The 49,410-nt window shown below is 69.6% G+C and carries 42 protein-coding genes and 6 pseudogenes (1 of these 48 running past the window's edge); 21 read left to right on the forward strand and 27 right to left on the reverse strand.

The window, feature by feature from the left end; translation table 11 throughout:
- Positions 1-1,138, reverse strand: partial view of a PucR family transcriptional regulator gene (locus IF78_RS0135160; protein WP_031486620.1) — the 5' portion only. The gene continues 443 nt to the left of window position 1, outside the view; only the first 1,138 of its 1,581 coding nucleotides appear in the window; it begins with the start codon at positions 1,136-1,138; its stop codon lies off the left edge, out of view.
- 161 nt (positions 1,139-1,299) lie between these two features.
- Here IF78_RS0135160 and IF78_RS0135165 point away from each other — a divergent pair, with 161 nt between their 5' ends.
- Together IF78_RS0135165 and menC are read left to right on the forward strand one after the other, a co-directional pair.
- A complete protein-coding gene (locus IF78_RS0135165; RefSeq protein WP_234439932.1) occupies positions 1,300-2,223 on the forward strand; it encodes a chorismate synthase in 924 nt (307 codons plus the stop codon).
- The gene (gene menC, locus IF78_RS0135170) at positions 2,220-3,335 is read left to right on the forward strand and encodes an o-succinylbenzoate synthase (RefSeq protein ID WP_031486622.1); all 1,116 of its coding nucleotides are present in this window, start codon (positions 2,220-2,222) and stop codon (positions 3,333-3,335) included. The genes IF78_RS0135165 and menC overlap by 4 nt, the downstream gene beginning before the upstream one ends.
- Here menC and IF78_RS45185 read toward each other — a convergent pair.
- Positions 3,295-4,074: a hypothetical protein gene (locus tag IF78_RS45185; protein ID WP_051828403.1), complete on the reverse strand. Its 780-nt coding sequence runs from the start codon at positions 4,072-4,074 to the stop codon at positions 3,295-3,297. The two genes, menC and IF78_RS45185, sit on opposite strands and share 41 nt — an antisense overlap.
- A gap of 235 nt (positions 4,075-4,309) precedes the next feature.
- Positions 4,310-4,514: pseudogene (locus tag IF78_RS46875) on the reverse strand (transposase); the annotation flags it as partial.
- 306 nt (positions 4,515-4,820) lie between these two features.
- Here IF78_RS46875 and IF78_RS0135180 point away from each other — a divergent pair.
- The gene (locus tag IF78_RS0135180) at positions 4,821-5,258 is read left to right on the forward strand and encodes an ATP-binding protein (RefSeq protein WP_031486624.1); all 438 of its coding nucleotides are present in this window, start codon (positions 4,821-4,823) and stop codon (positions 5,256-5,258) included.
- 24 nt (positions 5,259-5,282) lie between these two features.
- Here the strand turns inward: IF78_RS0135180 and IF78_RS0135185 are convergent, their stop codons facing one another.
- The 4 genes from IF78_RS0135185 to IF78_RS0135200 all read right to left on the reverse strand — a co-directional run bounded on the left by IF78_RS0135185 (position 5,283) and on the right by IF78_RS0135200 (position 7,487).
- A complete protein-coding gene (locus IF78_RS0135185) occupies positions 5,283-5,714 on the reverse strand; it encodes an ATP-binding protein (protein ID WP_051828419.1) in 432 nt (143 codons plus the stop codon).
- A 160-nt stretch (positions 5,715-5,874) separates the two neighbouring features.
- Positions 5,875-6,246: a hypothetical protein gene (locus IF78_RS0135190; RefSeq protein WP_031486626.1), complete on the reverse strand. Its 372-nt coding sequence runs from the start codon at positions 6,244-6,246 to the stop codon at positions 5,875-5,877.
- 49 nt (positions 6,247-6,295) lie between these two features.
- Entirely contained in the window at positions 6,296-6,529 is a 234-nt protein-coding gene (locus IF78_RS0135195; protein WP_031486627.1) for a DUF5133 domain-containing protein, read from the reverse strand.
- A 94-nt stretch (positions 6,530-6,623) separates the two neighbouring features.
- Complete coding sequence (locus IF78_RS0135200) at positions 6,624-7,487, reverse strand: SigB/SigF/SigG family RNA polymerase sigma factor (protein ID WP_037641951.1); 864 nt, start codon at positions 7,485-7,487, stop codon at positions 6,624-6,626.
- Between the two features lie 354 nt (positions 7,488-7,841).
- Between IF78_RS0135200 and IF78_RS0135205 the strand changes: the two genes are divergently transcribed.
- Positions 7,842-8,717, forward strand: coding sequence for a SigB/SigF/SigG family RNA polymerase sigma factor (locus IF78_RS0135205; RefSeq protein ID WP_031486629.1), 876 nt, complete (start codon positions 7,842-7,844; stop codon positions 8,715-8,717).
- Between the two features lie 86 nt (positions 8,718-8,803).
- Here the strand turns inward: IF78_RS0135205 and IF78_RS0135210 are convergent, their stop codons facing one another.
- Complete coding sequence (locus IF78_RS0135210; protein ID WP_031486630.1) at positions 8,804-9,247, reverse strand: ATP-binding protein; 444 nt, start codon at positions 9,245-9,247, stop codon at positions 8,804-8,806.
- 426 nt (positions 9,248-9,673) lie between these two features.
- Between IF78_RS0135210 and IF78_RS0135215 the strand changes: the two genes are divergently transcribed.
- From IF78_RS0135215 to IF78_RS0135260, 10 genes and pseudogenes are all read left to right on the forward strand, one after another.
- Positions 9,674-10,075, forward strand: coding sequence for an STAS domain-containing protein (locus tag IF78_RS0135215; protein ID WP_031486631.1), 402 nt, complete (start codon positions 9,674-9,676; stop codon positions 10,073-10,075).
- Positions 10,076-10,940: 865 nt separating this feature from the next.
- Positions 10,941-11,840 carry an STAS domain-containing protein gene (locus IF78_RS0135220; RefSeq protein ID WP_031486632.1) on the forward strand — a complete coding sequence of 300 codons (900 nt, stop codon included), beginning with the start codon at positions 10,941-10,943 and terminating at the stop codon, positions 11,838-11,840.
- Positions 11,837-12,259, forward strand: coding sequence for an STAS domain-containing protein (locus IF78_RS0135225; RefSeq protein WP_031486633.1), 423 nt, complete (start codon positions 11,837-11,839; stop codon positions 12,257-12,259). Before IF78_RS0135220 ends, IF78_RS0135225 begins: the two co-directional genes overlap by 4 nt.
- Positions 12,256-12,702, forward strand: a complete 447-nt coding sequence (locus tag IF78_RS0135230; protein WP_031486634.1) for an anti-sigma regulatory factor — start codon at positions 12,256-12,258, stop codon at positions 12,700-12,702. Before IF78_RS0135225 ends, IF78_RS0135230 begins: the two co-directional genes overlap by 4 nt.
- Positions 12,702-13,772: an ATP-binding SpoIIE family protein phosphatase gene (locus tag IF78_RS0135235; RefSeq protein WP_031486635.1), complete on the forward strand. Its 1,071-nt coding sequence runs from the start codon at positions 12,702-12,704 to the stop codon at positions 13,770-13,772. Before IF78_RS0135230 ends, IF78_RS0135235 begins: the two co-directional genes overlap by 1 nt.
- Complete coding sequence (locus IF78_RS0135240; protein ID WP_031486636.1) at positions 13,772-15,514, forward strand: PP2C family protein-serine/threonine phosphatase; 1,743 nt, start codon at positions 13,772-13,774, stop codon at positions 15,512-15,514. Before IF78_RS0135235 ends, IF78_RS0135240 begins: the two co-directional genes overlap by 1 nt.
- Before the next feature lie 450 nt (positions 15,515-15,964).
- Positions 15,965-16,415, forward strand: a pseudogene (locus tag IF78_RS44175) (transcriptional regulator).
- 783 nt (positions 16,416-17,198) lie between these two features.
- Complete coding sequence (locus tag IF78_RS50700; protein WP_324617297.1) at positions 17,199-18,188, forward strand: dihydrofolate reductase family protein; 990 nt, start codon at positions 17,199-17,201, stop codon at positions 18,186-18,188.
- 11 nt (positions 18,189-18,199) lie between these two features.
- Positions 18,200-19,459 (forward strand): low temperature requirement protein A, encoded by a 1,260-nt coding sequence (locus IF78_RS0135255; protein WP_078662700.1) that lies wholly within the window; start codon positions 18,200-18,202, stop codon positions 19,457-19,459.
- A 176-nt stretch (positions 19,460-19,635) separates the two neighbouring features.
- A complete protein-coding gene (locus IF78_RS0135260) occupies positions 19,636-22,014 on the forward strand; it encodes an Orn/Lys/Arg family decarboxylase (RefSeq protein ID WP_031486638.1) in 2,379 nt (792 codons plus the stop codon).
- A gap of 1,407 nt (positions 22,015-23,421) precedes the next feature.
- Here IF78_RS0135260 and IF78_RS50985 read toward each other — a convergent pair.
- The 6 genes and pseudogenes from IF78_RS50985 to IF78_RS0135280 form a co-directional block, all read right to left on the reverse strand.
- A pseudogene (locus tag IF78_RS50985) lies at positions 23,422-23,795 on the reverse strand (NF041680 family putative transposase); the annotation flags it as partial.
- Between the two features lie 14 nt (positions 23,796-23,809).
- Positions 23,810-24,040, reverse strand: a pseudogene (locus IF78_RS50990) (NF041680 family putative transposase); the annotation flags it as partial.
- A 475-nt stretch (positions 24,041-24,515) separates the two neighbouring features.
- Positions 24,516-24,806: a barstar family protein gene (locus tag IF78_RS0135265; protein WP_031486639.1), complete on the reverse strand. Its 291-nt coding sequence runs from the start codon at positions 24,804-24,806 to the stop codon at positions 24,516-24,518.
- A 4-nt stretch (positions 24,807-24,810) separates the two neighbouring features.
- Positions 24,811-26,448 carry a ribonuclease domain-containing protein gene (locus IF78_RS46885; protein WP_051905138.1) on the reverse strand — a complete coding sequence of 546 codons (1,638 nt, stop codon included), beginning with the start codon at positions 26,446-26,448 and terminating at the stop codon, positions 24,811-24,813.
- A gap of 523 nt (positions 26,449-26,971) precedes the next feature.
- Positions 26,972-27,652, reverse strand: a pseudogene (locus IF78_RS45195) (integrase core domain-containing protein); the annotation flags it as partial.
- Between the two features lie 268 nt (positions 27,653-27,920).
- Positions 27,921-28,514: a TetR/AcrR family transcriptional regulator gene (locus tag IF78_RS0135280; protein ID WP_031486641.1), complete on the reverse strand. Its 594-nt coding sequence runs from the start codon at positions 28,512-28,514 to the stop codon at positions 27,921-27,923.
- Positions 28,515-28,572: 58 nt separating this feature from the next.
- Between IF78_RS0135280 and IF78_RS0135285 the strand changes: the two genes are divergently transcribed.
- The 3 genes from IF78_RS0135285 to IF78_RS50510 are packed head-to-tail and all read left to right on the forward strand — an operon-like array spanning position 28,573 to position 31,129.
- Positions 28,573-29,523, forward strand: a complete 951-nt coding sequence (locus IF78_RS0135285; protein WP_031486642.1) for a patatin-like phospholipase family protein — start codon at positions 28,573-28,575, stop codon at positions 29,521-29,523.
- The gene (locus IF78_RS0135290; RefSeq protein WP_031486643.1) at positions 29,520-31,001 is read left to right on the forward strand and encodes a flavin-containing monooxygenase; all 1,482 of its coding nucleotides are present in this window, start codon (positions 29,520-29,522) and stop codon (positions 30,999-31,001) included. Before IF78_RS0135285 ends, IF78_RS0135290 begins: the two co-directional genes overlap by 4 nt.
- Positions 30,998-31,129 (forward strand): hypothetical protein, encoded by a 132-nt coding sequence (locus tag IF78_RS50510; protein ID WP_267882988.1) that lies wholly within the window; start codon positions 30,998-31,000, stop codon positions 31,127-31,129. The genes IF78_RS0135290 and IF78_RS50510 overlap by 4 nt, the downstream gene beginning before the upstream one ends.
- Before the next feature lie 519 nt (positions 31,130-31,648).
- On the opposite strand, the gene IF78_RS0135300 is transcribed toward IF78_RS50510, so the two are convergent.
- Both IF78_RS0135300 and IF78_RS0135305 read right to left on the reverse strand, forming a co-directional pair.
- Positions 31,649-33,205, reverse strand: a complete 1,557-nt coding sequence (locus tag IF78_RS0135300) for a GMC family oxidoreductase (RefSeq protein WP_031486644.1) — start codon at positions 33,203-33,205, stop codon at positions 31,649-31,651.
- A gap of 96 nt (positions 33,206-33,301) precedes the next feature.
- A complete protein-coding gene (locus IF78_RS0135305) occupies positions 33,302-34,255 on the reverse strand; it encodes an alpha/beta fold hydrolase (RefSeq protein WP_031486645.1) in 954 nt (317 codons plus the stop codon).
- Between the two features lie 85 nt (positions 34,256-34,340).
- On the opposite strand from IF78_RS0135305, the gene IF78_RS0135310 reads away from it, so the two are divergent.
- Positions 34,341-34,808 (forward strand): hypothetical protein, encoded by a 468-nt coding sequence (locus tag IF78_RS0135310; protein ID WP_158751579.1) that lies wholly within the window; start codon positions 34,341-34,343, stop codon positions 34,806-34,808.
- Positions 34,809-34,981: 173 nt separating this feature from the next.
- Here IF78_RS0135310 and IF78_RS0135315 read toward each other — a convergent pair whose 3' ends face one another.
- The 7 genes from IF78_RS0135315 to IF78_RS0135345 all read right to left on the reverse strand — a co-directional run bounded on the left by IF78_RS0135315 (position 34,982) and on the right by IF78_RS0135345 (position 41,787).
- Positions 34,982-35,383 (reverse strand): hypothetical protein, encoded by a 402-nt coding sequence (locus IF78_RS0135315; protein WP_037641980.1) that lies wholly within the window; start codon positions 35,381-35,383, stop codon positions 34,982-34,984.
- A 61-nt stretch (positions 35,384-35,444) separates the two neighbouring features.
- Positions 35,445-36,380, reverse strand: a complete 936-nt coding sequence (locus tag IF78_RS0135320; protein WP_031486648.1) for an enoyl-CoA hydratase/isomerase family protein — start codon at positions 36,378-36,380, stop codon at positions 35,445-35,447.
- Positions 36,381-36,524: 144 nt separating this feature from the next.
- On the reverse strand, positions 36,525-37,778 hold the full coding sequence (locus IF78_RS0135325; protein WP_031486649.1) for an ABC transporter substrate-binding protein: 1,254 nt from the start codon (positions 37,776-37,778) through the stop codon (positions 36,525-36,527).
- A complete protein-coding gene (locus IF78_RS0135330) occupies positions 37,775-39,049 on the reverse strand; it encodes a branched-chain amino acid ABC transporter permease (RefSeq protein ID WP_037641956.1) in 1,275 nt (424 codons plus the stop codon). Before IF78_RS0135330 ends, IF78_RS0135325 begins: the two co-directional genes overlap by 4 nt.
- On the reverse strand, positions 39,042-39,932 hold the full coding sequence (locus IF78_RS0135335; RefSeq protein WP_031486651.1) for a branched-chain amino acid ABC transporter permease: 891 nt from the start codon (positions 39,930-39,932) through the stop codon (positions 39,042-39,044). Before IF78_RS0135335 ends, IF78_RS0135330 begins: the two co-directional genes overlap by 8 nt.
- The gene (locus IF78_RS0135340; RefSeq protein WP_031486652.1) at positions 39,929-40,897 is read right to left on the reverse strand and encodes an ABC transporter ATP-binding protein; all 969 of its coding nucleotides are present in this window, start codon (positions 40,895-40,897) and stop codon (positions 39,929-39,931) included. The genes IF78_RS0135335 and IF78_RS0135340 overlap by 4 nt, the downstream gene beginning before the upstream one ends.
- On the reverse strand, positions 40,894-41,787 hold the full coding sequence (locus IF78_RS0135345) for an ABC transporter ATP-binding protein (RefSeq protein WP_031486653.1): 894 nt from the start codon (positions 41,785-41,787) through the stop codon (positions 40,894-40,896). Before IF78_RS0135345 ends, IF78_RS0135340 begins: the two co-directional genes overlap by 4 nt.
- Before the next feature lie 362 nt (positions 41,788-42,149).
- On the opposite strand from IF78_RS0135345, the gene IF78_RS0135350 reads away from it, so the two are divergent.
- The 3 genes from IF78_RS0135350 to IF78_RS0135360 all read left to right on the forward strand — a co-directional run bounded on the left by IF78_RS0135350 (position 42,150) and on the right by IF78_RS0135360 (position 45,778).
- Positions 42,150-43,514 (forward strand): RsbRD N-terminal domain-containing protein, encoded by a 1,365-nt coding sequence (locus IF78_RS0135350; protein ID WP_031486654.1) that lies wholly within the window; start codon positions 42,150-42,152, stop codon positions 43,512-43,514.
- Positions 43,515-43,832: 318 nt separating this feature from the next.
- The gene (locus IF78_RS0135355; protein WP_051828410.1) at positions 43,833-44,144 is read left to right on the forward strand and encodes a hypothetical protein; all 312 of its coding nucleotides are present in this window, start codon (positions 43,833-43,835) and stop codon (positions 44,142-44,144) included.
- Complete coding sequence (locus IF78_RS0135360) at positions 44,144-45,778, forward strand: sodium/solute symporter (protein ID WP_051828412.1); 1,635 nt, start codon at positions 44,144-44,146, stop codon at positions 45,776-45,778. Before IF78_RS0135355 ends, IF78_RS0135360 begins: the two co-directional genes overlap by 1 nt.
- A 205-nt stretch (positions 45,779-45,983) precedes the next feature.
- Here the strand turns inward: IF78_RS0135360 and IF78_RS44190 are convergent, their stop codons facing one another.
- From IF78_RS44190 to IF78_RS46890, 4 genes and pseudogenes are all read right to left on the reverse strand, one after another.
- Positions 45,984-46,424 carry a helix-turn-helix domain-containing protein gene (locus IF78_RS44190; protein WP_234439933.1) on the reverse strand — a complete coding sequence of 147 codons (441 nt, stop codon included), beginning with the start codon at positions 46,422-46,424 and terminating at the stop codon, positions 45,984-45,986.
- Positions 46,425-46,968: 544 nt separating this feature from the next.
- Positions 46,969-48,233 (reverse strand): annotated as a pseudogene (locus IF78_RS44195) (IS110 family RNA-guided transposase).
- Between the two features lie 271 nt (positions 48,234-48,504).
- Positions 48,505-49,251 (reverse strand): cysteine peptidase family C39 domain-containing protein, encoded by a 747-nt coding sequence (locus IF78_RS49240; RefSeq protein WP_051828414.1) that lies wholly within the window; start codon positions 49,249-49,251, stop codon positions 48,505-48,507.
- 24 nt (positions 49,252-49,275) lie between these two features.
- Positions 49,276-49,410 (reverse strand): transposase (locus IF78_RS46890; protein WP_209439684.1); only part of this gene is annotated, 135 nt, incomplete at its 5' end.

Here is a 49,410-nt window from a genome sequence, read left to right on the forward strand (position 1 = left end):
GCACCCGCAGCGCCTGACCCGCGCGGCGCACGATGTCCTCGACGAGTCGCTTGTGCCGCTCCCCACCGCGCTCACCGGCCACCGGCAGCAGCGCGTACACCCTCCCGTCCACCAGCACGCACGCGTGCCGCCCGTAGCGCGCCTCGCACTGGAGCCGTACGAGGTCCAGCAGCCGCAGTGCGGTCTGTTCTCCGTCTGGCGCGGACACCGCTCCGTCGAGTGCGAAGGCCGCGACACGGACCGGGGCGTCGGCGGCGAGGCCGAGGCGGTGGGCGGCGCCGGCGGGATCGGCGGTGCCGTCGAGGAGACGGCGCAGCAAGTCGCTCGTCAGGTGCCGGGACAGTTCCTCGCTTGCCCGGGCCCGCAGCAGGAGGAGGGCGGCCGTGGATGCGCCCCGGGTGAGCGCCTCCTCGGCATCGGGGCCGAGGTGCCCGTCGTCGACGGCCCACACCGACCCCAGCGTCTCGCCGCCCGCGCGGATCGCGACAGCAAGTCGCGGCAGCTCGTCGCCGTCGAGCGCGGCGAGGCGCACGGGTCCGGGGGCGGCGAACAGGACGCGGTATTGCTCGGTGTTCTCGGGGCTGCTCGGTACCTGGCGGCCCAGGATGCCCTGCCGCCTGGCCTCGTCGACGGCCTGCCCGGGGACGGTGGAGTAGGCCAGGATCCGCTGGCGGGCGTCCTCGATGACGACCGCACCGCCCACGGCCGCGGCCACCGCGTTGGCCAGCGCGAACAGGTCCCCGAAGGCGGCCCCGCCCCCCGCGGGGCCGGGCCGGGAACCGCTCGCGGACGCCAGCAGCAGGTGGACGTGGTGCCAGGCGGCTTCCTCGTCGACGGTGAGCAGCGCGAGGCCGTGGGCCTTCGCCGCCGCCACTGTGTCGGGCTGCCCGTCCCTGTCCCGTACCACGAGCCCGGCCATTCCGGCCGCCGCGGCATCGCGGGCCAGCGGCTCGACCTCACCCGCCCGTGCCCCGACGCACAGCAGCAGGGCGCCGGGCGCGCTGCGCGGAAACGGGGCCCTGGCGTCGTGCAGAAGGACCTCCGAGACGGGTGCGGTGAGGCTGGCCGGGGTGGTGAGCACACGGAACATGGGCTCGCCGAGGGTGTCGAGAAGTTCCTCGAGGGTGCAGGCGTCCATGGGCGGAGCGGTCTCTTCGGTGGGTGGCGGTCACATGAGGACGATCGGCATTCTTATCGGACGGTGACCGCTGAGGGCCTTGGCTGATCGCAACAGAGGTCTGGGATCTTATTGTGCCTGAGGACAATGGCCGACAGGTCCTGGCCCTGGAGACTCAAGGCATGACAGCTGTGACGAGCTCCACCGCTGGGTCCGGTGCCCCGGACGGTACGCCGAACGTGGGCGCCCTCGCCGACGCCGCGGCCCGTACCGCCGGGATCACGGTCCGTACGGTGCACGACGTGGCCGGAATTCGTGCGGTGGCCGACTTCTTCGCCGATGTGTGGCAGACGCCGCGTGCCACCCCGCCCTACCCCTCGGAGGTGCTGCACAGCCTGGTGCACGCCGGTGGCGCGGTGCACGCGGCGTACCCCGCCGGGCCGTCGGGTGAACGGCTGGCCGGGGCGGCGGTGGCGGTGTTCGGGCCACCCGCCGAGCGGGAGTTGTACTCGTTCGTGGCCGCGGCGAGTGCGTCCGGCCGGGGCGTCGGCTTCGCGGTCAAGCAGGCGCAGCGGCTGTGGGCGCTGGAGCGGGGCGCCACCACCATGCGCTGGACCTTCGACCCGCTGGTCAGCCGCAACGCCCGCTTCAACCTGGTCAAGCTGGGTGCCGTCGGCAGCGAGTACCTCGTCGACTTCTACGGCCCGATGAGCGACGGTGTGAACGACGGCGACGAGAGCGACCGGCTGACCGTCGCGTGGGACCTGGTGACCGGGACCGCGCGGACGGACGACCCCGCCGAGGGCCGCTCGGCCGCCCATGTCGTGCGCCGGGCACCGGACGGCGGCCCGCTCGCCCTGCGCGACACGGACAGGCTGTGGTGCCGCGTGCCCGAGGACATCGTCGCTCTACGCGCCGCCGACCCGGCCCTCGCGCTCGACTGGCGGCACGCCGTGCGTGAGATCTTCACCGAGGCGTACGGCGAGGGCCTGCGCGCGACGGCCATGTCCCGCGACGGCTGGTACCTGCTGACCCGCCACCCGTCCCCGGCCACTTCCAAGAACCCCTCCGACCCCTCCCATTCCGCTTGCGAGGAGCAGGAATGAAGCTCGAACGCGTTGAACTGCTCCACGTCGCCATCCCGCTCGTCACCCCGTTCCGTACCTCCTTCGGGACGATGACCAGCAAGGACACCTTCCTGCTGCATGTGGTGACCGACGAGGCCGAGGGCTGGTCGGAGTTCGCCGCCGACCCGCAGCCGCTGTATTGTTCGGAGTTCGTCGCCGGCGCCGAGATCGTCATCCGGGACTTCCTGCTGCCGCGTGTCGCAGCCCTGCCCGAGCCGACGACCGTGTTCGTCACCACCGCCATGGCCTCCGTCAAGGGCCATGAGCTCGCCAAGGCCGCACTGGAAACCGCCCTCCTGGACGCCGAACTGCGCGCCTACGGGATGTCGTTCGCGACCTTTCTCGGCTCCGTCCACGAACGGGTGCCGGCTGGCGTCTCGGTCGGCATCAAGAACTCCGTGCCCGAACTCCTCGACGACGTCGAGCAGTACCTCGCCGAGGGCTACCTCCGCATCAAGCTGAAGATCGAGCCGGGCTGGGACGTCGAGCCGGTGCGCGCCGTACGCGAACGCTTCGGCGACGCAATCCCGCTCCAGGTCGACGCCAACACCGCCTACACGCTCGCTGACGCCGAGCACCTGCGCAGGCTCGACGACTTCGGGCTGTTGCTGATCGAGGAGCCGCTGGAGGAGAACAACCTCCACGCCCATGCCCAGCTCCAGAAGCGGCTGGCCACCCCGGTCTGCCTCGACGAGTCGATCCACTCCGCGCGCGACGTGGCGTCCGCGATCGCGATGGACGCCTGCCGGGTCGTCAACGTCAAACCGGCCCGCGTCGGCGGCTATCCGGAAGCTCGTCGCATCCACGACGTGGCCGCCGCCCACGGCGTGCCCGTGTGGTGCGGCGGAATGCTGGAGACGGGCATCGGCCGCGCCCCCAACCTGGCACTCGCCGCCCTCCCGGGCTTCACCCTCCCTGGCGACACCTCCGCCTCCAGCCGCTACTTCGCCGAGGACATCACCGAACCCTTCGTTCTCCAGGACGGCCACCTGCCCGTACCGACCGCCCCGGGCGTCGGCGTCGACCCCCTGCCGGACGCGCTCGCCCGGTTCACGACGGGGACTCGGGTGTTGTATGCGGGACGGAAGTGATCAAGCGGCGGTGGTGACGGTGGCGTGGGCGGAGCCGTGTGGCCGGCAGCTGGTCGGGCACCTGGATGTCAGCCCGCCGCCGTCTGAGGGTGAACGGAGTCGTACGACAGGAGGGGATTTCGTACAAGCGGGACGGCTCCACGCCGACCGTAACGGCATCGGCGTGCTGTTCGAGTACGAGGGGCACCCGGCCCGTCCTCAGGGGCGACGCCGACGCCACACCGGACGACGTTGCCATCGCCCGGATTCTCAGGTCCGGCACGGCACGAAGGATCCCATTCGAAAGGAGGTTGCTTTTCTGCTCCCGGGTTGATTCCCGCACAAGCCGAATCCGCGTTCCGGCATCACGGTGCAGATCGTAGAACCTGCGCAGCACCGTCTCGCTGTGGGCGACGGTCGACGGGGCATAGCCGAGCCCAGGGGGCATTTTCCCGGTCACCGGATTCGGGGCGCCGACGCTGCGGGCCGGCCGCCGCTTGGCCGTGGTCGCTCGCGGGTTGACCGTCAGCTGGATCCCGCAGCTGAAATCCCGAGCATCCACGCGCGTCGCTCGTTCCCACGACACCTCGACCGCCTGCAGGAACCGCCACCTCCGCAGCAGGTCCATGCCACAGGAGCGGACGGTCGCCGCCGCCTTCCCGGCCGCGAGCAACTCCTGGAAGAACACCGCGACCGGTGCCACGGCCGCGCCGTCGGCGTCGACGAGCCGATAGGGCTCGTATCGGTCACCGGTCTCCACCAGCCGACCCCACCGAGGAACGGCCAACCTCGACAGATCCCGCCCGGACAGATGATCGTTCATCACGACCGCAGTCCGTACTGGGCGGCAACCCCACCTGTGTTCTGAACTGCACAATCAATGTGGTTTGTTCAGTCAACGGGGCGTGCTCATGTACGCAGTCGGTGCCGTAGGCGCGTCCGCAGTCGCCGAGAGCGAGCTTGCGGCGCTCGAAGTGGCCGAGGAACTCCTCCCACTCCAGGCGCTGCCAGACGCCGGCCTCGTTCCAGTCCCACAGCCGTCGCCAGCAGGTCATGCCCCGAGCCGAAACCGAGTTCCTGGGGCAGGTACTCCCACTGGATTCCGGTGTGCAGCACGTACAGGCTCCCGCACAGCACCTCCCGCTCCCGCAGCGGTTTCCGGCCCGGGTACCGAAAGCGCCGCTCACGCCGCGGCAGCAGCGGCTGCTCGCGAGTTCTGCATGGAGGACCTGAAGTTCCCGTTCGCCGATGCCGCTGCTGTCGGCCACATGGCTATGTCGCGGTCCCCATCCCCGGCGGGCCGCTGTCGCGTCGACTTCCCCCGGACCTCAACCGCAGACGTGTACGAACGCATGGGCTTCGCCATCCCTCCACCACGACAATCCCGAGGGGTCACGGTTCCCACCGGTTTCGCACGCGTATCCGCGCGGTGGCTGGGAACCAGCAGCGGTGGAAGCAGTACGACAAGTCACCGTGGCCGGCGGCGGGCGGGCCGGAGAAGGTGTGATGGCGACCGAATCGCATGGGGGCGGCAAAGCGTCTTCGGAAGACAACCAGGACTGGGAGGTCAGGTTTGACGGGGGATTTGGTGATGTGACCGGAGCCCGCCTCGGCGCGGAGGAGTTTCTGACCCAGCTTGCGCGGTCCTCACCGCCGGCGACGCCCGAGTACCGGGACGACATCCTGCTGGTCGTCAGCGAGCTTGCCGCCAACGCCATCCAGTACGCCCCGGGGCCGTTCGGAGTGACGATGCGTAAGGGGTACGACGGTGTGCACGTGACAGTCAGCGACACGAGCACTACCGCACCGGCCCCGCGCCCCTTCCACCCGGGCAAGGGCGGTGGCGGCGGTATCGGCTGGTATCTGATCCACACCTTGTGTGACCAGGTCAGCGTGGTGGTGCGTGAGGACGGCAAGGACGTGCACGTGTTCCTGCCGTGGTGAGTTGCCCGCCCCACGAGCGCACACTTACATCAGCGGCACCAGCACGCTCACCGTCTTGCCGCCCTTCCGGCGGCACTCGATGTGGATCTCGCGGGACAGGCGGATGATCAGCGGCCATCCGTAGCCGCTGCCCTCGTGCGCGTGGGGCAGTGTGCCGGACCCGTAGGCGGCGGAGGGAACGGCGTCGCTGTAGTCGTGCACGCTCAGCCGCACGCCCTCGGGAAGAAGGTCCACCTCGAACCCGGCGAGGCCGCCGCCGTGCCGTATGGCGTTGGTGACCAGTTCCGACACGACCAGCAGGAGATCCATGACGGCTCGCTCACTCGCCGGGCCGGACGGTGCACACCAGTGGTCTCCCACGACCGCCCGCACGTGACTGCGTGCCGTCGCCGCGCTGGTGACCGGGACCGACCGGGTACGCGCCGTCGCGCCGTCCCGGGGCGAACGGCGCTGCACCGGCCTCACGGTAGCTCGTGCGCTGCCGGCGGCATGCCCATCACTTCCCGAGCATCGCAGGCAGACACCAGGAGGACTTCGGTTTCTGTCACTTCACCATTCCTCGCACGCTGTCGTCTCCGCTCCTCGTGGTCCGTTCGGGGCGCGCATGTGGCTTCTGCTACCCGCTTGCGCCCGAACCATGGGGCAAAGCGGCGTAATAGGCACCGACGGCGGACAGGTACTCAGGATCGAGCGTCTCGCGGTCCGTCCTGAAGCGGGGAGCCGCCTTGGCTTCCGCTCGGGTACACGCCACCGTGATCGTCCGGGTCTCCAGGTCGATACTCGTGACCGTGCCCGCGGGGATCACCAGACTCCTGCCGAACACCCATGCGCCGGTGTCGACGATCAAGTGCCGCAGGGGAGTGTCGTCGGCCTGGCGGTCGACATGACCGATGACCCCGTCGGTCGCCTCGACCGTGAAGCCCGTGAGGGCATGCCCCTCCTGGTGGCCGCTCCCAGGAGGGTACGACCAGATTCCGCCGGTGCTCACATCGTCGCCTTCTTCCTTTCGCTGCCTCTTGCCTGTGCGTTCGCCCAGCTCAACCGGCGATCGCCGACGACTCGGAGTCGTGCCAGGCGGCGAGCAGGCGGCGGGCCGTTTCCACGGCCCGGCCCACCTCGCGCGTTCCGGTCGACACGCACAGTGCGCAGGCCAGGTCCTGCGCCCACAGGTCGCTTCGGCCCGCACCGGCCTCCCCGTCGCCCTCTCGGGTCGTGAGCGTCTGGTACTCCTCGACGAGCCTGCGCAGCATCGCCGGATGGGGCATCAGCATGTCGATCGGCTCCTGGAAAGTCGTCGCCGCGCCCGCCCGCCGAGCGAGGCGGCCGGGCCTGCGTAGGGGCCTCGGGAACGCGGCTGCTGCTGCGTCATCCGGCCCTGCCGTTGTCGCCGCGGTCCTCCGGCCCTGGCTGTGGGTCCAGGACCTCGTGCCGCACCCGCGCGCAGCACCGGCTGATGAGGCGGGAGACGTGCATCTGCGAGATGCCCAGGCACTCGGCGATGCGGCTCTGGGTCATGTCCTCGAAGAAGCGCATGTACAGGATGGCGCGCTCACGTTCGGGCAGGCGCCGCAGACCTTCCTTGGCCGCCTCCCGGTCGATGACGACGTCGTACGCCTCCTCGCAGGTGCCGAGCGTGTCGGCGAGGCTGAAGCCGTCGTCGCTCGAGGACATCTCCGCGTCGAGGGACAGGGTGCTGAAGCTCTCTATGGCTTCCAAGCCGGCGTTGACCTCCTCCTCGGTGAGCCCCGTGTGGGCGGCGATCTCCGCGACCGAGGGGGCGGAGCCGCCGGGGGAGTCGGCGAGGTCGCGGCGCGCGATCCGCACCTTGTTGCGCACCTCCTGGACACGACGGGGGACCCTGAGGGCCCACATCCGGTCGCGGAAGTGCCGCTTGATCTCCCCGGTGATGGTGGGTACGGCGTAGCTTTCGAAGGCCCCTCGTCCGGGCTCGTACCGGTCGATGGCCTTCACCAGTCCCAGGGCCGCCACTTGGCGCAGATCCTCGAGTGACTCACCGCGATTGCGGAACTTGCCGGCAATGCGGTGGGCCATGGGCAGCCACGCCTCGGTCAGCCGGTCGCGTACCGCGTCTCGCTCGGGCCCATCGGGCAGAGCGGCCAGGTGGGCGAAGTCGGCCGCGGTGTCGGGGGCGTCGTCGTGGACGCGTCCGCCGGCCACGCGGGGACGGGCAGAGATGTCGGAACCATGTGCGGACGGTTCAACCAGCATGCGGGAACAGCTCCTGAAAATGCGTTCTCAGGGAATCTCCGTGGGAAACGGTGCACGGGGCACTGGGCCCCGGAGCGGTCACACCTCACGCACCGGTGCGCCTCTGGTCCGAAGCACGAAAACCCGCATGCCCCGCGACCGGACACGCAAACAGCCGCGGATCCACGAGGGTTGACACAAGGCCCGGTGTCGGCCGGGATCTCCACCGACGGCGTGTCCGGATCGAGCGCACCAAGGGGCGAGTTCGCGCCAGAACTCATCACGGTGAGGTGTTCCGGCCTGCAGAAGGGGAGTGAGCCGCGCGAGCAGGGGCACGCGGGGAAGGACGCAGGTTCCGGCGATATGGAGGGCAGCATGGCAGCCGTGACGGTGGCGCAGGCAACGGCCACGGCACAGGAGACGGTCACGACGGACGGGGCGGCGCTGCCGCGGATCGAGGATCCGACGAGGGTGAGGCCCCAGGAGGCACGCGAGTTGTCGCGTCAGTTCTTCGACCGACTGGTCATGCTGGAAGAGGGCACGCGTGAATTCCAGTACGTGCGCAACACGCTGATCGAGATGAACCTGTCGCTCGTGGGGTACGCGGCGTCGCGCTTTCGCGCCCGCGGGGACTCGCTGGAGGACATCGTCCAGGTCGGGACCATTGGGCTGATCAAGGCCATCGACCGCTTCGAGGTGTCCCGTGAGGTCGAGTTCACGACGTTCGCCGTCCCGTACATCGTCGGCGAGATCAAGCGCTTCTTCCGCGACACGAGCTGGGCTGTCCATGTGCCGCGCCGGCTGCAGGAGGCGCGGGCGGAGCTGGCCAGGGCGACGGAGGAACTCGGTTCCCGGCTGGGCCGTACGCCGACCACCCGCGAGCTCTCGCAGCTGATGTCCCTGTCGGAGGACGAGGTGATCGAGGCTCGCAAGGCCTCCAACTGTTACCAGTGTGCTTCCTTGGACGCCGCCGTCGCGGGGGACGCGGAAAAGGGCGAGTCCGTCCTGGCCGACCTCCTCGGTGAGGAGGATCCGTCGCTCGAACTCGTCGAGGACTTCCACTCATTGGCACCCCTGATCGACGGACTCGACGACCGTGAACGCCGCATCATCCATCTGCGTTTCGTCGAGGAGCTCACCCAGGCGCAGATCGCCGACCGGATCGGCGTCTCCCAGATGCACGTCTCGCGGCTCATCAGCCGCATCATCAAGCAACTGCGTGCCGGGCTGTTGGAGCCCGAGGTCGCCTGAGCACTGTCGTCCGGGTGGGCCGTGGCCGAGTGGCCGTCGGCCCACCGTCATGTCCGGGTCAGGTGCTGTCGACCGGGCGCGGGCACTCAGTTGAACAGGGGAATCACCGCGGTGACGCGCTTGCCGCCGGCCGGAAGATCCGACACCACCACGTCGCGGGACAGCCTGCACACGATCGGCCAGCCGCGGCCTGAGCAGCGTCGTCGTCCGTGACGGTCGACCGGGTCGAGAGCGACCGGACGCCGCTGCTCCCGGTCACTGACGGACAGGTACAGGTTCTGGCCCACCACCTCGGCGTCGAAGTCGGTGATGCCGCCGCCGTGCAGCATCGCGTTGGTCGTCAGTTCCGATGCCACCAGCAAGGCGTCCGAGAGCGTGTCCGGTGGGCACGCGGTACCCCGGGCGCGCGACTGTTCGGACAGCACCCGCCGCACGGCTCCGCGTGCCTCTGCCGGACTCCGCGGCCCGCGGCGCACTCGGCCCGCTCGGGTCGAGCTCCTGGTGGCGCCGGTCCGGTACATCTCACTCATCCTTTCGCTCCCTGACGGAGGCGACGGGAGGGAGAACCCGCCGTGCGTCCATGACGGACTCTGAGGCAGGCCTGAGTTCCCTTTCTCTCCTCCACATCCGTGATGCCTTCCTCCTCTCCGCGTGACCAGTCGGCGAGCCGCCAAACCGCCGCTCGAACCCATGCGCACAAAAGCAGCCAGAAGCACGACGGAGTGCCACTGCCTCGCACCACCCCTGTGTGCTGTGAGCATTCGGGGGTAGGCGGGCGAACGCATCGACGGACGGTCAACAGCACGCGCGGGGCAGGAGTGCCACGCCCGAAACCACCCAAGACGGCCTCCAGGGGCCGGTCACGGGGCCGGTCCCGGGGCGTCTCAGCGCCGCGATGCATGAAATCCGTCCGTCGGGGCACCCGTGCCGATCGCCAACGCCTGTGGGAGGTTTTTGTGTCCGTTGCCCAGAATCCCTTGTCGATCAATGTGGAGCTGCCCCGGGAGGACGCCGTGCTGCTCACGGTCGAGGGCGACCTGGACATGGATACAGCGACCGAGTTGCAGCACCATCTCGCCAACCAACTCCACCATGGCCGACGCCACTTCCTGCTCGACATCGCCGGCGTTCCCTTCATGGACTCGTCCGGCATGAACATCGTCCTGCGCGCCTATCAGGAGGTGCGGGAGGTCTCGGGCGGGGTGTACGTCATCTCTCCGACGCCCGCCGTCCAGCGCATCCTGGATCTGACCGGGGTCAGCATCACCGTCCCGATCGTCGGCAGTGTCGATGAGGCGCTCGCCACCGCGGACTCCCGGTCGCCGCACCCCGAGCCTGGGGCCTCGACGGACGAGTGAAAGCAGCTTCCCCGAGAGGCAGTTCATCGATCGTGAGCCGCAGCCGCAGCCGCAGCCGCAGCCGCAGCCGCAGCCGCAGGGTCGGCAGTTGCCGTGTGACGACCACGGCGGTGAGGACGACAGCGTGAGCCGGGTGACGGACACCGCTGCTGTCGAGGTCCCGGCCCCGCAGGACCCCAGCGACTCGGCGGCTCCGGCGGCCACAGGTGAGAATGGCGTTTCCGACATCGTGAGCACATTCGTGGCAGCCCGCAGACGCTTCGCTCCGCGGCCCCGCACCGACTGGTGGACGGGGCCGGTGAAGTACCGTGCGACGGCTATGCGCCGAAGCGCGTTCAACCGCGCCCGGCCGACCACGGCCTCGCCACGGTCCATCCCGTTTACGCGGCTCCGATCCCCAGGGCCCGTGCCGACGTACCGCAGCCCGGCCGGACGGGCTTCCGGATCCCAGGACCCCGTCGTCGACAAGCCGACCGACGGCCAGGCATGCCTGTGTCCGCCGGCGGTCGTGCTCGGCGACCGGCCCGGCGTCCCGGCCGTCACGATGCCTTCCGTCGGCCCGGTCGGCCACGCCCAGTACTGCCAAGACGCCCACCTGTCTGTGCTCCTGCCCGACCTCGATCGGAACGTGGGCGGGCTGTCGGTCGTCGACGCCGGCTCCCCGCGGATGCTGCCGCCGTGCGGCCGAGGTCCCCCCGGGTGCCGTCCTGAGAGAACGTCGGGTCACCGTGGTACGGCAGTGGCCTGCGACGTCGCGCTCGTTCTCCGTCCTGACCGGCCGGGGCCACGGCGGGCGCCTTGACCGTACCGTCCGGCGCTCCCCGTGCGGTCGGGGACAGCGCACACCGTATGAGGAGGGAAGCACGTGCCGGAGCAGCAGGCGGCAGAACACCAGACCAACCCGGTGGAGGAGGTCGAGGCCTTCCTCCGGCGACGCCGTGAGCAGATCGCCCAGCGCTGGGCCGACGCGACGCTGTTTCGCACCGTGTTCACCGTGTCCCGGGACGAGGCGGTGGAAGCCGGACGGACAGTGGTGGAGGCGTTGGCCGCGGTGGCCGCCTCAGGGCGGGTGGAGGATGCGGAGGCGGACGGGTTCGCGGTCGTGCGCGAGCAGTTGGCGCGTACGGCGCATTCCCGGGCCCGTGCCGGCGCCACCCTCGCGCAGATCTCGGCCGAGATGGACGCGTTGCGACCGCTCGTCACCGACCTCCTGCTCGACGAGCTCTCCGAAGCGCCCGCCGAGCACTTGAGGGAGTGCACGACGGCGCTGACCGTGCTCATGGGCACACTGCGCCTGGTCATGCTGGAGACGACGACGATCGCCGGGCAGGAACTCATCAACCGTCAGCGGCTCGAACTCCTGGAGATCGCCACCCCCGTGATCAAGCTGTGGGAAGGCATCGTCGCCGTCCCGCTGATCGGCACTCTGGACAGCGCCCGCAGCCAGGTGGTCATGGAGACGCTCCTGGACGCCGTCGTCGAACAGCACGCCCGCATCGCGATCCTGGACATCACCGGAGTGCCGACCGTCGACTCCCTGGTGGCGCAGCACTTGATGAAGACCGTGGCGGCCGCGCGACTGATGGGAGCGGAGTGCATAGTGTCCGGGATCCGGCCCGCCATCGCTCAGACCATCGTCCACCTCGGCATCGACCTGAGCTCGGTGCTCACCCGCGCCAGCCTCGCCGACGCCCTGGCCTACGCACTGCAGCAGCAGGGAGCGCACATCGTGCCGAACCCCGCCTCGACCGTGGAGGCCCGGTGACCGGCGCCGCCACCTTCCCGCACGAAGGACACGTGCCGGTCCTCAGGCTCGGTGGGGTGCTCCTGGTCACCCTCCAGGGCGACCTGTACGACAGCACTGCGGAACAGCTCCAGCAGGACATCGGCGCGACCGTCGCCGACAGCGCGATCAACGGTGTCGTCATCGACCTCTCCGGTGTCGAGGTCGTCGACTCCTTCATGGGGCGTGTGCTCAGTGACGTCGCGGCCATGACCCGGCTGCTGGCCGCTCAGACCGTGGTGGCGGGGATGCGCCCGGCGGTGGCCATCACCCTGGTGGAACTCGGACTGACCCTGCCGGGGTTGCGCACGGCTCTGAACACCGAGGAGGCCCTGCGCCTGCTCGGGGCCGAGGTGTCGGCCCTGCCCCGGGCCGGGCGGGCCCACCGGGAGAGCCCGTGACCCACAGCACCGGCAGTGTCTCCGCCTGCCTGCCCATCCACTCGGACCTCGATCTGGTGCGAGTACGGCAGCACGTGCGGCAGATGACCGCCCAACTCGGCTTCCGCCTGGTAGAGCAGACGAAACTCGTCACCGCCGCCAGCGAGCTGGCGCGCAACGCCCTCATCCACGGCGGCGGAGGCCAGATGGAATGCACGCCGGTGAGCAGCAGCGGCGGGGTCCAGGGGCTGCGGCTCGTCTTCAGCGACCAGGGCCCCGGCATCGCCGACCTGGACCAGGCCCTGTCCGACGGCTACACCTCCGGCGAGGGGCTGGGGATGGGCCTGGGCGGCGCCCGGCGCCTGGTGCACGAATTCTCCATCGACAGCCGCCGCGGCGTCGGCACCACCGTTACGGTGACGTCATGGACCTCCCGACCGCCCCGTCCTCGTGAGGCGCCCTGATGCCACGCGTGTGGGAGGTGCCGGTGCACGACTCGACCCGCGTACGCGACGTCCGCGTGGCGGCCGGGGCCGCGTCCCGCCATGCCGGGCTGGCCGAGGACAGGGTCGCCGCCGCCGAGCTCGTGGCCACGGAACTCGCCACCAATCTGCTGAGGCACGCCGGTGGCGGGCAGATACTCCTCGACCTCGTGGGGCCGGTGGTTCCGGCCTACGGCGACGAGAGGATCGCAGTGGTGCAGATCATGGCCGTCGACCACGGACCGGGCATGCCCGACACGGCCGCGGCGCTGCGCGACGGCTACTCCACCTCGGCATCCCTTGGTGCTGGCCTCGGCACGTGCCTGCGTACGGCCGACGACTTCGCCCTGCACAGCACACCGGGGCGGGGCACGGTCGCCATGGCCAGGATCGCTCCCGGCCCGAACCGCGACGCCGCGGGCCCGCACCCCGCCCCTGTCCCGGTACGGGCCGGCGGCGTCAACATCCCCTTCGTGGGCGCGGAGTTCTCCGGCGACGCCTGGGCGTGCGTCCGGACGGGCGACCGCGTGACGCTGATGCTTGCCGACGGCCTGGGCCACGGCCCTCAGGCAGCCCGTGCCTCCTCCGCCGCGGTGGAGGCACTGCGCAGCGCGCCCCACCTGTCACCGGCGGACCTGCTGCGGCGGCTGCACGGTGCGCTGCGCGACACCAGGGGCGCGGCCGTGGCCGTGGCGCAACTCGACGTCGCCGCAGGACAGCTGTATTTCGCCGGAGTGGGCAACGTGGGGGCGCGGCTGCGTCGTGGTGAGCGCTGGCAGGGGCTGGTCTCGCGTCCCGGCATCGTCGGTGCCCACCTCCCGGCGAGGCTGCCGCAGTACCAGGAGCTCTGGATGGACAACTGCCTCCTGGTCCTGCACAGCGACGGCCTGCCGAGCCGCTGGAGTCCCGGCCCGGCCGCCCACGCCCCGGCCTCCCTCGACCCCGCCGTGATCGCCGCGTCGATCGTGCGGGATGCCAGCAGCCCCGCTCTGCCGGTGCGCGACGACACGGCCGTTGTCGTGCTGAGTCCCTTCCCCTCGGACGGCTCGTGATGATCCGCACCTGGTACGTACGCACCATCACCGACGCCGCGCAGGCCCGCATCGCCACCGCGCGGCTGGCCGCCGCGTGCGGAGTGGTTCCCGTCGAGCGGACGCGGCTGGTGGCCGCGCTCACCGCACAACTGCGGCAGTGCCTCACCAAAGGGGGTGACTGGCAGGTGGGCGTGGACGTGGCTGTGCCGCCCGGTGGGGGCGCCTTCCGCGTCGAGGTGGCGCCGGCAAGGCGTCGCCCGGAGGACCGGCAGCCTCCGTGGCGGGCGTCGGTTCCCTGCGCCGAGGACGTGGACGTCTCCGGCGCCGAGCCGGCGGCCGACGACCCGGCGACCCTGGCCGAGGCCCTGTTCGGCGCCGACGAGGACGCGGCCCTGCTGCTGGAGCGGCTCGACGAGCAGGAGGCACTGGTCGCGTTCCACCGCGAGGAACTCCACCAGACCAACCAGGGCGTCCTGGCGCTCCACGCCGAACTGGACGCCGCCGGCCGGGCCCAGCGGGAACTCTTCGCCGCTGAGCAGAAGGCCCGCAAGGAGGCGGAGAACGCCCGCGGCCGGCTCACCTTCCTGGCCGACGCCAGCGCCGCCCTGACGGCCTCCTTGAACCACGAGGCCATCGTTGGGCTGCTCCCCGCACTGCTGGTGCCGCGGTACGCGCGCTCCGTCGACGTCTGGCTGTTCGACGGTGTGGACGACGAGCTGGGCGGCGGCCCGCATCCGGCCGCCGCCGTCCTCGCGGCCCGCCGCGGCCGCCCGCAGTACGCCGCCGATCACCCGGGCGGGCTGCCCGGCGTCGACGACCAGCCGCCCTCGGCCCTCGACCCCGGCCGGCCCCTGCTGTGCATCCCCCTGCTCACCCGGCGGGCATCGCAGGGCGTCCTCACGCTGTCGCCGCCCGGCGAACGCTGGGACCCGGACGACGCCGTCATGCTGATCGAGCTGACTCGACGGGCCAGCATCGCTTTGGAGAACGCCAGACGTTTCGAGCACAACCGGGACATCGCCGAGACTCTGCAACGCGCTCTGCTCACCGAACTGCCCACCACGCCCGGCCTGAGCCTGGCCGCACGCTACCTGCCCGCCACCCGCGGCCTGAACATCGGCGGCGACTGGTACGACGCCTTCCGCCAGCCCGACGGCAGCCTGATCACCGTCATCGGAGACGTCACCGGACACGGACTGCACGCCGCGGTGATGATGAGTCAGCTGCGCACCGCCCTGCGCGCCTACGCCGTCGACGGCAGCAGCCCCGGCCAACTCCTGACACGGCTGCATCAGTTCCTGCACCGCCTGCGCCTCGACCTCTACGCCACCGCGGCCATCGCACGCTTCCACCCCGACGAACCCACACTCACCTGGGCCGCCGCCGGTCACCCGCCACCGGTGCTGCGTACCCCTGACGGCCAGGTGCGCACCCTCGACGCCAAGCCCGGTGCCATGCTGGGCATCCCCTTGAAGCAGGAGATCCGCGACCACACCGTGCCGCTCCCGCCCGGATCGACGCTGGCGCTGTACACCGACGGTCTGGTGGAGCGCCGCTCCTGTGGGATAGACCCCGGCATCCGGCGCCTCACCGAGGTGTTGGGCGGCTTGGGCAGGACCGAACTCGAAGAGAACCTGGAGGCGTCGGCCGACCGGCTCCTGCACCCGCTGCTGCATGACTCCGAACACGAGGACGATGTTTGCCTGTTGCTGTGCCACGTGCACAGCAACGCGCGACGGCAGCGCGCGCCGCAGTCCTGAGCGCCCAAATCCGGGAAACGGCCGCCGGCCAGCCCGAGCAGGTGCAGTGCTTCGTCCATGACGATCAAGCCCGCCTCACACAAGCCTTCACCCGCGACTACCTCTACCCGGGATACGAAGACGTCGGCACCTGGACCACGGCCAACGCCGCCCAGCCGCCGGCGTCCGTAAGATCAGCACCTTCTTGGGAGCGCGATGGTGTGCTGCCCCATCTGTGTGCCGCGCGCGAGCACATCCCGCATTCGCAGGCGCAGCAACCGCACCCCCGTACTCGTCCAACGCCATGGCCGCACCGTAACTCGAGCTGTCATGCGCCACGTTCACGCAACTCCCGAACCAGCAGGTCAGGACCTGGCGTGTGCTTGACGGCAACTCCTGATGTGGGAACCGAACGTGCTGGAATCTGGTCGCGCCACAAAGCAGCGCACGCCACCGTGAAAGAGAATTGAAGTGCCAGAGCGCACCATGGAATTCGGGAAATACGGGGCCCGTGGCATGAAAGGCCACGAGGCCGTCGCACGGCAGCTCGATGCGCTCGCCAACTTCGTCGCCACCCCGATCACTGCACGCCGCGGGTTGCTGGCCCGTCCGCACTACCTCACCCGCACCGACCACGCCCGCCAGGCAGCCCGCGAGGGTCGGCCTCACCCTCACCGACCGCACGCTCAGGGCATGGCTGGACGGCAAGCGCAGCACTTCGAGGAAGAATCTGCAGAACATCGAGACCGCCTTCGTGTCCTTCCGCACGTTCAACGTCCGTCACTGGGACCGGATCGTCGAGGCGTGGGCCAACGAAGACAACGCCGCCTTGGGCGACGCCTGGATCAGCGACGCAACCGTGGACCTCGGCTCCGAATGGGGCCAGTACGAGTGCGTCACCAACATCGGCTTCGCGGCCTGATGCAGCAAGGGCGCCTTGCGGTCCGGTAAAGAGCCGCGTCGTGAGAGACGGGCCGCCCGCCGGAGCGGCCCGTCTTCTTCCGGTTGGAGGCCTGGTCAGCCGTCGCCGCGATGACCGACTCGATACCGCGGCGACGCGCATAGGTGCGCGGGAGGAGTACGTCTTGTCGCCGGCCACGGCCCTGGGAGGTGCCGGGGTGAATCGAGCGTGCTCGTCTTCCCGTCATTTCGCATGGGGCGGTGAAGGACACGGGTCAACAGCCGTTCCTGATGCGGGTGCCGGCCTCCAGGGTCCACCCCAGCGAGCGGTGGCCCGCCCGCGGCTGCGGCCGGTTCGGGCGCAGGTGGTGCGGCTGACTGACAGGGGCATGCGAACACGGCATTCCCGGGCGGGCAGTCCTGTGGCGGGGTCTGCACCCGGGCCGGGCCGGTCGCTGATCGTGGCCGCGGTGATTCTGGCCGCCGGCCCGGTCCGGGAACTGCAGGAGACTCAGCTGCGGGATTCCGGCCCCGACCACCGCAGGCAACCCTCGCTGCACGCTGCGGGTCAGCCGAACGGCCGACGCGGTGGTGATCCCCATAGCCGTCATCGCATGATCCGGAAGTTCTGAGTGCCCGAGCGGCTCTGCCGGTGCCTGCCCTGGGAAGATCAGTCACAGCAGCCCGGCGGCGTCTGGCCGCCCTGACTCCCGGCGCTGCGAGACCGGCGCCGGCCGCTGCCGGGGTCCGGGTGCGGCGCCGGCAATGGCCGTACGATCGCTTGGACCTCCCCAGACGATGGGTTTTGCGTCTCGCGATCGGTGACTGGCTGTGGCAGAGCAGCCTGTGGAAGGAAGGAGAGCCCAATGTCGAGCTCAGGGATGAACTTCATCGCGGTCCTCATCCGTCCTTCCGGTGCGATGAGCTTGAAGCCATGCTGATCTGCTCGATGAGTGTCTCGGTGGACGGCTTCATCACCAACCGCGAGGGTGGTTTCGGGTGGATGGCCCCCAGCGAGGAGTTGTTTCGTTTCCACGTCGAGCGCGCGCGTGAGCTCGGCTGCTATCTGTTGGGCCGCAGGCTTTACGAGATCATGCTGATGTCGGAGACGGACGCGTCCCTGTGCGACGACGAGCTCAGGGCCGAGTTCGCCGACGTCTGGTGCGCTCTGCCGAAAGTCGTCTTCAGCCGCACACTCGACAGCATTCAGGGCAACGCCCGGCTCGCCAGGCCGTTGGCGGCCGAAAAGGCCGCTGCGGTGCTCGCGGCGACCGACAAGGACGTCTGCATCGGCGGCGCCGGCCTGGCCGCGGCGGCGATTCGGGCTCGGCCTCGTCGACGAGCTGCGTACGTTCCGCTATCCGGTCGTCGTGGGCAGCGGCACGCCGTTCCTGCCGCCGGTCACCGAAGGCGGTCGGCTGGACCTGGTCGAGACCAGGACGTTCGGCTCACGCGTGATCTACGAGTGCTACAGGCGCGCCCCGCGACGAGTCCGCCGGACACAGCCGTCCGTCCCCGCGGTGTTGCCGGCCAGTCCAGCGACGACCTGGTGGCAGGCACGTTCAGGGCGGAGGCGGGTTCCGCGACGTGCGCGGCCGGCTCCCCCTCCAGTCCGAGCGCGGTCGGTGCGGTGAGCTGCGAGCTGTCCCCGGCCCGGTGCCGACGTTTGGTCTCAACACCATCGATGAAGGCGTCCCGACGAGCCCCGATGAGCGAGAACGAACGCCTGGACGCACTCGGCCGACCGCTGACCGGCACCGACACACCCGTGCGACTGCGTGCCGCTTGCCGATAAGGGAGCCCCCTATGTCCGATATGTCAGACAGTGCCTCCGAGTCGCGTCCCGGCCCCGCTGAGGCAGTCCCCCTGGGCATCGGTACGCGCCGATGGCTCTTCCGCCCGCCGCGGCGGCACGGCGAGGTCGACACGGCTCGCAGCGTCAGCTTCCTGGAGCTCTTCTACGACCTCGTCTACGTCGTCCTGATCGGGCAGGCGGCCCACACCCTCGCGGAGGACCTGTCCTGGCGGGGCACGGCCACTTTCGCAGTGGTCTTCGGGCTGATCTGGATCGCCTGGATCAACGGCACACTCTTCTACGAACTGCACGGCCGCGAAGACGGTCACACCCGTTCGCTGATCTTCGTGCAGATGCTGCTGCTGTCCCTCATGGCGGTCTACGTGGGCCATGCCGACGGCGACGACGGCCGCACCCTGGCCGCACTCTACGCACTGCTGCTGGCCCTGCTGAGCTACCAGTGGTACTCCGTGTACCGGCTGGACCTGCCGGAGCTGCGCAGGACGCCCCGACGCTATCTGATCGTCATGGTCGCGGGCATCTTCCTGATCGCGGCTTCGGTAGCCCTTTCGGTCGACGCCCGCCTTGCCGTCTGGGCGGTGTTCGTCGTCGCGTGGTGCAGCGTGGAGTGCGTCGTTCTCATCTTCTGGCGTAGAAGGCCGAGTTACGACGTCGTGACCGACTCCATGGTCGAGCGCTTCGGGCTGTTCATCATTATCGTGCTCGGCGAGGTCGTCATCGGTGTCGTGAACGGCCTGGCTGACACCGAACGCAGTGCACTCGTCACGGCCACGGGACTGCTCGGGCTCGCCGTCGGCTTCGGCTTCTGGTGGAACTACGCCGACTTGGTGTCCCGACGGCTGCCCCGCGAGACCGGTCATTCCCTGGCGACGTGGATCTTCGTGCACCTGCCGCTGACCATGGCGGTGGCGGCAGCCGGGGCGGGAATGGTCGGGCTGGTGGAGCACGCCGCCGACCACCGGACACCGGCGGCCGTGAGCTGGCTGATGGGTGGATCGGTAGCCGTCATGCTGATCACTACCGTGGTGCTTCTGCCCACTCTGGCGGACTACGACCGCTACCCCGCCTACAAGTCAGTGCAGGCCCTTCTCGTCATGGCAGCCGTCGTGGCCCTCCTCGCCGGCTGGTTCCGCCCAGCCCCCTGGCTCCTGGCTCTCATCCTGTTGCTCCTTCTCTTTGCGACCTGGGCTTTCGCGTTCGTTCGATGGCTGAGCCAAGGCTCTCTGATCAACGAGAGGTCAGCCGACTGACAAGCTCACTGGGGCCCAAGGGAGGAGACGTTACACAAGGCCCAAGTTGACACGTCAAGGAGCGGTCCGCTCTGTGCGCCGATGGGGTGGTTTGGCCGGCCATCGGCCGATCATGCGGGCGGAGTCCGCGAACACTGGTTGGGGGGTGGCGCGGGCCACCGGGGAAGGGGGGCGGCATGGCCGACGGCACGGTTCTGGTGGCGGTGGCGGAGCATCCGGAGGACGGGGGCGCCACCGCTGGGCAGTTGGCGCGCATTGCCGAGGGGATCCGGGCGCGCGGCTTACAGGTCCGGTGGGTGGTGAGCGCCGGTGACGCCGAGGCGGTGCTCAGGACGGAGGCCGGTTTGGCCGCCGCGGTGGTCGCCTGGGATCTTCCGCCCGGAGCCGAGGACGGGCCGGGCGGCGCGACCGTGCTGCGCAGGATCGGGCGCCGGTTCCAAAATCTGCCGGTGTTCCTGGTCATGGCGGACGAGGGGCTGCGTGAGCTGCCGCTATGGGTGTCGCAGTCGGTGGTGGGCTATGTGTGGCCACTGGAGGACACGCCGGCGTTCATCGCGGGGCGGATCGCTACCGCCGCGCGCGCCTACCAGGACGCCCTGCTCCCGCCGTTCTTCAAGGCGCTGCGGCGCTTCGACGACGCGCACGAGTACTCATGGCATACCCCGGCGCACTCCGGCGGTGTCGCCTTCCTTAAGTCGCCCGTGGGCCGGGCGTTCCACGACTACTTCGGGGAGCGGCTGCTGCGCAGCGACCTGTCGATCTCGGTGGAGGAGCTCGGCTCGCTGTTCGAGCACACCGGGCCGATCGGCGAGGCGGAGCGCAACGCCGCGCGGGTCTTTGGCTCCGACCACACGTACTTCGTCCTGCACGGCGACTCCACATGTAACCGTCTGGTCGGCCACTTCAGCGTGACCCGTGACGAGATCGCCCTGGTGGATCGCAACTGCCACAAGTCGGTCCTGCACGGCCTGGTCGTCTCCGGCGCCCGGCCGGTGTATCTGGTGCCCACCCGCAACGGCTATGGCCTCGCCGGACCGCTGCCGCCGGCCGAGATCGCGGCGGACTCGGTGACGGCGCGGATCGCCAAGAGCCCCCTCACCAGGGACGCGGTGTCGTCGCGTGCGCAGTACGCGGTGTTCACCAACTCCACGTACGACGGGCTGTGTTACGACGCGCTGGCGGCGGCCCGGGCCTTCGCAGCCGGCACTCCCCGGCTGCACTTCGACGAGGCGTGGTTCGCGTACGCCCGCTTCCATCCGCTCTACGCGGGGCGCTACGGCATGTCAGTGGACGAGGAGGCCTTCCCCGGCCCCGACCGGCCGACAATCTTCGCGACCCAGTCCACCCACAAGCTGCTGGCGGCGTTGTCGCAGGGCGCCATGGTGCACGTCCGGTCCGCGCCGCGGGCGTCGGTGGAGCACGACCGGTTCAACGAGGCGCTGATGATGCACGGCACGACGTCGCCGCTGTATCCGATGATCGCCTCGCTGGACGTGGCCACCGCGATGATGGACGGTCCGCAAGGGCAGTGGCTGGTCGACGAGGCGGTGTCGGAGGCGGTTCGGTTCCGCCAGGAGATGGTGCGGATCGGGCGGCGGATCGAGGCCGCCGGGGACCGGCCGCCTTGGTTCTTCGGGGTGTGGCAGCCGGGTGAGGTGACTGACCCTGGGAGCGGGGCGCGGCTGCCGTTCGACGAGGCTCCGGCGGACCTGCTGCGGTCCGAGCCGTCGTGCTGGCACCTCGCACCCGACGCGGACTGGCACGGCTTCCCCGGCCTGACCGACGGCTACTGCATGCTCGACCCGATCAAGGTCACCCTGACCTGCCCGGGGCTCGGCTCGACCGGTGTGATGTCCGACTGGGGCATCCCGGCGCGGGTGCTCACCGCCTATCTGACCACGCGCGGCATCGTCGTGGAGAAGACCGACAGCTACACCACGCTGGTGCTGTTCTCCATGGGCATCACCAAGGGCAAGTGGGGCACGCTGCTGGACGCCCTGATGGACTTCAAGGACCTCTACGACGGTGATGCCCCGCTGGAACGTGTGCTGCCCGCGCTGGTCGCCGAGCATCCTCGACGCTACGCCGGGCTGACGCTGCGTGAGCTGTGCCAGGAGATGCACGACCACCTGCGCGAGGCCCGCCTGGTCGAACTACTCGACACGGCCTTCCAGCAACTCCCGGAGCCGGTCGCCCCGCCCCAGCTGTGCTACCAGCGCCTGATCCGCGGCGGCACGGAACGTATCCGCCTGACGGAGGCACCGGGCCGGGTCGCCGCGGCGATGGTCACGGTGACGCCGCCCGGTATCCCGGTCCTCATGCCGGGCGAGAGCGTCGGGGAGGAAGACAGCCCTCTCCTGCGCTACCTCAGTGCCCTGGAGTCCTTCGACCGTCGCTTCCCCGGCTTCGGCAGCGAGACGCACGGGGTGACACGTGCCCCCGACACCGGCGACTACCTGATCGAGTGCCTGCGTCTGGACGAGCTGGAGGGGCCTGCTGGTGCCATGACGCCGGCGCAACGGCGGAGGGCGGAGGGCGCCACGTCGGTCGGTTGAGTCCGATGGAGCGCGGGTGGGGTGACGGTTCCGACCGACGTGTTCAAGCGCGAAGACTTCGCCAGCCGTCTCGGCTGTCTATGCCAGCGGTGGCATCTGTGACGCGAGCCGCGCTGTGCAGCTTTGCGATATCGAGGCCGAGGCGTTCGGCGGTCTCGGGGATGGAGGTCCGGGGGATGACGGAGGCCAGTCGTATGGCGTCATCGTCCCATGCGCTCTCGAGCGTTGTGCCGGAGAGCAGGTAGCTTCTGGCCTGTGCGGCAGCGTCGCTGAGAAGAGCGTGGAGCTGGTCCTCGCGGGGGGGGCGAGGCCATGACGGTCGGGTACGGACCGGAGTGTCGGGGATATTGCGAGCGCGGTCGGGGAGAAGGGGAGGTTCGGCGCATTCTCGGTACCAGGCGCAGGCGTGGTGCGCGGTGAGGTAGGTCTTCCTCCAGGCAACGGCGCCAGTGGTGGTCATCCTCATGTCGGCTGAGGAGATCGTCGGTTCGGCCTCCGTGTGCCTGGCGAACAGGCCCAGATGACCGCAAACCCCTCCGGTCTCGCGCTCAGCCGGTGCGTGACGGCATGGGCGAGGACGGTAGCGTGTCGGCACGGCGGCGTCCCGCATGGGTTACAGCGTGCTGGCACTGGACCGCCCCGGCTACGGTGCTTCACTCGGCCGCTTTCCCCGCGGGCAGACACTGACCGCGCAGGCCGCGACCGTGCGGGCCGCCATAGCCGCATTCACTGCCCGCCACGTACCCCGTGCCGGCATCCTGCTGCTGGGGGATTCCTTCGGAGCCAAGGTGCGCCTTCGCTCTTGGCACAGACCACGGCGTGCGGGAGTTGCTGGGCGTGGACGTCTCGGGGTGCGGGCGCAAGCTCGCGGTGAGTCCCGGATTGGTCGACCGAGAGGCGGGGCGGGGCCTGCGGCGGTTGAACTGGGGCTATTGAGCTTGTATCCCGTGGAGACATTCCAGGTGAGCCGGACTGTGGTGGCGCCGATGCCTGAGCATGAGGTAGACGCGGCGGAGAGCTGGATGCGGCTGTCGGCTGCGATCCTGCCGCGCGTCCGGGTCCCCGTCCGGTTGACCTTCGCCGAGCATGAGGCGTGGTGGCGCGACGACGATGATGCGATCGCGGATCTGACCGCGCGGCTGTCCGCAGCCCCTCGCATCGTTGTCGACCGTCTGCCAGATGCCGGCCACAACATCAGCCTCGGCTGGACCGCCGGCGCCTACCACCTCAAGGCCCTGGCGTTCGTGGAGGAATGCGCGGCCCATGAGCGGGGCACGGCACCCGGCGACTGCGTCGGTGCGCGGCGCCGGAGATGGGTAAGTCGTAAGCCATCGTTGACCAGGCCCGGATTACTCACAGCGAGGATTTGGAACAGCCTCTCACCTTGTTCCTTAACGTCGGCCTGGATCACGTTCGATCAACGTCTCGGGGCGTTTGATGGCTTGTTTTGCCCACGTCGTAGCGGGTCGCGGGGTGCCGGCTTGTTGAGCCGGGCGGCCGTCCCGGCCCCCGCCGGGACGGTTTCGGTGCTTTGGCGGGGCTGGCGAGGTGGGTCGGATGTTCCGGAACCCGCGCCCGACTCGGGTCGGTGTCAGCGCTCCCGCACGGGTCGGTTTCTCCCAGGGCTTGCGTTGGTCGGCTGCCAGGGGCAGGGCGAGGCGTAGCTGGGTGGGGGCGGCGATGACGAGCCAGGTCCACTGGTCCGCCGACTGCGGGTCCCGCAGCCTGGGGCGGCTCCAGACCAGGGTCTGCTTGAACAGCCGGAACGTGTGCTCCAGGTCGGGTCACGCAGAGCCTGCGTGTCGAGCCGCCCGTGGTTGAGCGCGGCGCAGAGGGAGCCGCAGGCGTGGCGGTGCTCGGCAGTCAACGACAGCTCCACCAGCGTCTGCACTGGCCCATCCGCGCACAACAGGGCGTCGGTGAGTTCGAAGAAGGAGTCCGCTCGTGCGGACAGACACTCGTAGAGGCCGGCCCGGAAGCGTGACAGGTCCCCCCAAACCTCTCGTTCGCCGATCCGTTGGAGCAACTCACCACTACGGCCTTCGCGTAAGTCCTTGATCTCTTAGTCGATTTCAGGACCACGCGAAGGCCGCTCCGTCGTCGGAGGGATCCCCGTACGAGTGATCGGAGCGTTTGCTTGTCCGAGGCGGACAAGACAACGACGAGTTCAGTCGGTTCTCACAACATCCGACAGAGGTACGTCGATAGTGCTCACGTCACCCAGGAGGTCGACGGTCAGCTGCACGCGTCCACGACCGAAGTCGACGGATCCGACAGGGCCTCTTAAGTCTGCGAATGGCCCGCCTGTGACCCGCACAGCGTCACCTATCCGAACCTTCGCCTCATCCGGCATGTCCACTCCTTCCAGGTGCCATCGACACCAGCTGCCACTGCCTGCGGACAACATTGGCGAGGTAGAACCTATCCGCAGCTCGGTTCTCATCGCGCTTTCCGCCCACCTGTTACTCGCAACCAAGGAGGACCGAGGTTCAGGAACAAGCTCAGGCGAAGAGCACCGTGAGCCTTTTGTCCTCCGGGTTTGCCTCATCGGCCTGGGCGGCTCTGATCAAGACTGACGTGATCGCATCGAATGCTTCCGCGCCCATTTGTTCCCGACTGGCCGCGGAGTTCTTCCAGACGATCTCGACGGGGCGTTCGACGTCTGTGCTGAGGCGGTCCCACAGGGCATGGAGGTTGTGCCCGTAAAACGGGCCGAAGTCCAGGGGGCCGGCCAGGGCGTTGTGCAGGTCCGCATGAGTTCGGATCTGCGTCCCGTCGATGGTGACGCGCATGGTGTCACTTCCAGTTCGGCAGTTGGTAGAAGTGGAGGTAGTGGTCGCTGGTGACGTACGCCTGACCATCGCTGGAGTAAACCAGACGCCAGCCGGGCTGCTTTGACCTCTTCATCATGGGATCGATGCCGAGGTCGGCTTCATACCACTGCCGACCCGGTGCGTCGGGCAGGCGCTGCGCCTTGGGGTCTGTCGGTGCATTGTCGTACCTGTCGCCGCCGATCTGGCCACCTGGGACTTTGTTGCCGAGCGCTTTGCCCTGCTCCCACCCCGCCTTACTGGCCTCGGCTTTGGTGATGTACTCGGGAGGAAGCTTGCCGTTCTTCCTCAGGCCGGAAATCAGCGGATTGGCAGCTTCTGCCGCTGCGAGGTCCTCCTTGTACCTGGCGCAGGGGCGCTTGAGGGGCCCATCCGCTGCCACCAAGCCCGCGTAGACGATCTGCGGGCCATCGGCGGAGTATCGGGCGGGGACCATCGGCCGAACAGTGCAATGCGCGTTCTTGCGTTGCTCCTCCTGTTCCTCAAGAAGGCTGTCGATCTCGGTGGTGCCCACCGCCAGGGCATCGACATAGGCGGTGGCGAAGCTTTGGAATCTGACCGTGGCCCGCCCGCCCGAAGCGTTGGCCCGCTGCTGTGCCTCCGCGGCGGCCTTCGCGTCGGCCTGGACGAAGGCCGCTCCGGCCGATGTGTCGCGGCACGAGATAGTGCCGGAGGCGGTGTTGCCGACGATGGTGACGGTCTTCTGCCCGCTGATGCACCCGCTTGCGGGAATCCCGCCCACTGATACGTCAGTCACCGTCATGACCACCGTCAACTGGCCCGTGGCGATACGGGACTTCTCCTTCGGCGTCACCGTACCTGTGAAGTTTTCGTTGATCAGGCACCCCGCCGGACTGCACTTCAGATCACCGGCGATCTTCAGATCGAAGTCGATGCCTTCGTTCCGGGCCTTCGCCAGTTCCCTGGTGTGCTGCTCCAGCGTTTCGTACATCCGCGAGCCTTCGGCTTGCGATAGCACGGCAATGTCCATGCCCGTGGAGTCGACCAGGGCGCGATGTGCCGTCATCGACCGTGGCAAATCAGCGGTCGCCGTCGGAAACGGCGACGGCAACTTCGACCTCATGTTGGGCGGCTCCAGCCGCAGAACCTGGTGCGGCGCGTCCTTGGAGACGTACAGGTACCCCTCAGTGGTGTCAGCCCGCAGCGCGGGAACCCCATTGATCTTGAATACCGGGACCTGCGGATCGTCGAGGGATGGCAAGCCGGGATCTGCATCCAGTGCGGCTGAGAGCCTGTGGGCCAGCAGGGGAGGGGAGGCAAACGTGTCGAGCATCGGGTCGAGGGATGCGTCCTGTCCCGGCCCGTTGGTCGACCACTGGCTCACGGGCCTGCCGCTCGGTGCCTCCCCGTCCTTGGACGTGCTGGGGGAGTGCCGGTAGAAGTTCCGGCCGCCGACACGCAGCACTTCGCGTTCAAGGTTCTGCAGCGTGCGCCAGCCCGTCGTCCCGAACTTGTCCCCGTACGCGGTCGCCGTGATCTCACGCTGCTGTCGGCTGCTCGCCGAGGAGTCCTTGTACCGGACCCCGGGTGCTTCGGCCAGGGCGGCTATCGCCTGGTTGAAAGGGGCGCGGTTGCGAGCCAACTCCCGCGCCTCCTGCGACGACGAACCACTATGCAGCAGTGACGCAGCGACTATGGACACAGCGGTGACGACCCCGCCGGCCAGCAGTAGTCTCCGGCGCCGCCACCACGGCCGCACCCCCACCGGATTCGTCCCGCCGTCCAGCTCTGGACCCTGTACGGATTCCGGACCAGTCACATTCCACCCCGCTCGCTCGATAGCTCGGAGCCACGCCCCGCTGCCGACTGGATCACCCGAGCAGGTGGGGATGAAGGTGGAGTGAAACCGGCTGGGCCCTGCCCGGACCCACTGGCCCTGGCTCGGACGCACCGTCCAAGGAAGGCACGCTGGGCTCCGGGGAGCGGACGCGGATGGTTCCACCGGTGCGGATCTTTGGGCGAGCCGATCGTGCGTGGAGGAGCCGCCGAAGCACGCCACGGTGCCGGAGGCCCAAGTCGGGCAGGACGCAACGGAGTTGGCTGGTGAGGTGAGGCACCGTGCCGATGCCTTGGCGACTCGTCGTATGGCCCGCGTGCGGCGGTGATTATCGGTGCGTGTGGGGCAGCTCTCGAGGTGAACGATGCCGATGCGCCGCGGTGTTGGTCACTTGACTGATCGGTGGCCGGCCGCCGAGTGCGGTGTGGCAGCGATGGTGGGTTCAGGTGTGCAGGAAGTTTGCCAGGGCGTCGGTGCGTTCGGTGCGGGAGGTTGAGGGCCGCAGGTAGGCCGGCTCGTCGAGCAGAGTGCGGTGGAAGCATTCGACCTCGCCGTTGGTCTGCGGCCGGTAGGCGCGGGTGAGCTTGCCGGCTGCACCGAGGTCGGCCAGGGCTTGGCGCCAGGCGACGCTCTTGCGGTAGGGCAAGGCGTTGTCGGTCAGCACCGGTTCGATGCGGTCGATGCCCGAGGCGGCGAAGAAGGCCTCGGCCCGGCGCAGGAAGTGTGCGCAGGTGGCGGCCTTCTCGCCCGCGTGGAGGTCGCTGTCCGCCAGTCGGCTGTGGTCGTCGACGGCGGAGTGGATGCAGTCCAAGGCCATGTTTCGGAGGCGGGCGCGGCTGGCCTGGCGGCCCTGGACCGTGTGCCCCCCGGCGTCGGGGATCCAGCCGAGTTTCTTGACGTCGATATGGACAGTTCGCCGTCGGCCGCGTTCTCAGCGGCGGATGAGCCGGCCGGTATACCGGTCCAAGCGGTCACAACTTCTCTCGCGATGGCGTGAGTTGAGGTCATGCGGGTGATCTAAGCAGTCTTTGCGGGGCTGCCCTGGAGCACGTGGGGGCCGACGAGACTTGGCCTGCCCGGCCTACTGGCCGTACAGCGAGCCCCCGGTGTGGCGCGCGAAAGGCCGCCTGCAGGGATGGCGGTCGGCGACGGCTCCATGAGCGGTGCAACGCCCATGCCTCCCTCGGCAACACGGCTTTCGCGCCGATCGCCCCGCTCGACTCCAAGTCGCCCCTTCCCGCCGGGTGCCGGCACCTTCAGCGCAGCAGCATTGGCCCTCAGGGGCGCCCGCTCATAACGCTGCGCAGCAGGTCGACGATGGGTTGCACCGGGACGGTCGGGTCGAAGGCGCGTTGGACGCCGAGCCCGATGCCGAGGCTGAGCAGGGTCAGGGCGGCGGTGTCGGCGGGCAGGGCAGGTGTGACGCCGAGTTCGTCCGCCTGCGCCCGGATCAGGTCCGCGAGCGTGCCGGTGACGGTGCGCCGACGCTGGGCGAGTTGCTCGCACACCCGCTTGTCGCGGCGGTTGGCGGTGGCGAACTCGACTTCCAGCGAGGTCCACGAGCTGTCGCCGATGGTCTCGTCGGCCCAGCGGGCGAATCCTGCGATCCGGTCCTCGAAGTGGGGCGCGTCGCCCATCGCGGCGGCCAGCTGTGTCACCTGTTCCGCGGCGATGCGGTCGAGCACGGCCAGGCACAGCTCGTTCTTGGTGGCGAAGTTGGAGTACACCGCCCCCTTCGAGTAGCCCGCCGCCTCGGCGACACGCTCCATTGACGTCGCCGTGAAGCCGTCGTCCAGAAAGAGCGCGTACGCGGTCTCGAGGACGTGTTCGCGGGTGCGGGCCTGGCTCTCGGCCCGGGTCAGTCTTGCCACCCCCGCAGGATACCGCTAGCTTTCGGATTCCATTGGAATTCCAATACCGGGAGAATCTATGGCGGACTGTCAGCGGCGCGGGCTGGTCGTCGGGTGCGGCGGGACCCTCGGCTTCGCATGGGCGGTCGCTGCGCTGGCCGCGGTGGAGGAGCAACTCGACTGGGATGTCCGCACGGCAGAGGTACTGGTGGGGACGTCGGCGGGGGCGGAGGTCGTGTCCGTGCTCGGGTCCGGCAGGTCGGTCTCCGACCTGCTCGCAGCACTGCAGGGCCAGTCCGACGCGGACCCGCTGCTCCTGCAGCACGTCGGCGCCCACCCGGGCCCCCTGCCTCCGGTTCCGTGGCCCGGACTGCCGGGTGCCGGGCTGACGGCGGCGGCAGCCCGCGGCCGTATTCCGCTCGGGTCGGGGCTGCTCGGCCTGCTGCCGCGCGGCCGTGGGAATGCGGGGTGGCTGCGGGGCTTCGGCGCCGCGCTCGCGGACGGCCACACGTGGCTCGCCTCGTCACGTACGTGGCTGGTGGCGGCCGAGACGCGCACCGGCAGACGGGTCGCCTTCGGTTCGCCCGACGCCCCGGTCGCCGACATCGGCAGTGCGATCGCCGCGTCGTGGGCGATCCCCGGCTGGTTCCCTCCCGTACGGATCGAGGGGCGCGCCTACCTCGACGGCGGGGTGCTGTCGCCGACGTCGGCAGACCTCGTTGCCCCGCTCGGCCTGGACGAGGTGGTGATCGTCGCCCCGATGACGACGTCCGGCGGCGCGCCCGCGAGCGGACTGAGCCGCCTCGAACGTGTGGTGAGGCGCTGGATGACCCGAACCCTCGACGCGGAGGAACACCTGCTTCGAGCAACGGGGACCCGCGTCGTCCGGATCGAGCCCGGCGCCGAGGAACTGGCCGTCATGGGCTTCAACTTCATGGATCTCGCCCGCCGCCCGGACACCCTCGACGTCTCCCTGCGTACCGCGTCCGACCGTGTCACTCGAGCCATCGACAGGAGCACCACGGCATGAGCGCCCACTTCGAGGTCATCGTCATCGGCGCCGGCATCTCCGGGGTCGGCGCGGGAGTCCGGTTGCGTGAGGCCGGGATCCGGGACTTTCTGATCATCGAGGCCGCCGACGACTTCGGCGGCACGTGGCGGGCCAACACCTATCCGGGTTGCCAGTGCGATGTGCCGTCCCGGCTCTACAGCTACTCGTTCGCGCCGAATCCGGACTGGGCGAGGGTGTACGCGCATCAGCCGGAGATCCTCGCCTATGTGAAGGGGGTCGCCGACCGGCACCGGCTGCGTGAGCACACCCGGTTCGGCGTGCGGATGACCGAGGCGCACTGGCAGCCCGACGTGGCACGGTGGCGGATCAGCACCAGTGCCGGCGAGTTCACCGCCCGGTTCCTGATCGCCGGTGCCGGGCCGTGGAACGAGCCACTCATCCCCGGTATCCCGGGCCTGGCGGAGTTTCCCGGCGAGGTGTTCCACTCCGCGCGCTGGAACCACGACTACGACCTGCGCGGCAAACGGGTCGCGGTGCTTGGCACCGGGGCATCGGCCGTCCAGTTCGTCCCGGCCATCGCCCCGCAGGTCGACCGGCTCCACCTGTTCCAGCGCACTGCCCAGTGGGTGCTGCCCAAGCCGGACCATCGCATACCGAAGGCCGAGCGGTGGGTGATGCGGCACGTGCCCGGCGCCCGGGCCGCGCTGGCCGCGGGGGAGTACCGGGCCATGGAACTGCTGGGCCGCGGATTCCGCAGGCCCTCGCTGCTGCGCGGCGTGCAGGCCGTGGCACGCGCACACCTGCGCGCCACCGTCCGCGACCGTGAACTGCGCCGCAAGCTGACCCCCGACTACACCATCGGCTGCAAGCGCATCCTGTTCTCCAACCACTACTACCCGGCCCTGACCCGCCCGAATGTGGACGTCCACGCCTGCGCCGTCCGTACTGTCGACGGCAGCACCGTGCTCGGCGCCGACGGCAGCAGCGCCGAAGTGGACGCGATCATCCTCGGCACGGGCTTTCACATCCTCGACATGCCCCTGTCGAACCTCATCCACGACGGCGCCGGACGGTCCCTTGCCGGCCACTGGCAGGGCTCCCCCGAGGCGTACCTCGGTACCGTCACCGCCGGGTTCCCCAACGCGTTTCTGCTTCTCGGTCCCGGCCTGGGCACCGGACACAGCTCCGCGTTCACCATCCTCGAAGCCCAACTCGATCTCGCCTTCGGCGCGATCCGCTCAGCACGGGCCGAGGGGTGGGCGTCGGTCGAGGTACGCCGAGACGTGCAGAGCGCCTACAACACCGAACTGCAGGCCGCCCTCGCCGGCACCGTCTACAACACCGGCGGATGCCGGAGCTACTACCTCGACGCCAACGGCCGCAACAGCTTCAGCTGGCCCTGGTCCACCGACCGACTCCGCAGGCAGGTGGCACGCTTCGACGCCCGCGACTTCACCGTCATCCGTCCCACCGACCGGCAGGAGCTCAGACCATGAGATTCCCCGCTGTCGACCTGAGCGGCGCCGACATCACCGTCACCGGCGCCGCGCACGGCATCGGACTCGCCACCGCCAAGGCGTACGTCCCCGGGGGGCCACGTCACGCTCGGCGTCGCGCGAGGTAGGCGTTCGGGTAAGCGAGTCACTGCCGTCTTGCTGCCTGTTGTTGAACGACACCGCAGCGGGGAGCCCGCGCGGCGCTTCGTCGGCCAGGACATCGCCTCTGGAGGAGGCGATTGCCCGACGCAGCGGCTTTTTCCCGGCGCCATGCGGCAGTCCCTCCTACCTGCTGTGCTCGAGCCCCCAGGCAGCAGAGCGCAGCATGCGCAGTGCATTCTCCCGGCACGGCCGAGGCAAGAATGTCCAGGCCGGTTCGGCCAGGAACTGCTGGACGGGAAGGGTGTTGACGTGGACGAGCGCGGATTGCAGCATTTTGCGAGTCGGAGTCGCGCATTCTTCGCAGTCGCCGATGAGCGGAAACGAAGGGAGTCGGGTCCGACAGCGTCATCGACGTCGGTGGGGACCGGGACCGGACGGCGCCTACCGAGTGAACTTGTAGTCGGGCACCCGTAAGCCGGATCAGACACAACGCCGTGTGATGCCCTGGCCGAAGACGTCGCACCGCTCCGTGGGTGACATTGCCGTCACACCGGCGCCGGGAGACCGCGGATCATGTCTGCGGCCTTTTCCGCGATCATGATCGTGGGGGCATTGGTGTTGCCTCGCACCACGGTGGGCATCACCGAGGCGTCCACGACCCGCAGTCCGTTCACGCCGTGCACCCTGAGCCGGGAATCCACGACCGGGCCGATGGAGCATGTGCCCGCAGGGTGATAGAGGGTTTGCAGCTCACGCCGGGCGAAGTCGAGAAGGTCGGCGTCGTCCGTGGAGCGCGGTACGCGGAAGTCGGCCCGGCGGTGCTTGGCCAGGCTGGGCCGGTCGGCGATGTCGAGCAGCATCCGCAGTGCCCGGATCATCGTGGCGCGATCCTCTTCGGTGGTCAGGTAGTTGTGCAGGATGTGCGGCTTGGCGCTGGGGAGCGCCGAGCGCAGGGAGACCTTGCCCCGGCTCGTGGGGGCGAGCAGGACCGCACCGAACATGAAGGCGTGGTCGGTCACGGGGCTGATGCCCTCTTCATGGAACATCACCGGTGTGGCGTGCACCTGGATGTCGGGGGCGTCCAGTCCCTCACGAGTGCGGTGAAACGCGCCGGCCTCGCCGAGGTTCGAGGTGAGCGGGCCGCGGCCCTCGGTCTCCAGCAGGCGGAGGTTGTCCGGTGTTTCGGCGGTGAACAGCGATTCGGTGTCGGTGAGGTAGCACAGCCCGACATGGGGATGATCCTGCAGGTTCTCCCCGACGGGGAGGTCGACGCGGGGCGTGATGCCGCGGGCCGCCAGGTCGCCGCCCGGGCCGATGCCGGAGAGCATGAGCAGCTGCGGAGAGTTGTAGGCACCGGCCGACAGCACGACCTCCCGTTCGGCGCGCAGGCACAGCAGTTCGCCGTCCCGGTCCACTTCGACGCCGGTCGCACGGTCGCCGTCGAGCAGCACGCGGGTGCACTGGGCGCCGGTCAGCACCTCGAGGTTCGGCCGGGACCGGGCCGGCCGCAGATATGCGTCGGCCGTGCTGCAGCGCATGCCATCGCGTTGAGTGAGGTGGTAGTAGCCGACGCCGTCCTGTTCGGGGCCGTTGAAATCGCCGGTGTAGGGGTGGCCAGCTTCCTGTGCCGCCGTCACATAGGCGTTCATCAGCGGATGTCGGGAGCGGCCTTCGCTGACCGTGAGCGGCCCGCCGGTGGCGTGCCACGGTGACGTGGCGCCCGTGAAGTCCTCGGCGCGAAGGAAGTACGGCAGGACGTCCTGCCAGCTCCAACCGTCGGCGCCGCCGGCTGCCCAGGCGTCGTAGGCGCGGCGATTGCCGCGTATGTAGATCATCGCGTTCATCGAGGAGCAGCCGCCGAGCATGCGGCCGCGGGGCAGATAGCGACGGCGGCCGTCCAGCCCCGGTTCGCATTCGCTGAGGTAGCTCCAGTCGTACTTCGTCTGGAAGAGCTTGCTGAACGCCGCCGGAACGTGGATTTCCGCGGCATCGTCCACCGGGCCTGCCTCGAGCAGCAGTACCCGCGTGTTCTCGTCCTCGGTGAGCCGGTCCGCCAGCACGCACCCGGCCGATCCCGCGCCCACGATGATGTAGTCGTACACCTTTGCCCCCTCGCCCCACCCGGTTGCTCGATCCCTTCACCCAAGCGCTAACGGCGGGGGGATCACACCGTGCTCTCGGCCATTGTCGAGGGGGCGTCAGCCGACGCGGCCGGCCTCGTGCAGGGAGACGACGGCGTCCACCAGGGCGCGTGGATTCTCCCAGTTGAGCATGTGTCCGGCGTCCGGCACGGTGACCAGCCGGGCGCCCGGTATCCCCGCGGTGAGGCGCCGGGCGTGGCTCGGCGGTGTGCTGCGGTCGGCCGAGCCGACCATGACGACGGTGGGAACCGTGATCTCGGGCAGGCGCGGATAGTGGTTCTCGCGCGCGAAGGCCCGGACGATCGGCACGAGCAAGGCGTGGTCCTGGCGGAGGAAGACGTCGAGGAAGATATCGATCATGGCCGGAGAGGGGCGCTTTCCGCACTGGGCGGCTCCGAAGAGGATTCCGCCGGTCCGGGTGCGTGCCAACTGCTGGAGGACGCCCGTCTGCAGCAGCGGGATCTGCAGCCGGTTGTGCGGTGCTCCGTCGTAGATGCGCCCCGCCCAGGTCGCGAACAGCACCAGACCGCGCAGCCGCCGGGCGACGCCGGGATGGTCGAGCACAGCGCGAAGCGCGATGAACCCGCCCATGGAATGCCCGACCAGCACTGCGTCCCCTACGTCGAAATGCTCCAGGACCGCCAGGTAGTCCTGCGCCATCGGGCGGGAGTCGATGCCGTCCGCACCGCAGGTGGAGCCCCCGTGGCCGCGCTGGTCGAAGAGGATGACACGGTGACCGTTCGCCACCAGGGTGGCCTGCACCAGGTTCCACTCCAGGAGCGAGACACCGTAACCGTGGGCCAACACCACAGGGGGCCCTTCACCCGCGACGACGGCGCGCAACACCGTCCCGTCGGGCCGGGACAGGAACACCTCCTCGCCCTCGGGCTCACGACACAGCACTTCGCGGGGCACGGGATCCGGCTGACGTTCTATCCCGGCGGCCACCGCCCGCGCCGCGAGGGCAGCGACGGCGGCCCCGGCAGCACCCCAGACCAGCCTCGATTTCATCGAACTCCCCTGATTTGGTTCTTGTGTTCGGCCGGTCCCCGGCCGATGCGCGATTACGGCGCTCATTGTGTATTGCCGTGTGGATGTGGACAGCGGTGCGTCAGGATTCGGCTGGGACTCGCCTTTCCTGCTCCGGCATCCGGTCAACGGCCGCGTCGCCGGCGCCGGCCGGTCGTGCGGGGACGACCGGATCCGCGGGGGGCGGTGCCGTATCGTCCGTGGGTTTGCGGCCTGTTCCGGCGCCGGCAGCGGGACGGCGGTCCGCCAGGGACCGCCCCTCCAGGCCGGAACGGCCCCGGCCAGGTTCGCGCACCTGTGCCCCGCGCACATCGAGGACCTGCCCGGCCGGCCCGGCGCCGCCACCGTGGCCAACGACCAGGCATCGCGCATGCATGGCGGGACCGTGCTCGACTTCCGGCCCACGAGCAGGTCCTCCAGTCGTACGCCGACTTGTGGCTCACCCGTGACCGGGGCGGACTACGCGGACGCAGGTGACTTCCACCAGGCGCTGGTTGCCCTCGGATTCTGCGAGACCCTCGCTCAGCGCCTGTAGCCACAGTGCCGCGCTTCCCGCAGGGCCTGCACTCATCAACCTTGCACGCCTACCTGCGGCGGCCTGTAGCCCCTTGGGAGCCTCGCTCGCAGGGAGGGCACGACCATCTCTCGCTTCGCCTATCGGCGGAGATCATTTCCCGGACAATGGGCTGAGGGAGCCGTGCAGTGCGGTTACCTGAGGGACGCGAATGGGTTCGAGAAGGAGGTCAGGTCGCTCACGCGGACCAGGCTGAGCTCGCTGGGTTCGATCTTGGAGCCGGACAGGACCAGTTCAGTGCTCTCGACGCATCCCCGTGCGAGCCAGTAACGGTTGCTGCTGTTGCGCCAGAGTTCGAACGTCAAAAGCCCGCTCCAGGCCTCGCTGGTCTCTGCATTGCCGGAGGAGGCGCTGAGGACCGTGACGTGCTGGACCTGGGGGTCGAAGTGCGGAGAGCCGAACCACAGCCACACATGGAGGTCGCCGGTGGCTCGGTGGTAGCCGTGACCCGTGACCTGCCGTGATTCCGGCCAGTCGGCGTCGACAGCGAAGACGCTGAAGCCTTCTGCCGAGCCACAGGCATGCTGCCACCGCAAGAGAACCGGCGGGACCGTGGTGCGTCCTTCGCACGGCCCGGGCGGCAGACCCAGCAGGAGGTCAGGTGAACCGTCCGCGCGCAACGGCTTCTTCGAGCGTCTCGGGGTGCAGGCTGGGAACGTCACCGAGCTGCTTGGTGCGGGCAAGGTAGGCACGCTGGGCTTCCAGAGACTCCGGCGTCGTAGTGGTCGACAACCACTCGGCGCCCTCGAACCGCAGCCCTTCTTCAAGCGGAAGGGAGCCACCCTCGCGGACAGCGCGCTTCACCGCCCGGACGGCCGCTTTCGGCCGCCGGCCGAGCCGTGCGGCGTGCTCGATGGCCTCTTGGAGCAGCACCTCGGGTGGTACGACCCTGTCCACCAGGCCCATCTCATGGGCCTGGGTCGGGCTGATGGGCGTCCCCTCAAGAGAGATCTGCAGTGCCCGACGTCCGCCCAACAGGCGTGCCAGCCGCTGGGTGCCTCCGGAGCCGGGCGGGAACCCGAGGAAGATCTCCGGTTGGGAGATGCGAAAAGGGCCGTTGGCCATGAAGCGATAGTCACAGGCCAGAGCCAGCTCGAAGCCCCCGCCGCCGGTGTCGCCGTTCAGGGCCGCGACCCAGACGGCCGACGAGGTCTCGATTGCGTGGAAGACGTCTTTCATCTGCTCCCAGGCCATGAGCCCCACCAACGGCGAGCGGGCAAGCACCGCACTGCCACCCGGAATTCTGAGAGCCGCGCCGGTCACCTTGAGCCCGGCACGGATGATCGAGGCGCTCAGCTTGGGAGATCGCTTCGCGCCCCCGTAGATCAGCCGTACATCGAAGTGGGCGAGGAACCGCGATGAGTGAGTGCCTGTGAGCACGACCGCGCCCACGTGCGGATCACGGTCCGCTCGTCGTACCAGCGCCCCGAGTTCCAGGACCATCTCGCGGGTCATGAGCGCGGACGGGGGGTTGTCCAGCCGTGCGACAAGGACATGGCCATGTTGCTCGACGAGGACCGTCTTCTTCGTCATCTTGCCTCTCCGGGGCGGGTGGTAGGCACCTGGGTACGGCTCGGACAGAGCGGGAAAAGCCTGGGAAGGCTGGTACGGGTGTCGCCGAGAGCCTCATGGTCCGGACGCTGACCGGCCGGTCAGCGTCCGGACCGCCGGGACGGCTCAGCCCTTGGGCAGGGCGTAGGTCCGCGCCGCGGGCACCTCGTGGGCCGGTTCGACGTTCGTGAGGCCACCGGGGGCCGTCTTCGCCGGCTTGTGGATGAAGCTCCGGTACGTCGCCGGCTTGGTGCGGTCCGAGAAGTCCAGCGGCACGCCCAGCACGGTGAGCCGGGACTGCTTGCGGTGGGCGGCGGCTATGCCCTCGCGCGTCAGGTCCTTCGCCTTGCAGGCCGCCTTGAGGTCCTCGCCGAGGACGCTGATCGCGTTCCAGCCGCTGACGACACCCGGGTCGAGCAGGTCCTTCGGGTACTTGGCCTTGTAGTCCTTGGCGAGCTTCTGCATGGCGGGGTTGTCGGTGAACGCCGGGGCGGGACTAACCACCTGGAGCATCTTCTCCAGGGCGGGTCCGACCGGGGTCGCCAGCAGCTGCGGGGCGAAGCCCGGCGAGCTGGTGAGGACCGGGACGGCGAAGCCCGCGGCGGCGGCGGTGCCGACCAGGGCGGCCGTCTGACGCGGACCGGCGCTGATCAGGATCGCTTTGACGCCGGCTTGCTTGAGCGCGGTGACCTGGGCGGTCAGGTCCTGGTCGGTGGGCTTGATCTTCTGCCCGACGACCTTCAGCTTCGCCTTCTTCGCCGCGTAGGTGGCACCGGCGAGCGCGTTCTTGCCGTACTCACCCTCGAAGTAGACGTGGCCGATCTTGTCGCCCGCCTTCAGCTTGGCCGTACGGACGACGTGGTCGACGCCGTTGATCATGTCGATGTCGTAGGTGGAGCCGACCACCTGGACGTACTCGCCGCCCAGCAGGGTGGAGGCCCAGGCCATCGGGAACGTGAGCAGGTGCTTGGACTCGAGCTCCTGCGACAGCGAGGACACCACCGGGGAGCCGACCATCTGGGACACGGCGGCCACATTCGGCTCGGTCTCGGTGAACGCGGACACGGCCTTCTGGACGTCGTAACCGTGGTCCTTGACGGTGATTTTGACGGTCCGGCCGCAGATGCCGCCGGAGGCGTTGAGCTGGTCGACGTACAGCTGCTGGGCGTTGACGATGCTCTTGCCGAGCGAGGCGTACGGGCCGGTGAGGTCGGTGAGCGCGCCAAGGGTGATGGTCTTCTCCGTCACTCCGGGGCCGGTCTTGACGCCGTCGCTGCCGGCGCTGCTCGCGTCGGTACCGCTCTTGGTGCTGCAGGCCGTGGCGCTCAGGGCGAGTGCGGCGATGACGGCTGCGGCCGGGGCAAGTCGGGTGCTTCTCACGGGGTGTGCTCCTTCGGGGCGGTGCGGGTGCGGAGAGGGAAACGCCGGGTGCGGGGGGAGTCGTCGCCCTTGCGGCGCGGCCGTCTGTGGGCCAGTCCGGCCAGGCCGCCGGGGGCGAAGATCAGAACGAGGACGATCGCGGTGCCGTAGAGGTAGCGGGCCGCGTCGCCCGGGGAGACGCCGGATCCCGTCGTGCCGGGAGCGGTGAGCAGGGGCAGGTCGTCGGCGTACTTGGTGAGGAGGTGGGGGATCAGGGCGACGAAGACCGCGCCGCAGGCCGCGCCGCCCACCGAGCCGAGCCCGCCGATGACGATCATCGCGAGGTAGTCGATGGACAGCAGCAGGCCGAAGTGGTCGGGGACGACGCGCTTGAACACCAGGGCGAGCAGGGCGCCCGCGGCACCCGCGTACATCGAGGAGACGATGAACGCGCAGGCGCGGTAGCGGGTGAGATGGACTCCCATCACTGCGGCGGCGACCTCGCTGTCGCGTACGGCGCCGAGGGCGCGGCCGGGGCGTCCGCGCAGGATGTTGCGGGCGGCGAGCCAGGCCACGGTCACCAGGGCCAGGCCGACGTACCACAGGCGCTCCAGCCCGCCGAAGGGGACGCCGAGGACGGCGAGCCCGTCGGGGGAGGTGTCGGTGAAGGAGAAGCCGAGGATGTCCAGCGGCGGTACGGAACGGCCGTTGAAGCCGCCGGTGACCTGCGGGGCGTTGAGCATCATGTGATGGCCGAGGAAGACCAGGGCGAGGGTGGCGATGCCCAGGTACATGCCGCGTAGCCGGCCGGAGATGGGGCTGAACAGGCCGCCCGCCGCGCCGGCGAGCACGATCGCGAGCACGAAGGCGAGGACCGGCGGGAGCCCGAGGCCGTACAGGCTGCCGGCACCGGTGCCGGACGGCTCCGCCGCCAGCCACACATAGCCGTACGCGCCGACGGCCAGGAAGAAGGCGTGGCCGAGGGAGAGCTGGCCCGTCGTCCCGGAGAGCAGGTTCAGTCCGATGGCGCCGATGACGGCGGCCATCGCGAACAGGCCCGTCTGGAGCCAGAACGACGTGACGTAGAAGGGGAGCGCGAGCAGGACCAGTACGCCGGCGGCCACAGTGGCCGCGCGCCGCCCGCGGGGGGAGAGCCTGCCGGACCACCTGGCCTGGGCGGACGGGGAATCGGCGGTCGCGGGGGCGGGAGCGGCCAAGGTGTCGACGGTGCCAGTGGTGTCACTGGAGCCCGTGGCGTCGAGGGAACCAGTGGTGTCGCGGGTGTCAGACACGGGTCAGCTCCTTCGATCCGAAGAGACCGGTGGGCCGGACCAGCAGCACGAGCACCATCACGAGGTAGGGGGCCACATCGGAGAATCCGGCGCCGAGGACGCTCAGTTCGCTCTGGTAGCCGGCGGCCATCGCCGCGGTCAGGCCGATCACCAGACTTCCGACGAGCGCGCCGACTGCCGAGTCCATGCCGCCGAGGATCGCCGCGGGGAAGGCACTCAGGGCGATCTGACTGGTCGTACGGTCGAGTCCCGGCGCGGGGAACGCAGCGAGGAACACGGCGGCGAGCGCGGCCAGCGCCCCGGCGACGCACCAGGCGATGAGCCGTACGCGGTCCAGCCGTATCCCCATCAGGGCCGCGGCTTCCGGGTCGGCGGCGGCGGACCGCATGGACAGGCCCCAGCGGGACCAGCGGAAGGCGGCGAAGAACGCGCTGATGACGACGACCGCGACGACGATGCTCGCGAGGCGGGCGTCGGCGACGGTGATGCTGCCGAGCCGGGTCACATCCGCGCCCCAGGGGTCGCCCATGGTGAGGTAGTCGGCGCCGACCTGCCGGTTGAGTTCGGTGCTGAGCAGGACATCCACGCCGATGGTGAGGATGGTCAGCGTGTGGATCTCCGCGCCGCGCAGGCCGCGGGTGGCCAGCAGCTGGACGAGTCCGGCGAGAGCTGCGGCGAGGGCGGCGCCGACGAGGACGGCGGAGACGAAGCCGATGGCGTCGTGGAGGCGGGCCGTGACATAGCCGCCGAAGAGCAGCAGGGAGCCGTGCGCGAAGTTCATGACGCCGGACGCCTTGAAGATCACGACGAAGCCCAGGGCTATCAGCGCGTAGACGGAGCCGAGCGCCAGTCCGTTGAGGACGGTTTCGGTGAGTTTGATCATGATGCTTCCTCCGAGTCGCGCTCGGTGTCCGGGGCGGTGGCCTCGGCGGTGTCCGTACCGGTGTCCGGGTCCGTGTCCGTATCCGTGGCAGATTCCGGTTCCGGCTCGGCTTCCGGTTCCGGCTCGGTGTCCTGGACCGGCGTGCCGAGATACGCGCTGATGACCGCCGGGTCGTTCTGGATGCGTTCGGGCGGCCCGTCCGCGATGAGGCGGCCGAAGTCGAGCACGGTCACCGAGTCGGCGATTCGCATGATCAGCCCCATGTCGTGCTCGACGATGAGGATCGAGATGTTCAGGGCGTCACGCACCCGGGCGATCGTCTCCGCCATCGCCGAGCGCTCGGTGGGGTGCATGCCGGCGACCGGCTCGTCGAGCAGCAGCAGTCTGGGCTCCATGCAGAGCGCACGCGCCATCTCCACCCGCTTGCGGTCGCCGTACGAGAGTCCGCCGACCGGCTTGTCGAACGCCGGGCCGAGGCCCAGGAAGTCGGCGATCTCGGCCGCGCGCTCCCGGTGGCGGCGCTGCTCGCGCACCGTGCGGGGCAGCCGCAGCGCGCTCGCCGTGAAGCCTGCCCGGGTCAGCCGGTGGCGGCCGAGCATGAGGTTGTCGGCGACGGTCCCGTGGGTGAGCACGATGTTCTGGAAGGTGCGGGCCACGCCGAGCTGAGCGATGCGGTGCGGTGCGAGGCGGGTGAGGTCCTTGTCCGCGTACCGGACGGCTCCCGCGGTGGCGCGGTAGACGCCCGAGATGACGTTGAAGCAGGTCGACTTGCCCGCGCCGTTGGGGCCGATGAGCGCGTGGATCGTGCCGGGCGCGACCGTGAAGGACAGGTCGTCGAGGGCGACCAGGCCGGCGAAACGCACGGTCAGGCTCTCGACCGTGAGGGCCGGGACCGGGTCGGGCCCGCTGTCCGGTCGGGGGGTCGTGGCGGCCTCGGGGGGCGTGGCCGTCGTGCCGATGCTCATCCGTTCCACCTGCCAAGCTCGGTCAGCCCCGGTCCCGTCACGGAGGGAGCGCTCGCGGCCGTCGCGTACGCGGCGTCGCCGTCCGCGTCGGGCGCGCCGCAGCCGGTCTCGTACGTCTCGCCCAGGTACAGCCGTCGCACCTCGTCCGCCGCGGCGAGGTCGGCCGATGCCCCCTCCAGCCGCACCTGGCCGACGTCCAGCACCGACGCGCGGTCGGACAGTTCCAGGGCCATCGCGGCGTTCTGCTCGACGAGGAGGATCGAGGTCCCCTGGGCGTTGATCTCGCGGATGATCTCCGAGATGCGCCGGACCATCAGCGGCGCGAGCCCCAGTGAGGGCTCGTCGAGGAGCAGCAGCCGTGGCGCCGCCATCAGCGCGCGGCCCATCGCGAGCATCTGCTGCTCGCCGCCGGACATCAGCCCGGCGGCCTGCCGCCGCCGCTCGGCCAGCACCGGGAACTGCGCGAAGACGCGCTCGCGGGCCGCCCGCAGCTCGGCGCGGGAGCGGCGTGCCGACCCCAGGAACCCGGCCCGGAGGTTGTCCTCCACCGAAAGGGCGCCGAAGATCCGCCGGCCCTCGGGCACCTGCACCACCCCGGCGGCCACGGACCGCGCGGCGTCTCCGCTCAGCCGTACGCCGTCGAAGTGCACCGTGCCGCGCTCGACCGTGCCGCGGTGCAGTGCGAGGGTCCCCGAGACCGCACGGAGCAGTGTGGACTTTCCCGCTCCGTTGGAGCCGAGTACGGCCACGATCCGGCCCTGCGGAACGGTCAGTGACACCCCGTGGAGCGCCTGCACGGACCGTCCGTAGCTGACGTGCAGATCGCTGACCCGAAGGGTCCCGGCCTCGGGCTCTGCCTCGGGCTCTGCCTTGGACTCTGGTGGGCTCATCAGGGCGTTCTCCTTGCTCATCGTCGAGCGGGCGCGTGCCGGGCGCCGGACTGGAGCGCAACGAGACCACGGCAGTAGCAGGGCGTCCATGGACTGGGAGCGAGCCGCTGTCAGCTCCCAGCCGAAGCGTGATCCGCTTGTAAGGGGGCACAATCCGTACCTCCTGCTGTGCGCGGATCATCACGATTTGACGGACGTTTCGCCTCAGGGGATGACCGACTGCTTAGCATGTGGATCCTTGAAGTGCGCTCCATGGGCAACGCCGATCGCCGGCCGGTGGAGTCACCAGCTGCGACCCGCGCGGCGCAAGACATGGCGACCCGCCGTGGTGTTCTCGCACGCCCCGTCCGTCTGGAGGGTCCATGCACACCAGTTCCGTCCCTGGCGCGGTCCGCCCCCGCGTCACCACCGTCAGCACCGCCGGTCCGCGGCCTGGTGCCGCCGCCGTCGGCCCACCGCCCGGCGCCACCGCCGTCGGGTCGCCGCCGCCCCTGCCCGAGTCCGCCGACGAGCCCTCACCGCACCAGCTCTTCGACCACGCCTGCAGGTGCCTGCTCGGGCGCAGCCAGGCATTCAGCGACACCGTGGTGGACCAGATCCGCACCGAGGTGCCCTACTACGCCGACCCGGTGCTCGCACCGCCCGACCTGCCGCAGTCCGTGTACAAGGGCGTACGCACCACCCTGGACGCCGCCCTCGACCCGGGCCGGATCGTGGACGTCGAGCGCTACACCCGTGAGCTCGGCATCCGCCGGGCCGAGGAGAGCCGCCCCCTCGACGAGGTGCTGCACGCCTTCCGGGTCGCCGGATCCGAGGTCTGGAGCGGGATCATCGGCGCCGTGGAGCGGGACGGTCTCGGCGACCAACGCCACCTCGTGCGCGTGGCCGAGCTGGTGTGGAAGAGCAACGACCGCGACTGCGTCCTGCTGGCCGACGCCTACCGCCAGGTCGCCAAGGGCCTGGCCAGCCGCCACAACGAGCGTGTACGCCTGATCCTCGCCGCCGTACTGGAGAGCCGCAACGACCCGGCTTTCATCCTGGACGCGGCGTCGATCCTCGACCTGCCGCCCGACGGACGCTTCGCGGTCGCGGAGATACGGGCCACGCCGCCCCTGGGCCGCACGCCCGACGCCGTTCCGGAGATCCGCGGCATGCGCGTCCTGCGCCACACCGGGGGCCGGCGCGATGTGCTCGTCGCCCATCTCGGCGACCGCCCGCTCGACGCGCTTGTCTCCGCGCTCGAGGCCGGTCCCGGCATGCGCATCGGCGTCAGCCCGGTCGTCCAGGGTCTGGAGAACCTGCCCCGGGCGAGGGACATGGCCGGACTCGCCGTGCGCACCTGCCGGGGAGACGGCGAGGTCGCCCGGCTCGACGCCCGTCTGCCCGACGGTCTGCTCATGTCACGGCCCGACCTGTCCGCCGAACTCGCCCTGCGGGTGCTCCGGCCGCTGTACGACCTGGAGCCCGCCGACCGCGAAACGCTGATCGACACGCTCGGGGTGTGGATCGAGAAGGGCGGCTCGGCGGTCCAGGCGGCCCGGCACATGCTGTGCCACCGCAACACGGTACTGAACCGGCTGCGCCGCTTCGAGCAGCTCACAGGGCTCGAACTGTCCCGCCCCCGCGACCTCGTACGGCTCACGCTCGCGTTCGACGCACTCCAACTGCTCGGGCCCACGGCCGTCCTCGGCTGCGCGGACGCTTGGGGTCGCGAGGTGGACGGCTGAGGCTGCGGGGTGCGACGTATGCCCGCCGGAGGCATGCGATGCGTGCCCCGGCACGGGCCGCCGCGCATGCGCCTCGGCTGTGCCGGCGGCCGTACCGCCGTGGTCGGTTCCCTTCCCGCGGTGGCTGAATGGGCATCAGCACAGTCACCGCCCTCCGACGTTGGGAGCGGACAACGGCGTGCCCCAAGCGCGTGGACTGACTGGTCGGTACGTGCTCTGGTGAGCGCCGATCAGGGGCAATGCCGTCAGGGGCAATGCCCGCGCAAGGCATCGCCCGAGCCAGGCGATGCGCGCATCCCTGCCCGCCAGGAGAGCTCCATGGCCCATCAGCACGTCCATCCGCACACCCCCCAGCTCCATCAAAGACCCCGGCCCCACTCGCCCGGGATATTCTTCGCCCTCGTCAACGGACTGACCTTCGCCGTCCACCTCCTGCTCGCCTGCACCGCCGAAGACCTGCTGGCCACGCGCATCGCCGGCCAGATCACCTTCGGCGTCGTCGCACTTCTCGCCCAGGTTTTGCTCCTGCTGTGGACGGCGGCGCGCTATGACCGCGCCCCCCACGGCCCAGCCCCTTACGACGGGACCCCCTACGGCGAGGCCTCGTACGATCCGCAGGGGGAGCGCTGATGCTTCCTCAGATACTGCTTGCCGCAGGGGCACCCGGCACCCTCAACCTGGACACGGACACCCGCTCCTGGGTCCTCGTCGGCTTTCTGACGTTCATCGTCCCGATGCTGCTCATCTGTGTGCTCAACGGCCCCGAGCGCGACCGGGTCAACGACTTCTACACCGCGGGCCGCAGGCTGCGCCCCATGCAGGGCGCCATCGTCCTCTCCGGCGTCTATCTCTCCGCCGCGACCGTGCTCGGTACCACGGGAGCCGTCGCGGTCTTCGGCTTCGACGGCCTGTTCATCGCCCTGTGCACCGTGCTGTCGCTCGGCGTCCTGCTCCTGCTGTCCGGTCCGCTGCGCGAGCGCGGCAGCTACACCCTCGGCGACACCTTCGCCCTGCGCGCTCCGGGGCCCGCCGTGCGGATCGCGGCCGCCGTCGTCACGCTGAGCGCCTGTATCCCGTATCTGATCGTCCAGCTCTCGGGCGCGGGCCGGACCACCGCCATGCTGCTCGGCCTTTCCGGGCCGGGTGCCGAACAGACCGTCATCGTCATGATCGGTGCGCTCGTCGTCTGCGCCACGGCCTTCGGCGGGATGCGAGGCATGATCGCGCTCCAGATGATCAAGACGGTGTTCCTGCTCGCCATGGCGCTCGCCGTGGCCGCGGTGCTGCTCCACCGCTTCCACTGGAGCGCCGACTCCCTCATCGACACCGCCGCTCGGGGCAGCGGCCGCCCCGAGGGCTATATGCGTCCCGGCTTGCGCTTCGCCGCCGGCGGCCCGGTCGAGAGCACGCTCGACTTCATCGGCCTGATGATCACCGTGGTGCTCGGCGTGGCGTGCCTGCCCCATGTCGCCACCCAGCTCAACACCGCGCCCGACCCGGCCGCCGCCCGACGTACGGTCCGTCACACCATCGGAATCGTCGCCGCCGTCTGCCTCATCACCACCGTGATGGGCTTCGGTGCCGCTGCGGTGATCGGTGCCCCCAAGATCCTGGCCGCCGATCCTGGAGCCACCAGCAGCCTGCTGATGCTCACCGGCGATCTGGCGGGAGGATCGTCGGCGCGGACGGGCGAGGCATGGCTCGTCGTACTGGTCGCCTGTGCGGTGTTCCTCACGACGCTTGCGGTCGTCGCGAGCGTGACCCTGGCGGCGGCGGGCGCCGTCGCCCACGATCTCGTCACCAACGTGGTGCGCCGCGGGCGTACCACCGAGGGCAGGGAGGTGGCCGCGGCCCGCATCGCGTCAGCCCTGATCGGGGTACTGAGCATCTGCTGTGCTGTGTGGGTCCACGGCTGGAACATGGGCTTCCTGTCCACGCTCTCCCTGGCGGTGGCGGCCTCCTCCCTGCTCCCGGCGCTGGTATACGCGTTGCTCTGGCGCGGCTTCACGCGCCGGGGGCTGCTGTGGACGCTGTACGGCGGTCTGGGTTCCGCGATCGGACTCCAGGTATGCAGCCCCGTCTTCTCGGGCAACCCGATGGCGCTGATGCCCGAATGGCACATCGACTGGTTCCCGCTCCAGACAGTCGCCCTGGTGTCCCTGCCCGTCGCGTTCCTGCTCGGCTGGCTCGGCAGCGTGACGGGACAGCGGCATACGGGCCCGGTGGCGGAGGTGCCGGCCAAGCCTGACGCACTGACACACTGACGCACGAAGGCGGCGGCCGACGGAGCGCCCTCACCCACTCCACCGACCGCCGCTCAGGGACGCCGCCCCGCGCCGACCACGACTGAGGCAGCCGCGACCTCATCGAAACGCCGGCCCACTCACGCAGCCAGGAGAGAAGCCCACGCTTCCGTATCGCCCCCCCGGGGGGGGCGCGCTTCAGTGAGCCATTTCCAACCTGTGCAGGTCAGTGGCGCGGTGAAGGCCGGTAGCCGGCCCACCTCGCCGTCCTGATCCGCATCCACCGCCACCAGCGACGATCCCGTTGGCGCCGACGCAGCCGGATGCCCGGCGCGACGGTGCAGCCCCGCTGCGCGAGCAGGGGCCGCACCTCGCCGATGGCGCGGGCGATGGTGGAGCGGCCCACGCCGAACCAGCAAGCCAGCAGGTCATGAGTCGTGCCATGGCGCAGACTCACCAGGGTGGCCAGCAGTCGGTCGACGAAGACGAACTTGTGCTTCGCCCCGGCTCCCACCGCCCGCCGCCGCGGCCGAGCCGTCAGGCGATCCTGATGCTGCTCGTGCCACAACGGCCCCACCTCAGCGACGAGTTCAGCGATCACATCCGGCGACAGCCCAGTGATCCGGTACTCCGCCACGATCAACTCACGCGCCCCAGCCCTCATCATGCCCAGTTCCTCAAGAATCAGGGGTGGTTCGGGATGACCAGGCACGGCTGATACCAGACTGCTGCCCAATAGCGACGGTCCGGGAGGACCGGGCATGGCTGATGCACGATTGCTGTTGTTATGGCTTTCGTTGAATGGCCACCTGGTCCTCCGGGACGCTCTGTGTTGCTGATTGAGATCTGCGGTCATTACTGGTGATCCTGGTTATCCATAGCTGCGGAATGGGCCCGGTCGGTCCTTCTGGGATGCGGCCTCGGGGAACATCGTCCAGCAGTCATAGGTGAGAACGATCATGGTCGGCTAGCACAGTGATCCACTTCGCCGCTGGTTGCTGTCTCGTCGCTCATCCCAGGACCACGCCCCGACCGGCGTAGAAACGCTCCAAGCGGCGCCAGGGGACCGGCGTGTACTCCTGGCTGGCTCCGGGGAGCCCTGACGGGTTGTGGATCACGACGTTCTCCTCACTGGTCCCCACGGCGAGGACCAAGTGACCGCCCCGCGAGGGTGGTTGGGTGGTCTCGAGACATCCCACGCGTCTACTTCGTCAAGCGGCTTGAGCGGGGAGGTCTGCCACAGGCTGACTGGCGAAGGCCTTCGTCTCGTCGTAGTGCTCTGCGCGTTGGAGGCAGTGGAAGAGCATCCCCATGAAGCGGTTGAAGAGATTGCGCTGGGCAGCGACGTGGCGGTCACCAGCTGCTTTGCGGCGGTCGTAGTGAGCTCTGGCGCCTGGTGAGCTGGTCAAGGAGGCGAATGCCCACACGTAGCCGGCGGCGGCAAGCCGCTGATTCTTGACCCGGCGGCTCATCACTGTGCAGCTCTTGCCGCTCGCCCGGGTGACTGGTGCACTGTCGGCATAGGCCTTCAAAGATCCGGCGGTCGCGAACCGGGCCCGGTCGTCGCCGATCTCGGCAAGGACTCGGGCACCGGTTAATGACCCCAGGCCCGGAAAGCTGGAGATGAGGGAGCGTCGGGGTGCTGTTCGAAGGCCTCTCTGGTGGCGGCTTCGAGCTGGTCGGCGTTGGTGCAGGCGGCCTCCATCTGCCGCAGCAGGGCCGTCGTTTGGCGGCCGAAGGCCTCCTCCACCTGGGGGAGTTGGTGGAGGTACTCGCGGTGGAGGACCTCATGGAGCCGGTCGGCCTCGGCTTCGATGCCGCGCTGGCGCCCGGCTTGCTTCAGCAGGGACTGCAGACGTCGGCGCGTGAGTCGGGCCGCCGCTGTCGGCGTCGGGGCCGCGGCCAAGATGGTCCGGGCCTCGGGCGAGCAGATACCCTCGCGCTTCTCGGCGAAGGCGGCAAGGATCGCCGGGTAGAACTCTCGCAGTTGGGAGCGGAGTTTGTTGTGTGCTTGGACCCGGTCCCAGACCGCGTCCTGCTGGGCACGTGCCAGCACCGCGATTGCCTGGGCCAGCTCGGAATCCTTCGGCAGGGGCCGGTGGACGGCCATGTCGGTCCGCAAGATGTTCGCCAGGGCAGCAGCGTCGATGGCGTCCGACTTCTTCCTCGCGACGGAGTGCCGATCTCGATAGCGGGCCACAGCCAGCGGATTGATCGCGAACACTGGACGTCCCGTCGCGCGCAGGCAGGCGACCAGCAGCCCCCGGGACGTCTCGATCGCGACCGGAATCGGGTGATCTTTGCTGTCGCCGTGTTCGGTCAGCAGGGCTGTGAGCTGGGTAAATCCGGCAGGATCGTCGCTGATGCGTAGCTTGGCCAGCCGTGTTCCACCGGCGTCGACCAGCGCGACATCGTGGTGGTCTTCCGCCCAGTCCACCCCGCAAAACACTGGCGCCGGTAATCCTGCGAACTCCATCGTGTTCTCCCTCGTTCTGGTGTTTCCGCAGGTCAGAGCCTGTGCAGGGTGCGCGTGCTCCCTAATGGAAGTGCTCAAGGCACAACATCCCACCAGCCGTTCGCAACCCCAGCGAGCTGCACGGTCCTTCGTCTTCGTGAGAGCTCTCGGGCTCGCGACGCGATGAAAGGTGTTCCCTGCAGTTGGCTCAGGCCACGACCATCGAAGCCCTTGGTTCGTACCGCCGGGTGGCGCGATCCGAACCGGGTCTTTTGAGACCACCGGGAGGCGTTCATGTCTTCGTGAGGTGGAGTTGTGCCCACCTCGCGCACGAACGAAGAACGGTTCCGGCCGGAACCAAATCGCTCTCAGTAGAGGACTTTCTGCCCAGGTGGCGGATGAGATCTCCGTTCTGGCCGAAACCGCTGCCGGACACCGGACGCAGGGAAGGCCCGTCTGCACCCAGAGCTCGAAGGCTCGGACGCGCACAAGGACTCAGCCCTGCAGCCGGTGCTGAAGCGAGCCTCGCGGTCTGTCGAAAGAGCTCCCACTCGGGATTCGGATAGCGATGACTCGCTTCGCTGCCCATTAGGTGGCGGATCGTCTTGTGGACGGAGATCATCACGAGGCGTCCGGCCGTGAGGTGCCGGGAGATCTCCTCGACGGGCAGTTCCCGGGCCGGGATGGCGGTGATGCCCCACCGGTCGGTGACGTGGTCGGCGAACGGGGCGTAGATCAACCCTTTGACGTTGTCGCCGTCGCGGACGTAGGCGCCCGCCTCCGCCAGGTCCCGCACCAGCGGCACTGAGGGCGGTACGGGGTGGCCGAAGTGGTCCAGGGTCATGCGCGGGCATGCCACACCGCACGTCCGCGGCGCCCAGAACGCGTACTCCTCGGCGGTGTCGGCGCCGGACTTGGGCCACAGCGGGTCATCGGCGGCGCTCCTGGTCCCGGTGATGAACTCCGGGACCAGGGCGGCCGACTCCCATCCCTGATCTTGCGTGGGTATCCCCGGCTTCAGCCGGGGAGGGAAACGCATCTCAGGACTGCTCTGATGCGCAGGTCACAGCGGACGTTTTTGCTGCTCGATGTACTGACGGATCACGGTGAGCGGTGCGCCGCCACAGGAGCCGGCGAAGTAGGAGCGGGACCAGACGCCCTTGAGGCTATTGATCAGCTTCGACAGGGCGACCTTCGG

The organism is Streptomyces bicolor, assembly GCF_000719285.1.
GTDB lineage: Bacteria > Actinomycetota > Actinomycetes > Streptomycetales > Streptomycetaceae > Streptomyces > Streptomyces bicolor.

Excerpts from the sequence above, each read along its gene's own strand:
- IF78_RS0135165 (WP_234439932.1), top strand. The coding sequence starts at position 1,300 with ATGACAGCTGTGACGAGCTCCACCGCTGGGTCCGGTGCCCCGGACGGT.
- menC (WP_031486622.1), top strand. The coding sequence starts at position 2,220 with ATGAAGCTCGAACGCGTTGAACTGCTCCACGTCGCCATCCCGCTCGTC.
- IF78_RS0135180 (WP_031486624.1), top strand. The coding sequence starts at position 4,821 with ATGGCGACCGAATCGCATGGGGGCGGCAAAGCGTCTTCGGAAGACAAC.
- IF78_RS0135195 (WP_031486627.1), bottom strand. The coding sequence starts at position 6,529 with ATGCTGATGCCCCATCCGGCGATGCTGCGCAGGCTCGTCGAGGAGTAC.
- IF78_RS0135200 (WP_037641951.1), bottom strand. The coding sequence starts at position 7,487 with ATGCTGGTTGAACCGTCCGCACATGGTTCCGACATCTCTGCCCGTCCC.
- IF78_RS0135205 (WP_031486629.1), top strand. The coding sequence starts at position 7,842 with ATGGCAGCCGTGACGGTGGCGCAGGCAACGGCCACGGCACAGGAGACG.
- IF78_RS0135210 (WP_031486630.1), bottom strand. The coding sequence starts at position 9,247 with ATGAGTGAGATGTACCGGACCGGCGCCACCAGGAGCTCGACCCGAGCG.
- IF78_RS0135235 (WP_031486635.1), top strand. The coding sequence starts at position 12,702 with ATGCCACGCGTGTGGGAGGTGCCGGTGCACGACTCGACCCGCGTACGC.
- IF78_RS0135240 (WP_031486636.1), top strand. The coding sequence starts at position 13,772 with ATGATCCGCACCTGGTACGTACGCACCATCACCGACGCCGCGCAGGCC.
- IF78_RS0135255 (WP_078662700.1), top strand. The coding sequence starts at position 18,200 with ATGTCCGATATGTCAGACAGTGCCTCCGAGTCGCGTCCCGGCCCCGCT.
- IF78_RS0135260 (WP_031486638.1), top strand. The coding sequence starts at position 19,636 with ATGGCCGACGGCACGGTTCTGGTGGCGGTGGCGGAGCATCCGGAGGAC.
- IF78_RS0135265 (WP_031486639.1), bottom strand. The coding sequence starts at position 24,806 with ATGCGCGTCACCATCGACGGGACGCAGATCCGAACTCATGCGGACCTG.
- IF78_RS0135285 (WP_031486642.1), top strand. The coding sequence starts at position 28,573 with ATGGCGGACTGTCAGCGGCGCGGGCTGGTCGTCGGGTGCGGCGGGACC.
- IF78_RS0135290 (WP_031486643.1), top strand. The coding sequence starts at position 29,520 with ATGAGCGCCCACTTCGAGGTCATCGTCATCGGCGCCGGCATCTCCGGG.
- IF78_RS50510 (WP_267882988.1), top strand. The coding sequence starts at position 30,998 with ATGAGATTCCCCGCTGTCGACCTGAGCGGCGCCGACATCACCGTCACC.
- IF78_RS0135305 (WP_031486645.1), bottom strand. The coding sequence starts at position 34,255 with ATGAAATCGAGGCTGGTCTGGGGTGCTGCCGGGGCCGCCGTCGCTGCC.
- IF78_RS0135320 (WP_031486648.1), bottom strand. The coding sequence starts at position 36,380 with ATGACGAAGAAGACGGTCCTCGTCGAGCAACATGGCCATGTCCTTGTC.
- IF78_RS0135335 (WP_031486651.1), bottom strand. The coding sequence starts at position 39,932 with ATGATCAAACTCACCGAAACCGTCCTCAACGGACTGGCGCTCGGCTCC.
- IF78_RS0135340 (WP_031486652.1), bottom strand. The coding sequence starts at position 40,897 with ATGAGCATCGGCACGACGGCCACGCCCCCCGAGGCCGCCACGACCCCC.
- IF78_RS0135345 (WP_031486653.1), bottom strand. The coding sequence starts at position 41,787 with ATGAGCCCACCAGAGTCCAAGGCAGAGCCCGAGGCAGAGCCCGAGGCC.
- IF78_RS0135350 (WP_031486654.1), top strand. The coding sequence starts at position 42,150 with ATGCACACCAGTTCCGTCCCTGGCGCGGTCCGCCCCCGCGTCACCACC.
- IF78_RS0135355 (WP_051828410.1), top strand. The coding sequence starts at position 43,833 with ATGGCCCATCAGCACGTCCATCCGCACACCCCCCAGCTCCATCAAAGA.
- IF78_RS0135360 (WP_051828412.1), top strand. The coding sequence starts at position 44,144 with ATGCTTCCTCAGATACTGCTTGCCGCAGGGGCACCCGGCACCCTCAAC.
- IF78_RS44190 (WP_234439933.1), bottom strand. The coding sequence starts at position 46,424 with ATGATGAGGGCTGGGGCGCGTGAGTTGATCGTGGCGGAGTACCGGATC.
- IF78_RS49240 (WP_051828414.1), bottom strand. The coding sequence starts at position 49,251 with ATGCGTTTCCCTCCCCGGCTGAAGCCGGGGATACCCACGCAAGATCAG.